The 56315-nt window shown below is 66.6% G+C and carries 53 protein-coding genes, 2 tRNA genes and 1 pseudogene (2 of these 56 only partly in view); 39 read left to right on the top strand and 17 right to left on the bottom strand.

Features of this window, described 5'->3' with window-relative positions; all coding sequences use genetic code 11:
- The 5 genes and pseudogenes from GWI72_RS19390 to GWI72_RS19370 form a co-directional block, all read left to right on the top strand.
- Positions 1 to 662, top strand: partial view of a helicase-related protein gene (locus GWI72_RS19390; protein ID WP_161709690.1) — the final stretch only. 2491 nt of this gene lie to the left of the window's left edge; 662 of the gene's 3153 nt are visible here — the last part of the coding sequence; its start codon lies beyond the left edge, outside the window; the stop codon is at positions 660 to 662.
- Positions 659 to 1054: pseudogene (locus tag GWI72_RS19385) on the top strand (RNA-binding S4 domain-containing protein); the annotation flags it as partial. The gene GWI72_RS19390 and the pseudogene GWI72_RS19385, both read left to right, overlap by 4 nt.
- 308 nt (positions 1055 to 1362) lie before the next feature.
- Entirely contained in the window at positions 1363 to 1701 is a 339-nt protein-coding gene (gene fdxA, locus GWI72_RS19380; protein ID WP_161677978.1) for a ferredoxin FdxA, read from the top strand.
- Between the two features lie 418 nt (positions 1702 to 2119).
- Positions 2120 to 2704, top strand: coding sequence for a CarD family transcriptional regulator (locus tag GWI72_RS19375; RefSeq protein ID WP_161677976.1), 585 nt, complete (start codon positions 2120 to 2122; stop codon positions 2702 to 2704).
- 282 nt (positions 2705 to 2986) lie between these two features.
- Positions 2987 to 3856, top strand: a complete 870-nt coding sequence (locus GWI72_RS19370) for an RNA polymerase factor sigma-32 (RefSeq protein WP_161677974.1) — start codon at positions 2987 to 2989, stop codon at positions 3854 to 3856.
- A 123-nt stretch (positions 3857 to 3979) separates the two neighbouring features.
- On the opposite strand, the gene GWI72_RS19365 is transcribed toward GWI72_RS19370, so the two are convergent.
- Together GWI72_RS19365 and GWI72_RS20040 are read right to left on the bottom strand one after the other, a co-directional pair.
- Positions 3980 to 5482 (bottom strand): M48 family metalloprotease, encoded by a 1503-nt coding sequence (locus GWI72_RS19365; RefSeq protein ID WP_390807038.1) that lies wholly within the window; start codon positions 5480 to 5482, stop codon positions 3980 to 3982.
- A 26-nt stretch (positions 5483 to 5508) separates the two neighbouring features.
- A complete protein-coding gene (locus GWI72_RS20040; RefSeq protein WP_209000188.1) occupies positions 5509 to 6759 on the bottom strand; it encodes a hypothetical protein in 1251 nt (416 codons plus the stop codon).
- Positions 6760 to 6778: 19 nt separating this feature from the next.
- Here GWI72_RS20040 and GWI72_RS19355 point away from each other — a divergent pair.
- A tRNA-Arg gene (locus GWI72_RS19355) sits at positions 6779 to 6855 on the top strand.
- Between the two features lie 87 nt (positions 6856 to 6942).
- Here GWI72_RS19355 and GWI72_RS19350 read toward each other — a convergent pair.
- Complete coding sequence (locus GWI72_RS19350) at positions 6943 to 7893, bottom strand: DUF4279 domain-containing protein (protein ID WP_161709688.1); 951 nt, start codon at positions 7891 to 7893, stop codon at positions 6943 to 6945.
- 255 nt (positions 7894 to 8148) lie between these two features.
- Between GWI72_RS19350 and GWI72_RS19345 the strand changes: the two genes are divergently transcribed.
- Positions 8149 to 8706, top strand: a complete 558-nt coding sequence (locus tag GWI72_RS19345; protein WP_161709687.1) for an RNA 2'-phosphotransferase — start codon at positions 8149 to 8151, stop codon at positions 8704 to 8706.
- Positions 8707 to 8776: 70 nt separating this feature from the next.
- On the opposite strand, the gene GWI72_RS19340 is transcribed toward GWI72_RS19345, so the two are convergent.
- Entirely contained in the window at positions 8777 to 9049 is a 273-nt protein-coding gene (locus tag GWI72_RS19340) for a hypothetical protein (RefSeq protein ID WP_161709686.1), read from the bottom strand.
- A gap of 568 nt (positions 9050 to 9617) precedes the next feature.
- Between GWI72_RS19340 and GWI72_RS19335 the strand changes: the two genes are divergently transcribed.
- A complete protein-coding gene (locus GWI72_RS19335) occupies positions 9618 to 11144 on the top strand; it encodes a DUF4214 domain-containing protein (protein ID WP_161709685.1) in 1527 nt (508 codons plus the stop codon).
- A 361-nt stretch (positions 11145 to 11505) separates the two neighbouring features.
- On the opposite strand, the gene GWI72_RS19330 is transcribed toward GWI72_RS19335, so the two are convergent.
- Complete coding sequence (locus GWI72_RS19330) at positions 11506 to 12525, bottom strand: Gfo/Idh/MocA family protein (protein WP_161709684.1); 1020 nt, start codon at positions 12523 to 12525, stop codon at positions 11506 to 11508.
- A 160-nt stretch (positions 12526 to 12685) separates the two neighbouring features.
- Positions 12686 to 13621: a polyphosphate kinase 2 gene (gene ppk2 / locus GWI72_RS19325; protein WP_161709683.1), complete on the bottom strand. Its 936-nt coding sequence runs from the start codon at positions 13619 to 13621 to the stop codon at positions 12686 to 12688.
- Positions 13622 to 13859: 238 nt separating this feature from the next.
- Between ppk2 and GWI72_RS19320 the strand changes: the two genes are divergently transcribed.
- From GWI72_RS19320 to GWI72_RS19275, 10 genes are all read left to right on the top strand, one after another.
- A complete protein-coding gene (locus GWI72_RS19320) occupies positions 13860 to 14456 on the top strand; it encodes a TetR/AcrR family transcriptional regulator (RefSeq protein WP_161677919.1) in 597 nt (198 codons plus the stop codon).
- Positions 14457 to 14479: 23 nt separating this feature from the next.
- Positions 14480 to 16087, top strand: coding sequence for a carboxyl transferase domain-containing protein (locus GWI72_RS19315; protein ID WP_161677918.1), 1608 nt, complete (start codon positions 14480 to 14482; stop codon positions 16085 to 16087).
- 4 nt (positions 16088 to 16091) lie between these two features.
- Positions 16092 to 16520, top strand: coding sequence for an ASCH domain-containing protein (locus GWI72_RS19310; protein ID WP_161677917.1), 429 nt, complete (start codon positions 16092 to 16094; stop codon positions 16518 to 16520).
- A complete protein-coding gene (locus GWI72_RS19305; protein WP_161709682.1) occupies positions 16520 to 18514 on the top strand; it encodes an acetyl/propionyl/methylcrotonyl-CoA carboxylase subunit alpha in 1995 nt (664 codons plus the stop codon). Before GWI72_RS19310 ends, GWI72_RS19305 begins: the two co-directional genes overlap by 1 nt.
- The gene (locus GWI72_RS19300) at positions 18504 to 20162 is read left to right on the top strand and encodes an acyl-CoA synthetase (RefSeq protein ID WP_161709681.1); all 1659 of its coding nucleotides are present in this window, start codon (positions 18504 to 18506) and stop codon (positions 20160 to 20162) included. The genes GWI72_RS19305 and GWI72_RS19300 overlap by 11 nt, the downstream gene beginning before the upstream one ends.
- The gene (locus tag GWI72_RS19295) at positions 20159 to 21016 is read left to right on the top strand and encodes a hydroxymethylglutaryl-CoA lyase (RefSeq protein WP_161709680.1); all 858 of its coding nucleotides are present in this window, start codon (positions 20159 to 20161) and stop codon (positions 21014 to 21016) included. Before GWI72_RS19300 ends, GWI72_RS19295 begins: the two co-directional genes overlap by 4 nt.
- A gap of 1 nt (position 21017) precedes the next feature.
- Positions 21018 to 21797, top strand: coding sequence for a crotonase/enoyl-CoA hydratase family protein (locus GWI72_RS19290; protein WP_161709679.1), 780 nt, complete (start codon positions 21018 to 21020; stop codon positions 21795 to 21797).
- Positions 21798 to 21938: 141 nt separating this feature from the next.
- Positions 21939 to 22014 (top strand) — tRNA-Thr (locus GWI72_RS19285).
- Positions 22015 to 22251: 237 nt separating this feature from the next.
- The gene (locus GWI72_RS19280; protein WP_161709678.1) at positions 22252 to 23040 is read left to right on the top strand and encodes a hypothetical protein; all 789 of its coding nucleotides are present in this window, start codon (positions 22252 to 22254) and stop codon (positions 23038 to 23040) included.
- A gap of 196 nt (positions 23041 to 23236) precedes the next feature.
- On the top strand, positions 23237 to 25012 hold the full coding sequence (locus GWI72_RS19275; protein ID WP_161709677.1) for an SLC13 family permease: 1776 nt from the start codon (positions 23237 to 23239) through the stop codon (positions 25010 to 25012).
- Positions 25013 to 25117: 105 nt separating this feature from the next.
- On the opposite strand, the gene GWI72_RS19270 is transcribed toward GWI72_RS19275, so the two are convergent.
- Complete coding sequence (locus GWI72_RS19270) at positions 25118 to 26902, bottom strand: heme biosynthesis protein HemY (protein WP_161709676.1); 1785 nt, start codon at positions 26900 to 26902, stop codon at positions 25118 to 25120.
- Positions 26903 to 26929: 27 nt separating this feature from the next.
- Complete coding sequence (locus GWI72_RS19265) at positions 26930 to 28207, bottom strand: COG4223 family protein (protein ID WP_161709675.1); 1278 nt, start codon at positions 28205 to 28207, stop codon at positions 26930 to 26932.
- Between GWI72_RS19265 and GWI72_RS19260 the strand changes: the two genes are divergently transcribed.
- The gene (locus tag GWI72_RS19260; protein WP_161709674.1) at positions 28206 to 28841 is read left to right on the top strand and encodes a hypothetical protein; all 636 of its coding nucleotides are present in this window, start codon (positions 28206 to 28208) and stop codon (positions 28839 to 28841) included. The genes GWI72_RS19265 and GWI72_RS19260 overlap by 2 nt on opposite strands.
- 92 nt (positions 28842 to 28933) lie before the next feature.
- Here the strand turns inward: GWI72_RS19260 and GWI72_RS19255 are convergent, their stop codons facing one another.
- Together GWI72_RS19255 and hemC are read right to left on the bottom strand one after the other, a co-directional pair.
- The gene (locus tag GWI72_RS19255; protein ID WP_161709673.1) at positions 28934 to 29632 is read right to left on the bottom strand and encodes a uroporphyrinogen-III synthase; all 699 of its coding nucleotides are present in this window, start codon (positions 29630 to 29632) and stop codon (positions 28934 to 28936) included.
- 12 nt (positions 29633 to 29644) lie between these two features.
- Entirely contained in the window at positions 29645 to 30568 is a 924-nt protein-coding gene (hemC, locus tag GWI72_RS19250; RefSeq protein ID WP_161677906.1) for a hydroxymethylbilane synthase, read from the bottom strand.
- Positions 30569 to 30786: 218 nt separating this feature from the next.
- On the opposite strand from hemC, the gene tsaD reads away from it, so the two are divergent.
- The 7 genes from tsaD (at position 30787) to GWI72_RS19215 (ending at position 36400) form a co-directional block, all read left to right on the top strand.
- On the top strand, positions 30787 to 31884 hold the full coding sequence (tsaD, locus tag GWI72_RS19245) for a tRNA (adenosine(37)-N6)-threonylcarbamoyltransferase complex transferase subunit TsaD (RefSeq protein ID WP_161709744.1): 1098 nt from the start codon (positions 30787 to 30789) through the stop codon (positions 31882 to 31884).
- 235 nt (positions 31885 to 32119) lie between these two features.
- Positions 32120 to 32569, top strand: a complete 450-nt coding sequence (locus tag GWI72_RS19240; protein WP_161677904.1) for an NUDIX hydrolase — start codon at positions 32120 to 32122, stop codon at positions 32567 to 32569.
- A gap of 2 nt (positions 32570 to 32571) precedes the next feature.
- The gene (locus tag GWI72_RS19235) at positions 32572 to 33579 is read left to right on the top strand and encodes an NAD(P)H-dependent glycerol-3-phosphate dehydrogenase (protein ID WP_179956252.1); all 1008 of its coding nucleotides are present in this window, start codon (positions 32572 to 32574) and stop codon (positions 33577 to 33579) included.
- Positions 33580 to 33635: 56 nt separating this feature from the next.
- The gene (locus tag GWI72_RS19230; RefSeq protein ID WP_161677903.1) at positions 33636 to 33926 is read left to right on the top strand and encodes a YciI-like protein; all 291 of its coding nucleotides are present in this window, start codon (positions 33636 to 33638) and stop codon (positions 33924 to 33926) included.
- A gap of 1 nt (position 33927) precedes the next feature.
- Complete coding sequence (locus tag GWI72_RS19225) at positions 33928 to 34353, top strand: EVE domain-containing protein (protein ID WP_161677902.1); 426 nt, start codon at positions 33928 to 33930, stop codon at positions 34351 to 34353.
- Positions 34354 to 34426: 73 nt separating this feature from the next.
- A complete protein-coding gene (locus tag GWI72_RS19220) occupies positions 34427 to 35107 on the top strand; it encodes a 50S ribosomal protein L11 methyltransferase (RefSeq protein ID WP_179959541.1) in 681 nt (226 codons plus the stop codon).
- Between the two features lie 120 nt (positions 35108 to 35227).
- A complete protein-coding gene (locus GWI72_RS19215; RefSeq protein WP_161677901.1) occupies positions 35228 to 36400 on the top strand; it encodes a M20 aminoacylase family protein in 1173 nt (390 codons plus the stop codon).
- A 231-nt stretch (positions 36401 to 36631) separates the two neighbouring features.
- Here GWI72_RS19215 and GWI72_RS19210 read toward each other — a convergent pair whose 3' ends face one another.
- Entirely contained in the window at positions 36632 to 37174 is a 543-nt protein-coding gene (locus GWI72_RS19210; protein ID WP_161709672.1) for a hypothetical protein, read from the bottom strand.
- Positions 37175 to 37390: 216 nt separating this feature from the next.
- Positions 37391 to 39607 (bottom strand): esterase-like activity of phytase family protein, encoded by a 2217-nt coding sequence (locus GWI72_RS19205; protein WP_161709671.1) that lies wholly within the window; start codon positions 39605 to 39607, stop codon positions 37391 to 37393.
- Between the two features lie 310 nt (positions 39608 to 39917).
- On the opposite strand from GWI72_RS19205, the gene GWI72_RS19200 reads away from it, so the two are divergent.
- From GWI72_RS19200 to vapC, 11 genes are all read left to right on the top strand, one after another.
- Positions 39918 to 41117, top strand: coding sequence for a multidrug effflux MFS transporter (locus tag GWI72_RS19200; protein WP_161709670.1), 1200 nt, complete (start codon positions 39918 to 39920; stop codon positions 41115 to 41117).
- A gap of 93 nt (positions 41118 to 41210) precedes the next feature.
- A complete protein-coding gene (locus GWI72_RS20360; RefSeq protein ID WP_280116608.1) occupies positions 41211 to 41336 on the top strand; it encodes a hypothetical protein in 126 nt (41 codons plus the stop codon).
- Between the two features lie 107 nt (positions 41337 to 41443).
- Positions 41444 to 42478 carry an aspartate-semialdehyde dehydrogenase gene (locus GWI72_RS19195; protein ID WP_161677898.1) on the top strand — a complete coding sequence of 345 codons (1035 nt, stop codon included), beginning with the start codon at positions 41444 to 41446 and terminating at the stop codon, positions 42476 to 42478.
- A 92-nt stretch (positions 42479 to 42570) separates the two neighbouring features.
- Positions 42571 to 43287, top strand: coding sequence for a TenA family protein (locus tag GWI72_RS19190; protein ID WP_161709669.1), 717 nt, complete (start codon positions 42571 to 42573; stop codon positions 43285 to 43287).
- A gap of 112 nt (positions 43288 to 43399) precedes the next feature.
- On the top strand, positions 43400 to 44293 hold the full coding sequence (locus GWI72_RS19185) for a DMT family transporter (protein WP_161709668.1): 894 nt from the start codon (positions 43400 to 43402) through the stop codon (positions 44291 to 44293).
- Between the two features lie 105 nt (positions 44294 to 44398).
- Entirely contained in the window at positions 44399 to 45169 is a 771-nt protein-coding gene (locus GWI72_RS19180) for a sulfite exporter TauE/SafE family protein (protein WP_161709667.1), read from the top strand.
- Between the two features lie 26 nt (positions 45170 to 45195).
- The gene (locus tag GWI72_RS19175; protein ID WP_161677894.1) at positions 45196 to 46149 is read left to right on the top strand and encodes a threonine/serine dehydratase; all 954 of its coding nucleotides are present in this window, start codon (positions 45196 to 45198) and stop codon (positions 46147 to 46149) included.
- 143 nt (positions 46150 to 46292) lie between these two features.
- Positions 46293 to 47405, top strand: coding sequence for a 3-isopropylmalate dehydrogenase (gene leuB / locus GWI72_RS19170; RefSeq protein ID WP_161677893.1), 1113 nt, complete (start codon positions 46293 to 46295; stop codon positions 47403 to 47405).
- A 113-nt stretch (positions 47406 to 47518) separates the two neighbouring features.
- Positions 47519 to 47935 (top strand): hypothetical protein, encoded by a 417-nt coding sequence (locus GWI72_RS19165; protein ID WP_161677892.1) that lies wholly within the window; start codon positions 47519 to 47521, stop codon positions 47933 to 47935.
- A gap of 77 nt (positions 47936 to 48012) precedes the next feature.
- Positions 48013 to 48267 carry a type II toxin-antitoxin system VapB family antitoxin gene (locus GWI72_RS19160; RefSeq protein ID WP_161677891.1) on the top strand — a complete coding sequence of 85 codons (255 nt, stop codon included), beginning with the start codon at positions 48013 to 48015 and terminating at the stop codon, positions 48265 to 48267.
- A complete protein-coding gene (gene vapC / locus GWI72_RS19155) occupies positions 48264 to 48656 on the top strand; it encodes a type II toxin-antitoxin system VapC family toxin (RefSeq protein WP_161677890.1) in 393 nt (130 codons plus the stop codon). Before GWI72_RS19160 ends, vapC begins: the two co-directional genes overlap by 4 nt.
- 159 nt (positions 48657 to 48815) lie before the next feature.
- On the opposite strand, the gene GWI72_RS19150 is transcribed toward vapC, so the two are convergent.
- Positions 48816 to 50840, bottom strand: a complete 2025-nt coding sequence (locus GWI72_RS19150) for a protein meaA (protein WP_161709666.1) — start codon at positions 50838 to 50840, stop codon at positions 48816 to 48818.
- A gap of 312 nt (positions 50841 to 51152) precedes the next feature.
- On the opposite strand from GWI72_RS19150, the gene ccrA reads away from it, so the two are divergent.
- Positions 51153 to 52448: a crotonyl-CoA carboxylase/reductase gene (ccrA, locus tag GWI72_RS19145; protein WP_161677888.1), complete on the top strand. Its 1296-nt coding sequence runs from the start codon at positions 51153 to 51155 to the stop codon at positions 52446 to 52448.
- Positions 52449 to 52628: 180 nt separating this feature from the next.
- Here the strand turns inward: ccrA and GWI72_RS20400 are convergent, their stop codons facing one another.
- Positions 52629 to 53432 (bottom strand): response regulator, encoded by an 804-nt coding sequence (locus GWI72_RS20400; protein ID WP_161677887.1) that lies wholly within the window; start codon positions 53430 to 53432, stop codon positions 52629 to 52631.
- 379 nt (positions 53433 to 53811) lie between these two features.
- Between GWI72_RS20400 and GWI72_RS19135 the strand changes: the two genes are divergently transcribed.
- A complete protein-coding gene (locus tag GWI72_RS19135) occupies positions 53812 to 54360 on the top strand; it encodes a CAP domain-containing protein (RefSeq protein ID WP_244314429.1) in 549 nt (182 codons plus the stop codon).
- 48 nt (positions 54361 to 54408) lie between these two features.
- Here GWI72_RS19135 and GWI72_RS19130 read toward each other — a convergent pair whose 3' ends face one another.
- The 3 genes from GWI72_RS19130 to GWI72_RS19120 form a co-directional block, all read right to left on the bottom strand.
- A complete protein-coding gene (locus GWI72_RS19130; protein ID WP_161709665.1) occupies positions 54409 to 55086 on the bottom strand; it encodes a carbonic anhydrase in 678 nt (225 codons plus the stop codon).
- A 232-nt stretch (positions 55087 to 55318) separates the two neighbouring features.
- Positions 55319 to 55630 (bottom strand): P-II family nitrogen regulator, encoded by a 312-nt coding sequence (locus GWI72_RS19125; RefSeq protein ID WP_161677885.1) that lies wholly within the window; start codon positions 55628 to 55630, stop codon positions 55319 to 55321.
- Between the two features lie 4 nt (positions 55631 to 55634).
- Positions 55635 to 56315, bottom strand: the 3' portion of a protein-coding gene (locus GWI72_RS19120) for a sodium-dependent bicarbonate transport family permease (protein ID WP_161709664.1). 309 nt of this gene lie beyond the right edge of the window; the window shows 681 of its 990 coding nt (coding positions 310-990); its start codon lies off the right edge, out of view — the gene reads right to left on this strand; it ends in the stop codon at positions 55635 to 55637.

Below are 56315 nucleotides of genomic sequence, written 5' to 3'. Positions count from 1 at the left end.
CCAAGCCTCCCGAAGCCGTGGCAGCGGCTGCACCGGTCGAGACGGAAGCCTCGGCCGAACAGACCGCCGAAGCTGCAGATGTCGCGGCTGAAATCCCGGCACCCGACGCGGTTTCCGAGGCTGCCCCGGCTGCCGAAGCCGCCCCGGCGGAACAGGCTGCCGCTGAAGCGAATGCCGAGGCTTCGGCCGACGCACCCGAGCTGGAAACCGTCACCATCGACATCTGGCGTCCGGGCCGCGGCGAACGCCGTGGCCGGCCCGAAGGCGAAGCCCGCCGTGGTGGCGATCGCAATCGCGGCCAGGGTCAAGGCCAGGGTGAGGGCCGTGGCCAGGGCCGTGGCGACCGCCGTCCGCATCAGGGCAAGCGCGAAGGTGGCCCGGAAGGCTCCCGTGAAGGCGGACGCGATGGCGCTCGCCCCGAAGGCCGCCGTGGCGATGGCAACCGTCCCGAGGGGGCTTCGCGCGGTGAAGACCGCCGGGGCGGCCCGCGCCGGGATGACCGCAAGGGTGGCAAGCCGCAGGGTCAGGGCGGCCGGGACCAGGGCAACCGGGATCAGGGCAACCGTGACCGCGCGCCGCGTGCCGACAAGCCGATCGATCCCAACTCGCCCTTCGCAGCGCTCATGGCGCTGAAGGCCAGCATGGAAAAAGGCAAGTCCTGAGCCAGACACCTCCGGCAGGCCCGCAGCCCTCACAGCGGATCGACAAGTGGCTCTGGTTCGCCAGGGTCACGAAGTCGCGCACGCTGGCGCAGAAGCTTGCGACCGGAGGCCACGTTCGCGTCAACCGGGACAAGATCGACAGCGCCAGCAAGGCGATCCGCATCGGCGACGTGCTGACGATTGCGCTGGAGCGGCGTGTCCTCGTGCTGGAGGTGCTGGGGCTGGGCAACCGGCGTGGCCCGGCACCGGAGGCACATCTGCTTTACCGCGACCTGTCCCCGCCCCCGCCTCCGCGCGAGAGCGGCGGAGCGCCAGCGCCGGTCGCGCACCGCGACCCTGGCGCCGGCAGGCCGACCAAGCGGGACAGGCGGCGCATGGAGGCCTTCACCGGCGGCTTTGCCGACATCCCGGTCCAGCGGGGTCCAGACGCGGCGCCCTGGCCTGATCCCGACGCGATGACGCGCGATACGGACGATCCGGAGTAAGTTCATCCCTTGAAGGGCCTGCAGACGGATCACCTTTTCTTTCCCGGCCGGCCCTGTCGCCTTAGTTTGCTTGCCAGGATAAGGCAAAAGAGGTACCCAAACGCCCCAGATCAGGCTTACCTTCCGAGGGACACCTGCAACGGGATGTCAGCCAGGACCAGGCCCTGCGACCGGACGGGCGCGGCGCGGGAGTGGCCGCCAGCAAGAGGATCGCGATGACCTACGTCGTCACAGACAACTGCATCAAGTGCAAGTACACCGACTGCGTCGAAGTCTGCCCGGTGGACTGCTTCTATGAAGGCGAGAACATGCTCGTCATCAATCCGGACGAGTGCATCGACTGCGGCGTCTGCGAGCCGGAATGCCCGGCCGAGGCCATCCTGCCGGACACCGAGCCGGGGCTGGAGAAGTGGATCGAGCTGAACGCCGAATACGCGGCAAAGTGGCCGAACATCACGGAAAAGAAGGATGCGCTTCCCGAGGCCGCGGACTTCGATGGCGTGAAGAACAAGCTCGAGCAGTATTTCTCGCCGAAGGGTCCGAACGGGGCCTGAGCCGGCCGCCGGCCGGCCCTGAACTGGCCCGACTTCCCTTGCGGAACCATGCAAAGCGCGCAGGCTCACCCGGGCCGGCGCGCTTTATGCTTTGGATTTCATGGTTTTTGTGTTAGCTTACTCAAGTTGTCGTCGCCGTCTTTGGTTCACCCCCTCCCACTGGAGGTTTTTTTATGGTCGCAGTCCTGCACCGGATTGTGTGTGAGGCTATGCCTCCCGCCACGATCTCCCAAGTGAATGGCGACACGCAAGGACACATGACCATCGGCGGCTAACCATCCATAGACGTCAAAACTGGTGCGGCGCTTGCCATGGCACCCGCGCGCCCGGTTTTCGTTTCAACACCAACACGCGTCGCCCCTGTGGCGGCGCGACACGGCCCCTTCGGGCCGGCAACTGCGCAGGAGTTACGAGGCGTATGGCAACCATGACAAAGAAGACCTCGCAGCGTCAGGGTTTCAAGACCGGTGAGCACATCGTGTATCCGGCCCATGGCGTCGGCCAGATCCTGGCCATCGAGGAACAGAGCGTCGCCGGCCACTCGCTGGAACTGCTGGTCATCAGCTTCGAGAAGGACAAGATGACCCTCCGCGTTCCGGTCGCCAAGATTGCGACCGTTGGCATGCGCAAGCTCGCCGACGCGCCGACCGTCAAGAAGGCACTTGAGACCGTTCGTGGCCGGCCGCGCGTCAAGCGCACCATGTGGAGCCGCCGTGCCCAGGAATACGAAGCCAAGATCAACTCCGGCGATCTGATCGCCATCTCCGAGGTGGTGCGTGACCTGTACCGCTCCGACACCCAGCCGGAACAGTCCTATTCCGAGCGCCAGCTGTATGAAGCCGCGCTGGACCGGATGTCCCGCGAGATCGCTGCCGTGAACAAGTGCTCGGAGACCGAGGCGATCAAGCAGATCGAGCAGAACCTGGCGAAGACCCCGTCCCGGGCCAAGGCCGGTGATGCGGTTGACGACGAGACCGACGGCGACCAGGAAGAAGCCGCCTGATCCGGCGCCCTGCGCCGACACGTCAAGGGCCCGGCGGTTCACTCCGCCGGGCCCTTTTCCTTTGCAGAGCCACCTTTCGCAAGGCTGCAGTCGCACCTGTGACCGCCGCACCGTCCGCGCGTCGCCGGACCGCAGCAGAAGCGGGCGCGGACCTGCGTCCAGCCGCCGCAGCCTCGAAGTCGACACTGTGGCGCTTTTGCGGCCAATTTCATCGCGCGCGATTGATCTGGCCGGACTGGCGCTGCGTAAAGGCTGCAGGAACAAGAAGGAGCGATGCAAACCATGTCCGCATCGACCAGTAACCGGCGGCAGATGGTCAAGGCCGCCATGTCTGCTCCCTACCTCACCCGCGAGGAGGAGCAGGAGCTTGCAATCCGCTGGCGCACGAATGGCGACCGCAAGGCGCTGGAACGCCTGTCCCTGTCGCACATGCGCCTCGTCATCGCCGTTGCCTCGCGCTTCCGCAACTTCGGCCTGCCGATGAGCGACATGATCCAGGAGGGCCACATTGGCCTGCTGGAAGCCGCCTCCCGGTTCGAGCCCGAACGCGAGGTGCGCTTCTCCACCTACGCGACCTGGTGGATCCGTGCCTCGATCCAGGACTTCATCCTGCGCAACTGGTCGATCGTGCGTGGCGGCACCTCGTCCACCCAGAAGGCGCTGTTCTTCAACCTGCGCCGGCTGCGCGCCAAACTGTCCGGTGAGCAGCAGGGCATCACCGAAAGCGAGCTGCACCGCAAGATCGCCGAGACGATCGGCGTGAAGACGGCGGACGTGGACATGATGGCCGCCCGCCTGTCCGGTCCGGACACCTCGCTCAACGCCCCGCTGACGGAGAGCGAGGGCTCGAGCGCCGAGCGCCAGGATTTCCTCGTCTCGGACGCGCCCCTGCCGGACGACATCGTCGTTGATGCCATCGACGGCGAGCGCCAGACCCGCTGGCTGTCCTCCGCCATGGCGGTGCTCACCGAGCGCGAACGCCGCGTGCTGCAGGAACGCCGCCTCAAGGACGACAGTGCCACACTGGAATCCATTGGTCAGACGATGGGCATTTCCAAGGAACGCGTTCGCCAGATCGAGAACCGGGCGCTGGAAAAGCTGCGCGACGCGCTGCTCAAGATCCACCCCGACCGCCTCGCCTTTCTGCGATGACGGACCTGCGCTGAAGCGCAGCGGCAGCGGCTCTGGACCGAGAGGCACCGGGACGACAGCCCCAGGCGGCCCGACGCGCGGGTCCGCGCCGGTGCCGGTCCTGGTCCTCTTGTCGTCCCCCGGTCAGTCGACCACGAGCTTCACCGATGTCCCGGGCGGAATGACCTCGTCGGGCGTGAACCCGTTCAGCACCGAGAAGAACTCGAGGCGGCGTGACGCCTCGATGCCGCTCATGCCAAGCGCCAGCGTGCGCGGCGTGTCACCGGGCTGGGTCTTGACCACCTTGATCCGCAGCGACTGCAGCCGCGCCCGTTCGGTCGGTGTGAGCTGGCGGAAACTGCGGACCGTCTCGTCGTAATCGCGGTTGAACGCCGCGTTGGGGTCGCGGCTGGCGAAGATGAAACGATAGCCGTTGCGACCGATGCGAACCACGGCGATCCGGAACGACCAGCCCTGCGTGATGGCGGACCCGACCACACCGGGGAGGCCGTTGATCGTGGTTTCCTGCACGCTTTCCGGCAGCAGGCCATTGATCCAGCCGGCCGTCATGTACTGACGCAGATTGTCATAGCCGGTCAGATCGGCACCGTCGAAGCGCATGGCGGTGCCGGCACCATTGCTGGCGAGCACGGCCTCGGGCGAGTTTTCGAGCACGTAGCCGGCCGGCACCGAAAAGCCGATGCCGAGCGCCTTGTGCAGGAAATCGCGGCCGCGGACGAAGCCTTCGAGCGGATCGTCACCGAACAGCATGCCGTCGATGCTGGCGAGATAGGCTGTCCGGTCCCGCTCGCCGATGCCCGGGGCCCCGACCTGACGGGCGGCCTGCACTGCAAGGGTCACGCGCTCCGGCGTCGTCGGATGGGAGGACAGGAAGTCCGGTGCGCTGCTGCCGTCCTTGCGGGCATTCTGCAGCGCTGCAAACTGCGACATCGAGGAGAGGAACCGCGCGGCAGCGAAGGGATCGAAGCCGGCGCCCGCCAGGGTCTTCACCCCGACCACGTCGGCCTGAAGCTCCTGCACCTGCGAGAACCGGGCAAAGGAGAGCTGCGACGACAGCACGGCCTCGCGCACCCGCTCCGGATCGCGCACCACGTTGGAGACGACGCGGTTGGCGAGCTCGGTGGCTTCCGCCTTCTGCTGCCGCTCGATGGCATGGTTGGCCGTGACATGGGCCATCTCATGCGCCAGCACGGCAGCAACCTCGGACGTGTCGTTGGCCAGCGCCAGGAGCCCGCGGGTGACATAAAGGTAGCCGCCGGGCAGCGCAAAGGCGTTCACGGCCGGCGAATTGAGGATGGTGATGCGATAGCTCTGGCTCGGATCGTCCGAAGCGGCAACGAGGCGACCGACAACCGAAGCGATGGCGCGCTCGGCACCGGCATCTTCGTAGACGCCGCCGTAGGTGGCGACGACCCGGGGGTGTTCACGCTCGCCGATGTCGGCCGCGAGACCCGGACGCAGCGTGCCCGGTGTCACCACGCCAACCGTGGCCGACTTGCCGCCGAGCATCTGGCATCCAGACAGCACGACGAGCCCGGCCGCTAGCAGAAGGCCGCGCGTCAGCTGGCGCAGGACAGGGCGGGTCCTGCGCTTGGGTTCGTCCGGGGCAATCGTCTCAACGGGCAACTTAACTCACCGCCTGTCGCTGCACTTCACTCGGCCCGTTCGATCTGGGCCACATCCGTTACCTCGATATGGGGCCCGTCGCGCGTCTGGACAACGCCCCGCACCCGCACAACAGCACCTGTCAGCCGCGCCGGGTCGAGACCCGCCGCGACCAGTTGGCCCTCGAGGCTGCTGCTGAATGTAACGGTAAAGTCCGAGGCCCAGGAACGTCCAAAGTTCAAATACCGGGTCTGGCGGGATTTTCCAAGCGATTCAATGCGTCCTTCGACAAGGGCAAAGCGTCCGGCGCGGGCGAGCACGCGTTCGGGCTGACCGGCCCGCTGACGCAGGGATGCCGCAGGATTTTCCGGCAAACCCGTGGCGGACCCGGCCGCACGCCAGAGGCCCACCGCACTGCCGCGGGCCGTCGCCTCGGCGGCACCGAAGGCGGCCAGGCAGCCAACGGCCCGCGCCTCCGGGGTCCAGGCGGCGAGCCCTTGTGCCAGCAGCTGGTCCTGCAGCCGCTGCGGCGGCAAACCGGCATCCGGAGGCAGGAAGGCGACCGCCGGCAGGCGGCTCCAGCGGTCCTCCGGCCCCGTCGGCAGCACGTGCAGAGGCTGGCCGATCAGCCAGGCCCTGCCCGCCTCCGTCATCTCCACCCCGACGAGGCAGATCATGCGACCGTCATCGACCTGCAGGGTTCCATCGCGCGCGACGGTGTGAACCTGCAGGAGCCGGGTGTCCGCCGGCTGGGCGGGGCAGCGCGCCGCCTCCGGACCTGCAGCCTCGGGCCGCGGTCCGGCCGGCTGATCCCCTGACGGGTCCGGCACCGGGTCGGAGATCCGGTCGGATTCCGAGCCGGCTGCCAATCCGGATGCCAAACCGGATGCCGAACCGGATGCCGGGCCGGCGGCCGATCCGGTTCCGGGACCCGATGCAGGAGCGGGGAGCTGGCCCCCGGCCAGCACAACAGCCGCGGCCGCAGCCCGGGAGGAGGCAAGGCCCGGCGCGACGGCACCGCCCAGCACAAGCACCGGCATCAGGCAGATGGCGCAAGCCCGCCGGACAGGCCTGTTGCCCGGCACGGACGAAGGCCAGACCGCGGGCTCGGTTCCGCAAACGGACCGGTAAACGGCCACGACCCCCTGAGCGGATGCGCAGCGGGAGCCGGCCTGTCGGACCCGGCCGGACCTGCCGCGCGGGCGAGGTCCGGCGCCGTGCTGATCCACATCCAATCCCCAGCCCTCCCGCGCTCCTGCCATTTCACCCGCAAACTCTCGCCCTTCCGCCAGAAACATGCTACAGGCGATTTCGGTTGGTCCCGTAGCTCAGCAGGATAGAGCATCAGATTCCTAATCTGAGGGTCGCGCGTTCGAATCGCGCCGGGATCACCATTTTCCTGGTTCATGACGGTTATGCTGAGCGGCGGTCGAGCATCCGGACAGTCTTCAGTCCGAATCGTCAAATGGTCCTGACGCTCTTCAATCGTCATCAAGGCCATAGGAGGAAAACGAGAAAAAGCAATCCAGAGCAAGATCAGCCAGCCGGCTGATCTGGTCCCGCTCAAGGATTGGTCCGCCATATCCCGAAGCCGACCACCAGTAGCAGTTCAACTTAAAATTCTGCACGCCGTCATCTCGCAGAGCTTGGATCTTGCCCTGCCGGGGATGGATCTGGTCCAGCATCCAGTCCATGTGCAAGCGGAATTCTTTCGACAGGACAACCGGCTCGGAAGACAGGAACCAGGCGTTCAGCGGGTTCGTTCTCACCAATCCCAGACTGTTGGTTACGGTCCGGCCTTTTTGGCGAGTTGATGTCGGCACAGTGCCGAGAACCTCTGTCGCATACGAAGGATCGAATGCGCCCAGATAGATGCAGAGGTGCACATCCGCTCGCTCACACCGAGGATCATCAGTGCCGCGAGGTACAGGCGCGGGAGGCTGATATGGCCAGCAGCGAGCCGCAAGAGCTATCATCACGGGATCACGACCGGGCGCCGAGCAGATGATATCAAACTCCAGCCCAACACCAAGTTCCTTCAGTTTTGATATCTGTTGCGATGTCAGGTCAACATTGGCGCCGCCGTATGCCGACCAGATCCCGCATGTTATCGTCGTCGCCCGCGCACCGGCCTGCCTCAGTTGCCGCAACGCCCCTTGCACCGGGCAAAGCGCCTCTATCAGCCAGTCGATATGCTGCGCCATGTCTCTGCCGGAAACGGCCTCCTCGGATGACAGGAACCAGACATGCTGTCCTGCAGCCCTCTCGCCAGCGCCATCTGCTTGGAGATGCGAGTCGTGAGCGTCACCCGTTCGAGTGGGCCTAATCCCAAGGACCGTCGTTGCCTCTTCGAGGCTCACTGGTCCAAGATCGATCCGCAGCTCGGCCAGCACGCGATGAAATCCATTTTCGTCTTCTTCAATGGTGATCAAGGCGCCTCGCTCAGTCATCTTTCAGCATCGTTCTACCGAACTCAGGTTGCCCCCTTAGGGCAGCCCACCGATATGGTCGGCTCGTTCGCTGGGGCCGAAGGGCGGCTTTCGTACCGCCTGGCCATCGCGCCACGTCGATCTTCGGCAAATTTCATGATAGTTATACCCGCAATGGTGGAAAACCATCAGCGATGAACAGATGAATGCGCGCCGGAAATTCCCGTTCTGGCTCCCAAGCGAACGAAGACCGGACCAATGGCAAAGACATCCACCGAGCTCAGCAAGTTCCTGAGCTTTGTTTTGCGGCACAAGCCGGATGCCATTGGCCTGACGCTGGACGCGCAGGGCTGGGCGGACGTTGCCGATCTGATCGAACGAGCCAATGCGGCAGGCACACGGTTTGAACTTGCCGATCTTGAGGCCGTCGTCGAAACGAACGACAAGAAGCGCTTCACCCTTTCGGACGATGGCAAACGGATTCGGGCGGCTCAGGGGCATTCGGTCACAGTGGAGCTCGATCTTCCCCCACAGACGCCGCCAGACATCCTCTACCATGGCACGGCCGACCGTTTCCTGCCGTCGATCCTGTCGCAAGGGTTGACGCCACAGGGGCGGCATCAGGTGCATCTGTCACGTGACCGCGCGACCGCGCATGCGGTTGGACAGCGCCATGGCAAACCAGTCATCCTGAGTGTCGATGCGGCTGCAATGCAGTCTGCGGGCAACACCTTCCATGTTGCCGACAATGGCGTCTGGCTGACCGATCACGTTCCGCCAGCCTTCCTCACAATCGCCGACAACGGCACCGGCTGATATCGACGCACTCAACCGAATGCGGAAGATGGCGCCTGTGCGATGTCCGGACAGTGTCGCCAGACCGCTTTTAATGGCAGCCAAGGGTGCGAAGCCAGTCCGCGCCGGGCCGCTGCCGTTCTGCTTCCGCGTCAGGAGCAAGGTCCGACACCTCCGCAAGCGTCCCATCTTCGTCCAGCAGCCCGGCAATGCACACGTGATACGGCTCGTCCGGATCCGAATGATCAACACCGCCGCAAAGAAACTGCCAGTCCGTCCCGTCCCGCACCACGAGCAGCACTGCACGCTCACGCCGGAAGACATGACCGCAGCAGTAAACACCCAACCGGAGATCATCGAACATTGCATTTCCACTCGAAACTGATTGCACACTCAGATGATCAATGCGATCAACGCCTCAATATTTAGATGAAATTTGAAAAGTCATTTTTCATCTCTTCCGCATACACAGTCAAACGTCGAAAAATTTTTAAAAGGCGAAATATAACTCAATTAATTCAAAGTATTAGAAGTCAGACTTGAGTCCATGCAAGATATACATGAGTCGGAATTATGAACCCAGATCAGTCTGATGTATTTCATTGATCACCCCCTCTGAAGTCGGCCTTTTATTCGACCCCGAAGGACCATCCATATTCATATGAAAAAATCACGGGCTCCGGCTTGCACCTGATTTTTAGCGACTTGCACATATCAGCTCATGCGAGCATATGTCGTCCCGCGCAGGCACTCCCGAAGGCTGCCGTTGGGTGCATCCGGCAGGCTGACGACAATGGCTTCGGCTTCCGCCACCTTGCGTCACTGACTGGCGCGAGGCGTCAAAAGAACCACCCATTTATTGCCACTCCCCCCACCTTGCGAACACAGCGCCGCCATGAGATTCCTCATATGTGCCCTTGTGGAGAACACATATGACGAAATTCGTTACCGTCAGTCAGATTCCGACCAATCCTTACATCGCCGGCCTGCTGACCGAGCCGGAGAACCCCAATCCGGTGCGCTGGGACAACTCGCAGCCGCTCAAGATCTTTTTTGACAATTCGGGCGTCCGCGCGTGGTCTCAGGCCGAGATTCAGAGCAACATCGCCGGCTTCAACGAGTGGTCGCGCGTTGCCAACATCGATTTCGTCCTGACCAACAACAAGGCCGAAGCGCAGATCATCTCGATCTTGCGCACGACGATTGATGGCAAGGACAACCTGCTCGGCCAGACGACCGCCCCGTCGGGTGGCACCAATCCGATCACCATCGAATACTCCGTGCGCGGCCAGAACTTCGACAATCTGGCGCTCGGTGGCGACAGCTACCACACCGTCGTGCACGAGATCGGCCACACGCTTGGCCTGTATCATCCGCATGACGGCACCCTGTTCCCGGGCGTTCCGAACGGCGCGGACACCAACACCGGCACCAACGGCCAGAACCAGGTCATCTTCACCGTGATGTCCTACGTGTCCGGCTGGACCGGCGAACCGGTGACCAGTCCGACCTTCGGCACCGCGTCGTCGGCCATGGCCTTCGACATCGCCGCCGTGCAGCACCTTTACGGTGCCCGCGCCGCCGAAACCGGCAACAACACCTACCTGCTGCACACCGCCAACGCCACGGGCGTGAGCTGGCGCTCGATCTGGGACACCGGCGGTGTGGACACCATCTCGGCCAACGGCGCCACGGCCGACGCCACCATCGACCTGCGCGCCGCACCGCTCACCGGCGAGAACGCCGGCGGCTATGTGTCGTGGGTCAAGGGCGTCAAGGGCGGCTTCACCATCGCCAACGGCGTGACCGTCGAGAAGGCGATCGGCGGCGGCGGCAATGACCGTCTGGTCGGCAACGAGGCGCACAACGTCTTCCTCGGCAACGGCGGCAATGACTCGATCGACGGCCTGGGCGGGCTTGATGTCGCCCAGTTCCTGACCACCCGCGAAAACGTCCAGATCGAACGTGGCCCGGGCGCCATCGTCGTGAATGCGAACAATGCCGGCTTCGGCACGGACACGCTGACCAATGTCGAGCGCGTCCAGTTCACCAACGGAATCCTCGCCTTCGACACCGATGGCGGCACCGCCGGCCAGGTCTACCGGCTGTACCAGGCCGCTTTCGCGCGTACCCCGGACAAGCCCGGCCTGACGCACAACCTGAACCTGGTCGACAACGGTCTCGGCATCAAGACCATGTCCGCCGCGTTCATCGGCTCGGCCGAGTTCGTCAACCGCTACGGCCAGAACACCTCGGACACCACCTTCATCAACGCGCTGTATCAGAACGTGCTCGGCCGCGGTGCGGATTCGGCCGGTCTCGCCGGCTGGCAGCAGCGCCTGTCGGATGGCTCCTGGAACCGCGCCGACGTGCTGTTCGGCTTCTCCGAGAGCGGCGAGAACAAGGCCCTGGTCGCCAACGCGATCAAGGACGGCATCTGGCTCGATCTGGTCGCCTGATCGACGGATCTCTCCACGAAAACAAAACGGCCCGGGCGATCCGCCCGGGCCGTTTTGCCAGACTGCTGACAAACTTACTCGCAGTCATTCCGGCCCAGCTGAGCGTGAGCGAAGCGCCGAGCCGGGATCCAGATATCAGCCGCGCGAAGCGCGACACACATGCCGGTCGCAAGTCGTATCGAGTTGACTTAGTTTTGGGCTCGCGTGCGCTCGCACAGACATGCTGGATTCCGGATCTGCGGTTCGCTGAACGCTCACCTTGTCCGGAATGACGGCAAACTGACGAAACTCCGAGGTTTGTCAGCAGTCTGACAAAAAGGCCCGGGCGATCCGCCCGGGCCTTTTTTCGTCTGCTTCTCCTTCAGAGCGGCGACACGTTCGCCCAGCCGCCGTCGCGCTCGGAGCGGACCAGCGCATCGAGGATTTCCATGTTGCGCACAGCGTCCTCGGCGGCATAGGGCGCCGGCACCTCGCCCAGAACGGCGCGGCCAAAGGCGTCCGCCAGTTCGGCATACTGGTCCGAGGGCGCGATCTCGAGCACCTCGGCAGCCGCATCGCCCAGCTTCGCGCCGCTGTCGAGCTTGAGACTGACCCCCTCCCCCTGCGGTGCGTTGAAGGGAATGGTGATCTCGAGCCGGCGCCTTGTGCCCACCAGCTGCAGCCGCTGGAACGGCGCCAGCTGGGTGGCGACGGTGAACTCCAGCCGCCGGCCGTTGCCGAAGTCCATCAGGCCGCTCGACAGACGGTCGGTGCCGAAGGCCGGGTCGCGGTCGATCAGCGAGACCACCCGCAGCGGCTCGGCATCGAAGAAGAAGCGTCCGGCCACCATCGGGTAGCAGCCGATGTCCATCAGCGCGCCGCCGCCGATGTCGGCCCGGTTGCGGATGTTGCCCGGGTCATCGTTGAAATAGCTGAAGAACGCCTGCACGGCCTTCAGCTCCCCGAGTTCGCCGGAGCGCACGATCTCGCGGGCTTTCAGCCACTGCGGATGCCAGCGCACCATGAAGCCCTCGGCAACCAGCTTGTCCCTGGGCAGGTCAAGCAGCTGACGCGCCTCGGCCGCCGTCAGCGCGATCGGCTTTTCGCACAAGACATGCTTGCCGGCCTTCACGGCGGCAATCGTCATCGGCACATGCAGGTGGTTGGGCAAGGGATTGTAGATCGCGTCGATGGACGGATCGGCCAGCAACGCCTCGTAGCTGCCATGCGCCACCGGAATGCCCAGCGCGCGGGCAGCCGCATCGGCGCTCTCCTGGCTGCGCGAGGCAATCGCCGCGACTGTCCCGGTCTTCGAGCGCCGGATCCCCGGGATCACCTTTTCCCGCGCGATGCGGGCTGTCGACAGCACGCCCCAGCGAACAGGCTTCGCAGTTTCAGTCATGATGTACGCTCCTCAGAACCGGCAACAAGAGAACGGTGGCACGTGATCAGCCGGTGCGGCGATGGTGCGACCGTCAGGAAGGGAGCGCACATTGGCAGGCTTTTCCGCGCCGTTCCAGTCCCCCGTGAGGGACTGGAACGGCGCCACGTGGGCCCCGCGGTCAGTAGATCTTCGGCACGTAGAGTTCTTCCGGCAGCGTCATGCGCTCGTAGTCCGGGTTGAACACGCGATCCGGCAGCTTGATCGGGTCATGCGGAATTTCCTCATAGGGAACCTGCGACAGGAGGTGCGAGATGCAGTTGAGACGTGCCGCCTTCTTGTCGTTGCCCTCGACGATGAACCAGGGCGCTTCCGGGATGTTGGTGCGCGCGAAGGTCTCTTCCTTGGCCTTGGTGTAGGCTTCCCAGCGGATGCGCGACTGCAGGTCCATCGGCGACAGCTTCCACTGCTTCAGCGGATCATGGATGCGCATCAGGAAGCGCAGCTGCTGCTCCTGGTCGGTGATGGAGAACCAGTATTTCACCAGCTTGATGCCGGAGCGGGCCAGCATGCGCTCGAATTCGGGGACGTCGTTGAAGAATTCCTCGACCTGGTCCGGGTTGGCAAAACCCATGACCCGCTCGACGCCGGAGCGGTTGTACCAGGAGCGGTCGAACAGGACCATCTCGCCAGCCGCCGGCAAATGCGGCACATAGCGCTGGAAGTACCACTGGGTCTTCTCGCGCTCCGTGGGGGCCGGCAGCGCAACGACCCGCGCCGCGCGGGGATTGAGACGCTGGGTGATGCGCTTGATCACGCCGCCCTTGCCGGCGGCATCGCGGCCCTCGAACAGCACGACCAGCTTGTAGCCGGTGTGCTGGATCCAGTCCTGCATCTTCACCAGCTCGGCCTGCAGCCGCAGCAGCTCTTGGAAATAGACCTGACGTTCGACCGTCGACTTGTGCTTCATGTCGGAAATGAAGGCCAGTTCGCGCGCCAGCTCCGGCGACATCATCTGGTCGTCGATTTCCATCTCCAGCTCTTCATCGAGACTGTCGAGCCATTCGGCATCCACCCAGCTCAACTCGCGCGCGTTCTTCTGCTCGTTCCCGTCCATGATCCGGTCCTTGTCCTCGGGCGGCAACCTGCCGTCCGGAATTTGCCGCCGGCAAAATACACCGCGATTGCGACAGCTTGCCGAAGCCCTGGCAAGATGTGGCGATGCCGGATCCCCCGCTCAAGGCAGCCCTCGACCGCCGGCCCGGATCGCGGGCTGACCGGAACATGCCGGACAAGAAACGGCTTGAAAATGAATGATCGTTCATTTATTTTCCAATCCGGGAGGAAGAGCAACCATGGCGCGACCGAGCGGAGCGAAGGGCGAGGAGACGGCGGAGCGCGTGCGCGCAGCTGCGCTCAGCCTGTTTGCCCGTCAGGGCTACGCGGCCGTGTCCATGCGCCAGATCGCGGCAGAGGTCGGTGTCCAGCCCGGCGCGCTCTACAATCACTTCCCCACGAAGCAGGATCTCCTGAGGGACCTGATGTCCGGCCATATGGCCGCGCTGCTGGCCGCCTGGGAGCAGGAAGCGGCGACGGCCCCGGCGGACGAGGCCCCGAAGCCCGCGTTGGAGCGGTTCACCCGCTTTCACATCCGCTATCACCTGGCCCGCACCGACGCGGTGTTCATCTCCTACATGGAGCTGCGCAACCTGGAGCCGGAGAACTTTGCCGGTATCGAGGCGCAGCGTCGCGCCTATGAGGACGTGCTGACCCGCATCCTGGAACGCGGGGCGGCGGCGGGCGAGTTCAGGGTCAGCGAGCCGCGCGTCGTGACCCGGGCCCTCATTGCCATGCTGACGGGTCTGGGCACCTGGTACCGGCCCGGTGGCCGCCTCAGCGAAACCGACATCGAGACCATCTATCTCAACATGGTGACCGGCAGCGTCACCTGAGACCGCAAGGGAGCGAACCGCCCATGGGCATTCTGAAATCGAACGTCGCCACGCGCGGCGAGACCTTCGAGAAGAACCGCGCCGCCCATGAGGCCGCGCTGGCCGAGGTGCGCCGTGCGGCCGAGGCCGCCTTTGACGGGGGCGGGGCCGTTGCCCGCGAGCGCCACACCGCCCGCGGCAAGATTCTGCCGCGCGAGCGGGTGTCGCGCCTGCTTGATCCGGGTTCGCCGTTCCTGGAGATCGGCCTCTTTGCCGCGCACGAGATGTATGACAATGCCTCCCCGTCGGCCGGTGTCATCGCCGGCATCGGCCGGGTCGAGGGCCGCGAGGTGATGATCGTCGCCAATGACGCGACGGTGAAGGGCGGCACCTACTATCCGATGACGGTGAAGAAGCACCTGCGCGCGCAGGAGATCGCCGCCGAGAACAACCTGCCTTGCGTCTATCTCGTGGATTCCGGCGGCGCCAACCTGCCGAACCAGGACGAGGTGTTCCCCGACCGCGACCACTTCGGGCGCATCTTCTTCAACCAGGCCAACATGTCGGCGCGGGGCATTGCCCAGATCGCCGTGGTGATGGGCTCCTGCACCGCCGGTGGCGCCTATGTGCCGGCGATGAGCGACGAGACCATCATCGTCAAGAACCAGGGCACCATCTTCCTCGCCGGCCCGCCGCTGGTGAAGGCGGCGACGGGCGAGGAAGTGACCGCCGAGGATCTGGGCGGCGGCGACGTGCACACGCGCCTGTCCGGCGTGGCCGATCACCTGGCCCGTGACGACGCCCACGCGCTGGCGCTGGCGCGCCGCGCGGTCGCCAATCTCAACCGGCTGAAGCCGGCGCAGCTCGATCTGGTGAGCCCGGAAGATCCGCTCTACGACCCGGAGGAAATCCTCGGCGTGGTGCCGGCGGACCTGAAGACGCCCTATGACATCCGCGAGGTCATCGCCCGCGTGGTCGACGGCTCGCGCTTCGACGAGTTCAAGGCGCGCTACGGCACGACGCTGGTCTGCGGCTTTGCCCATATCTACGGCATGCCGGTCGGCATCATTGCCAACAACGGCGTGCTGTTCTCCGAGAGCGCGGTCAAGGGCGCGCATTTCGTGGAGCTGTGCTCGCAGCGCAAGATCCCGCTGGTGTTCCTGCAGAACATCACCGGCTTCATGGTCGGGCGCAAATACGAGAGCGGCGGCATCGCCAAGGACGGCGCCAAGCTGGTGACGGCGGTCGCCACCACCTCCGTTCCGAAGATCACCATGCTGGTCGGCGGATCGTTCGGGGCGGGCAATTACGGCATGTGCGGCCGCGCCTATTCCCCGCGCTTCCTGTGGACCTGGCCGAACTCCCGCATTTCGGTGATGGGCGGCGAACAGGCCGCCGGCGTGCTGGCCACCGTCCGGCGCGAGGGCATCGAGCGCAAGGGCGGCAGCTGGTCGGCGGAGGAAGAGAAGGCCTTCAAGCAACCGGTCATCGACCAGTTCGAGGCGCAGGGCCATCCGCTCTATGCCTCGGCACGGCTGTGGGACGACGGCATCATCGACCCGCGCAAGACGCGCGACTGCCTCGCCCTGTCCCTGTCGGCCGCGCTCAACGCCCCGATCGACGACACCCGCTTCGGCCTGTTCCGGATGTGATGCCATGACCAAGACACTGGATGATCTGAAAGCCAAGTATCCCGGCGCCGTCACCTTCAAGTTCGGCGACAGCGAGCGCTTGTCGGCGGAGCTGATTGCCCTGGTACGCAGTGGCCGCAAGACCGGCACCTGCGGAGCGCTGCGCGATTTCACCGAGGGGGAAGAGGCGCTGCCGGTGGCCGGACGCCGGGACATCGTTCTCAACTGGGACGACACGCCTGCCCTCGTCATCGAGACCACGTCCGTGGCGATCCGCCGTTTCTGCGATGTCGATGCCGAGTTTGCCCTGAGCGAGGGGGAGAACGAAGATCTCGCCGGCTGGCAGCGGGACCACGGGGCCTATTTTGATCGCAACGGCGGCTTTTCGCCGGACATGGAACTGGTCTGCGAGCGGTTCCGCGTCGTGGAAGATCTGGCCGGGGAGGCACAGTGATGTTCAAGAAAATCCTCATCGCCAACCGGGGCGAGATTGCGTGCCGGGTCATCGAAACCGCGCGGCGGCTGGGCATCCGGACGGTTGCGGTCTATTCCGACGCCGATGCCAACTCCAAGCATGTGGCGCTGGCCGACGAGGCCTGGCGGCTGGGACCGGCGCCCGTGGCCGAGAGCTATCTGAAGGTCGAGCGGATCATCGAGATCTGCCGTCTCAGCAAGGCGGAAGCGGTGCATCCGGGCTACGGGTTCCTGTCCGAGAACCCGGGCTTCGTCGATGCGCTGACGGCTGCCGGCATCACCTTCATCGGCCCCAGCGCCGACGCGATCCGCGCCATGGGCCTGAAGGACGCGGCCAAGGCGCTGATGCAGAAGGCCGGCGTGCCGGTGGTGCCGGGCTATCACGGCGACAACCAGGACCCCGCCTTCCTGAAGGCCCGTGCCGACGAGATCGGCTATCCGGTGCTGATCAAGGCCCGGGCCGGCGGCGGCGGCAAGGGCATGCGGCGGGTGGATGATCCGATCGACTTCCTCGCTGCGCTGGAAGGCGCGCAGCGCGAGGGGCAGGCGAGCTTCGGCGACCCTTGCGTCCTGATCGAGAAGTACCTGACCAAGCCGCGCCATATCGAGATCCAGGTCTTCGGCGACAACCACGGCAATGCCGTGCATCTGTTCGAGCGCGACTGCTCGCTGCAGCGCCGCCACCAGAAGGTGATCGAGGAGGCCCCGGCGCCCGGCATGCCGGAGGCAATGCGCGCCGCGATGGGCGCTGCCGCCGTGCGGGCGGCCAAGGCGATCAACTATTCCGGTGCCGGCACCATCGAGTTCATTGCCGACGTGTCGGACGGGCTGTCGGAAGACCGCTTCTACTTCATGGAGATGAACACCCGCCTGCAGGTGGAGCATCCGGTGACCGAAGCGATCACCGGGCAGGATCTCGTCGAATGGCAGCTGAAGGTGGCGAGCGGCGAGAAGCTGCCGCTGACCCAGGACCAGCTGTCGATCAACGGCTGGGCCTTCGAGGCGCGGCTCTATGCCGAGGACGCCGCCAAGGGCTTCCTGCCGGCGACGGGCACGCTCGACCATCTGCGTCTGCCTGCGCACATCGCCCGGGTGGATTCCGGCGTGCGCCAGGGCGACACCATCACCCCCTACTATGACCCAATGATCGCCAAGATCATCGTGCATGGCCCGGACCGCAAGACCGCGCTCGCCCGCCTGCTGGCCGCGCTGGAGGCAACGGAAGTGGCCGGCTCCGTCACCAACGCCACTTTCCTGGCGGCGCTGTGCCGGCACGAGGGCTTTGCCGCAGGCGACGTGGACACAGGCCTGATCGGCCGCGACCAGGACGCGCTCATCGCCCAGGGCGAGACGCCGCCGACCGTGATGGCACTGGCGGCGCTGGCGAGCCTCGGGCTGCTGCGTCCGGCGGAAGGGACGGATCCCTGGGACCGTCTCATCGGCTGGCGTGGCTGGAGCGCCTCGCGCCAGTTCGCCGTGCTGGACCACAAGGGCGCGCGGCACGAGATCGAGGCGCGCAGCCTCGGCCGCAGCCGCTTTGCCGTGCATCTTGCCGGCAACGTGCTGGAACTGGAGCTGACCCATGTGGGCGATGGCGAGATCCGCTTCGACACGGGCGGCCACCGCGACAAGGCACGGCTGGCCGAGACGGGCCAGGGCCTATCCGTGTTCTATGCCGGTGAGGCCTTCGAGTTTGTCCGGGCGGATGTCCTGTCCGGAGACGACGAGGGCGATGCGGCCGGCGACAAGCTGGTTGCGCCGATGCCGGGTCTGGTCAAGGTACTGACGGCGCAGAAGGGCATGGCTGTGACCAGGGGCCAGCCGCTCGTCATCCTCGAGGCGATGAAGATGGAACACACGCTGACCGCCCCGCGCGATGGCGTGATTGCCGATGTCTTCGTTGCCGCCGGCGAGCAGGTGACCGACGGCACGCTGCTGCTGGCCCTTGCCGAGGAGACGGCCGATGCAGCCTGACCCGGCGCTGGCTTCCGCCGACAGTTACGAGGCGCTGCGGGACGGGTTCCGCTGGCGCGTGCCCGAGCGCTTCAACATCGGCGTCGCCATCTGCGACCGCTGGGCCGATGTGGAGCCGGAGCGTGAGGCGATCACCTATGTGGCCGAGGATGGCGTGGCGACGCGCGTCAGCTTCGGCGAGCTGAAGGCGCTGTCGAACCGCCTCGCCAACCTGTTCCGGGCGCGTGGTCTGGAGCGGGGCGACCGGGTCGGCGTGTTGCTGCCGCAAAGCATCGAGACGGCCGCCGCGCATATCGCCGCGCTGAAATGCGGGGCGATCACGATCCCGCTGTTCACGCTGTTCGGCGAGGAAGCGCTGGAGTACCGGCTCGGCAATGCCGGGGCGAAGATCGTTGTCACGGATGCCTCCGGGGCGGCCAAGCTCTCCCGCCTGCGCGAGGCCCTGCCGGCGCTCACCACCGTGCTCTGCATCGATGGGGCCATGGACGGCGCCGAGGATCTGGCACGGGCCCTGACCGGCCACGAGACGCAGTTCACGCCCGTCGACACGGGCGCCGACGATCCGGCGATCATCATCTACACCTCGGGCACGACAGGTCAGCCGAAGGGGGCCTTGCACGGTCACCGGGTGCTGATCGGCCATCTGCCCGGTGTGGAGATGAGCCATGATTTCCTGCCGTGCCCGGGCGACCGCTTCTGGACCCCGGCCGACTGGGCCTGGATCGGCGGCCTGCTCGACGTGCTGATGCCGGCGCTGTATCACGGCATTCCGGTCGTGGCCTGCCGCTTCCGCAAGTTCACCGGCGAGGCGGCCTTCGAGCTTATGCAGGCCCAGGGCATCCGCAATGCCTTCTTGCCGCCCACCGCGCTGAAGATGATGCGCCAGGTGGAGAGCCCCGAGAGCCGCTACAGCCTGTCGCTGCGCTCCGTCGCCTCGGGCGGCGAAACGCTGGGCGCCGAGCTGATCGCCTGGGGCCGCAAGGTGTTTGGCCTCACCATCAACGAGTTCTACGGCCAGACCGAATGCAACATGATCGTCTCCAGCTGCGCCGCCGTGATGGACGCAAGGCCCGGGATCATGGGCCGCGCGGTGCCCGGCCATGATGTGAACGTGGTGACGGAGGCAGGCGAGATTGCCGCGGACGGCGAGCAGGGGCTCATTGCCGTGCGGCGGCCCGATCCGGTGATGTTCCTCGGCTACTGGAACAACGAGGCGGCAACCAGGACCAAGTTCCTCGGCGACTGGCTGCTGACCGGCGACACCGGCGTGCGCGACGCCGACGGCTGGCTGCGCTTTGTCGGCCGCGACGATGACGTCATCACCTCGTCGGGCTACCGCATCGGTCCGGGCGAGATCGAGGACTGCCTGTTGCGCCATCCTTCCGTCGCCATGGCGGGCGTGGTCGGCAAGCCGGACCCGCAGCGCACGGAGATCGTGAAGGCCTATGTGGTGCTGAAGGCCGGGGTCGAGCCCAGCGACGCGCTGGCCGATGACATCGCCCTGTTCGTCAAGACCCGCCTCGCGGCGCATGAATATCCGCGCGAGGTCGATTTCGTCGATGCCCTGCCGATGACGACCACCGGCAAGGTCATCCGCCGCGAGCTGCGCCAGCGCGCCAGCGAGGAAAGCAAGGAACTGCGCCCATGACCGGCTTCGTCACCCTGTTCGAGATGGGCCCGCGCGACGGGCTGCAGAACGAGAAGCGCATGATCGCGACCGGGGACAAGATCCGCCTGGTCGACATGCTCACCGACTGCGGCTTCGTCAAGATCGAGGTGACCAGCTTCGTCAGCCCGCAGTGGGTGCCGCAGATGGCCGATGCGGCGGAGGTGCTGGCCGGCATCCGCCGCAAGCCGTCAGTACATTACACGGCGCTGACGCCGAACGTGAAGGGCTACACCGCCGCGCGCAACGCCCACGCCGACGAGGTGGCGGTATTCGGCTCGGCCTCCGAGGGCTTCTCGAAGAAGAACATCAATTGCTCCATCGCCGAGAGCCTGGAGCGTTTCCGCCCGCTGCTGGACAAGGCACTGGACGACGGCATTCCGGTGCGCGGCTATGTCTCCTGCGTCACCGATTGCCCCTATGACGGGCCGACGCCACCCGAAAGCGTCGCCCATGTGGCGGCCGAGCTGATTGCCATGGGCTGCTACGAGGTCTCGCTCGGCGACACGATCGGCGCCGGCACGCCGGAAAGCATCGGCCGGATGCTGGACGCGGTGCTCGCAAAGGTGCCAGCCCATCGCCTCGCTGGCCACTATCACGACACGCGCGGCAACGCGCTCGCCAACATCGAGGTGAGCCTCGAGAAGGGGCTGCGGACCTTCGATGCTGCCGTGGGCGGCCTCGGCGGCTGCCCCTATGCCCCCGGCGCGAAGGGCAATGTGGCGACCGAGGCCGTGGCAAGACTGCTGGCCGAACGGGGCTACGAGACCGGACTGGACCTCGAAAAACTGGCAGAGGCGGCGGCCTTTGCCCGGTCCCTGCGTGAGGAGGCGTGAGATGTTTGAGACCATTCGCATCGACACCGACCCGCGCGGGGTCGCCACGCTGACGCTGGCCCGGGCCGAGAAGCACAATTCCCTGTCCGCGACCATGATCGCCGAGCTGACAGCGGCGGCGGAGCAACTTGGTGCTGATCCAGCCGTGCGCGTGGTCATCCTGACCGGCGAGGGGGCAAGCTTCTGTGCCGGCGGGGACCTTGACTGGATGCGGGCGCAGTTCACCGCCGACCGGGCGACGCGCATCGCAGAGGCGCGCAAGCTGGCCGTGATGCTGCAGGCGCTGAACGAGCTGCCGAAGCCGCTGATTGGCCGGGTGCAGGGCCAGGCCTTCGGCGGCGGCATCGGCATGATGAGCGTCTGCGACGTCTGCATTGCCGTGGACGGCGCGAAATTCGGCCTGACCGAGACGCGCCTTGGTCTGATCCCGGCGACCATCAGCCCCTATGTCGTCGCCCGCATGGGCGAGGGCAAGGCACGGCGGGTGTTCATGTCGGCGCGCCTGTTCGATGCGGCGGAAGCCCGCGACCTCGATCTCGTCGCCCGGGTGGTGGCGGCCGAAGAGCTGGGTGTGGCGGTCGAGCGCGAGGTGAAGCCCTATCTGGCGGCGGCCCCCGGCGCGGTCGCCCGCGCCAAGGCGCTCGCCCGCTCGCTCGGCACGCCGATCACCGAGGCGGTGATTGCCGCCACCATCGAGCGGCTGGCCGATTGCTGGGAAGACCCGGAAGCGCATGAGGGCATTTCCGCCTTCTTCGACAAGCGCAAGCCGGCCTGGAGCTGACCGGGCGGGACAAATGCAGCAAGGGGGCTTGCATCCCCGGCTGCTCTCCGCTATCACCCGCACCAGCCGCGCGACGCGCCCCGCGCCTTGCCGGTTTTGCCTGTCATCGACAGGTTCCGTTCCGGACACCGGAACCGGATTGCCGCTGTAGCTCAGTTGGTAGAGCACGTCATTCGTAATGATGGGGTCGGGGGTTCGAGTCCCTTCAGCGGCACCAGCTTCCTCAAGTCAGCTGGCCTTGTTCAGTCATCGGGCCTTCCTCAGTCACCGGTTTGTGGATGCGAGCGCACGTCAGGCGCCTTCTGCCGCTTGACCGCTGCCTTCCCGCCAACGCAATCATCGGCAGGTGGATGTGCGCGGTGATTCGCGGCCGCAGCTGCGCGTTTGTGCGGCTGGCAAAGCGGCGAGCTCAGGCGTACGGGGCGGAACAGATGGGCGGGCAAGCGGGCTTGGGATGAGCGAGACAGGACTGATCGAGCTTATGCGCCGCATCGGGGCGCTCGGTCTGGCCGTGCTCGGTCTGGCGGGCGGGCTTACCGTGTTCTCGCCTCTGACCGGTCTTGTCTGCCTTGCGGCCGCCGTCGGCCTCTATGTTGGCCTGCCCTCGCAGAAGCCGCCGGCCGGTGCGGTCCAGCCGGAGTGGCAGCCCACGATCCTGATGTCCGACTGCATCGGCTTTCTCGTCGGCGTGCCCTTCTTTGCCCTGCCGCTGGTCGCCGCCGCCTATGTTCCCTCCGCCGTGGCGGGCTGGACGATGCTGCTGTTCCTGCCGGCCGCCTTCTGCTTCCCGATCTTCTATGTCTCGGCACGGCAGGCAACCTCCTGGGCCCGGTTCTTCGGCAACGGCTTTGAAGTGACCGACTTCGGACTGACCATGCGGCTGCGCTACACCGAGCTTGCCCGGGCCGAGATCCGGATCTGGCAACTGCCGCGCGGCCTCTCCCTGTTCGCGCCCTTTCTCGACCGGCGCCACGGCGTGACGCTGGTGGCCGGCTCCGCCCCCTCCAAGGCGCTGCGGCTGACCTCGAAGACCGGCGCCGTCTTCGTCATTGCAACCGAAGCCATCCCGGATCTGGAGCGGATCTTCGTCGACATGGACCGGGCCGGCATCGAGCTGCCGAAGGGGCTGTCGGACCTTGGCCGCCGCCGCATCCGCCGCGTGCGCGAAAAGCGCTGGGGCAAGGTGGAACCCGAGCCGACACCGGCCCGGAAGGACCAGGGCCGCTTCGGCCGAACCCTTTGAGCTGGCAAGGGCAACGCCGGCAGCACGGCGGCGCTCCTGACCGATTGTTCCTGCAGACCGATGATCCGGAGCAACCGATTTCGCGATTGCGCCGTTTGGCGCTTGCCGATTGCTTCATCGTTGCCGTCGGGCAATGCTACTGTCCGAAACAAGGGTGACGCCGACGGGGCGCGCCGGGGGGAGCCACGCGCAGCACATGACCTTTGACCAGTTTCTCGTTTTCCTGCTGCTCGGCCTCGTCATTCTGGGATTCGTCAAGGAAATCTACCCGCCGGAGCTGACCGCCCTGGCGGCATCGGCGGTTCTGCTGGCTGTCGGCATCCTCGACACGCGCGAGTTCCTGGGGGTCTTTTCCAACAGTGCCCCGATCACCATCGCCATGATGTTCATCATCAGCGCCGCGCTGGAACGGACCGGGGTGCTGCAGATCCTTGGCGACGTGCTGCACCGGCATTCCCGCGGCTCCTACCTGCGCGCGGTGTTCATCATGATGCTGTTCGCCATCACCGCCTCAGCCTTCATGAACAACACGCCGGTGGTGGTCCTGCTGGCGCCCGTCATGATCGCCGTGGCCGCCAGCCTCGGCACGACGCCGTCCAAGTTCCTGATCCCCCTGTCCTATGCCGCCATCTTCGGCGGAACGATCACCCTGATCGGCACCTCCACCAACATCCTGATGAGCGGCATCGCGACCAAGGCCGGGCTGGAACCGATCGGCATGTTCGAGATGAGTGGTCCCGGGTTGATCTTTGCCGTCGCGGGCCTTGTCTACATGCTTTTTGCCGTGCGCTACCTGCTGCCGGAACGCCAGTCGATGGCCGGTCTGCTGAGCCAGGGCGGCTCCCGCCGCTTCATGGCCCGCCTGCTGATCCCGAGCGGCTCGCGCTATGTCGGCAAGACGCTGGCCGACCTGCCCTTCACCGGCGCAGGCACGCGGATCCTCGACGTGCTGCGCGGCGAACTTTCCCTGCGCCATCGGCTGGACGATCTGACCCTGATGGGGGGTGACCGCATCGTGGTGAAGACGGGAACCGGCGAGATCCTTGCCCTCAAGGAAAATGGCCAGATCGAATTCCGTGACGTCGCCGACCAGGGCTTCGAGCCGGTGGCAGCCGACCAGACCCTGATGCTCGAGGCCAGCGTCGGGCCCAATTCGCATCTGATCGGCCGCTCGCTCAGCGCCCTCAACCTGCGCCGCACCTATGGCGTCTATGTCATGGCCGTGCACCGGCAGGACCGCAACATCTCCGACGAGATCGACCATCTCCGGCTGCAGTTTGCCGACACGCTGCTGCTGGAGGGCCCGGCAGAAGGGCTGCAGCGTCTGGCAGAGGACGAGGGACTGATCAACCTCTCGGCACCGCAGGAACGCGCGATCCGCCGCCACAAGGCCCCGATCGCCATCGCCACCATTGCCGGCGTCATGCTGCTGGCCGCCTTCGGCGTGATGCCGATTGAAGGACTGGCCGTGATCGGCGCCGTCATCGTCATGATGACGCGCTGCATCGATCCGGTGGACGCGTTCGAGTCCGTCGACTGGCGCATCCTGTTCCTGATCTACGGCATGCTGGGCTTCGGCATCGGCCTCGAGAAGACCGGCTCGGTCCAGCTGATCGTCGACAGCGTCATGACCCTGATTGGCCATGCGCCGCCCATCGTCATCCTGGCCGTGGTCTACTGCCTCACCTCGGCCTTGACGGAAGTGGTCAGCAACAACGCCGTCGCGGTGCTGGTGGGGCCGATCGCCATTGCGCTCGCGCAGCAGCTGGGCCTTGATCCCCGGCCCTTCATCATGGCCGTGATGTTTGCCGCCAGCGCCAGTTTCGCGACGCCCATCGGCTACCAGACCAACACCTTCGTTTACAGCGCCGGTGGCTACCGGTTCCGCGATTTCCTCGTGGTCGGCGTGCCGCTCAACGTCCTGTTCGCGATCATCTCGGTGCTGGTGATCCCGATCTTCTTCCCGTTCTGAGCCGGCAGGGGCCGGCGCCCATCGCGGGCGCAAGCCGGCCATCCGCAGCTCTGGCCTCGCCGGGGCCGGGCGAGGCCGTCTGTCGCCGCAGCTTTGGCAGCGGGATCAGCCGAAGAAGGCCGGCCCGGGTTCCCGCGCCTTGGTCGGCCCCTCGTCCGGGTCGGCATCCGGCCCGGGATCATCCGGCATCCGCCCGGGCGCGAGGCCGGCGGGGGCGGTGAAGGGAAGGTTGGCACCGATGCGCGGTGGCTTGTAGGCAGGACCGGTGCTCTCCTTGCCGGTGACACTTGCGGTCTCGGCTGACCCGGCTCTTGCGGCAGATGCCGGTGTCGCCCCTTCAACCGCCGGGGACGGCCGGGCGGCCTCGGCCGCCTTCGGTCTTGCCACCACCTCGGCCTCGATGATCTCGGCCGCAGGGGCAGGCCCGGACGCCATGTCGGATGCGGGAGCGGACGACGGCGTGGTCGCCTGGGAGGCAGCGCGGTCGGGAGCCTGCCCCATCGCCGGTGCGCCGGCAGCCGCCGCCAGCACGCTGACGCCCGCCTCGCCGGCGCTCGCCAGAAGCGGTGCGTCGAACAGGGCGTCCTCGACCAGCGGCGCGTCCGGCGTCGGACCAACGGGCCGCGACCAGACGAAGGCATCGAGCCGGCCTGTCACCGGCGAGACCGGCCGCCAGTCCGGAGACACGACGCCGTCTGCCATCCAGACCATGTCGGCCGGGGCCTGCACGGCCCGGGCCAGCCACTCGCGCATGCGGCCCCGGTCGCCATGCTCGGCCTCTTCCAGTTCCGCCATCAGCACGAAGGCGCCGCGGCTCGGCTCGGTGGTGAGGGCAAATTTCAGCTGCTCGCGTGCCTCGTCGAACTTGCGCGCCTCCAGCGCCGCGCGCGCCACGGCCAGCGCACCGGTGGCAGTATGGGCGCGCATCTGGGCCAGGGTCTTGACCCGCTTCAGCCGGTCGAGGGCGGAATCGCCGATCCGGGCATGGGCATAGGCATCAGCCAGATCCGGGTGCGGCGCAAGTTTCCAGGCGGCCTCGAGGGTCTTGGTCGCCTTGCGGATGTCGCCCTTGCGGGTGGCGAGCCGGGCAAGCACAACGGCCGCCGGCACGAGATCGGTCGCCAGCCCGTGCGCCTCCTTGGCCAGCGCCATGGCCTGGTCCGGATCCCGATCCTCCATCTCCAGCGCCCGGGCCGTCAGCAGCACGGCGCGGTGGCGGCGATAGGTCGGCTTGTCGATCAGCTTGGCGGTATAGTTGCGCTCCAGGGTCGCAACCGCTGCCTCGAAGTCATTGGCGACCGCCTGATAGCCCAGAACCGCGCGTCCGGCCCAGTCGAGACCGGGCTGGCTCTTCAAGGCCTCCTCGGCATAGTGACGGGCGGCAACCGGTTCGCCCTGCCGCTCGGCCTCGATGAAGAGGCCATGCAGGCCGAGAGCGCGGGTTTCGGGGCTGTCGAGCATGGCCTCAAAGCGCTGCCGCGCCTCCGCATGCTGACCGGACAACTGGGCAGCCTGGGCCAGCAGCAGCTTGGCCGCCGGTTCCCGGCCGAGGAGCTTGTCTGCCTCGAGGCCCAGCTTGCGGGCGAGGCGGGCATTGCCGCTGCCCAGGGCAATGAGGCCAGAGGACAGGGCCTGATACCCGCGGTCCCGGCGCCGCCGGCGGAAGAACCGGCTGGCGATCTTCGGCGACCGCAGGATCGTCAGCACCAGCCATACGGCCCCGAGAAACAGACCGAGGAGCACGCAGAGCAGGAGCAGCGCGACGAGCGGCGGCTGTTCCCAGACATAGCCTTCCCATCCGATGGAAATCACACCGGGCAGATCGGCCATCCACGCAAGGCCAAGAGCGACAGCGAACAGCAGGGCGAAAAAGACGAAGGCACGGATCATGCCGGTTGCTCCTGGTTCAGGGTCACCTCAGTTGCCCTTGCGGGCGATGGCGGACAGCACGGCACTGGCCGTGTCGCTGGTCAGCCGGTCGACCGCGACCCGGGCGCGCGCCGCTTCGGCCCAGCTTGCAGCCGGCGCCTGCGCGGTTGCCGGCAGCCGGCCGTAGGCCTCCAGGGCAGCTGGCAGGTCGCCCGCCTTGACGGCAATCTCCATCCGGCGGAGCTGGGCTTCCGGCCCCTCGCCGCTGGCGTCGCCCGGCCCGCGCACGGCAACCAGCGAGGCCGCGCTGGTCAGCAGATTGTCGAGCACGCTGGCATTGGGATCGGTCTGGGCAAAGGTCGCATGAATGGCCCGCGCGAGCGGGGGAAACTGCGCCATCAACTGGGCCGTCGGCGCGATGCCCCGGGCCGCATTGGCCTCAAGCGCGGCCATGTCGGCGGCGGAGGCCTCGCCCAGCGCAGCCTTGACGGCGGCCAGCTCGGTGACGAAGGGCCGACCGGCGTCGACCGCCGCGCGCAGGGCCGAAACCGACAGCGCCCGCGCCGCCATCTCGCGCGCCGACGCATCCCCCATGGTCTCCTCGACCGCAGCCAGACGTTGACCCAGGGCCTCGGTGGCCTGACGCAGGTCGGCCAGCGCGGTTTCGCTGCGCCCCGTCAGGGCGGCGAGCTCGTCGGCAAGCCGCGACATCGCCTCGGCATCGCGCACCTGCCCGTCGGAAAGGCTCTTCAGCGCTGCATCGGAGGCCGAGACAGCAGCCTGCACGCTTGCCAGCGCCGAGTTGACCGCCTGCAGGCCCTGCTGCAACGTCGCCACCTGGGCCACGGCCTCGCCGCCTGGAGCTGCATCTGTGGCTGCGGGCTGCGCCGTCGACGGCGCGGCCGCAGGTGCCGCGCCCACGGTTTCCAGACGGGCCGTCAACTCCGTCAGCCGGGACTGGTTGTCGCTGCGCACGGAATCGACCATGGCCGTCAGCCGCGCCTCAAGATCGCGCAGCGCCCCGTCGCCCCCGCTTGCGGGCGCCGTTGCCGCGCTGGCCTGCTGGGCAGCCACCTCGGCAAGCTGGCGCTCCAGCGTGTCGAGCCGCACCCGGTCGGCCAGGGCATCATCCGAGACGGCCGGAGCCGCCGCCTTCAGCGGCAGCAGGCCGGTCTGGTTGAGGGTGTAGAAGGTTCCGATCAGCGCCACGCCGACCAGCAGGGCCGCCGCCATCGCGCCGGCAAAGCTGACGCCCGTGGCCGGCATCCGGTCGGCAGAGGCTGCAGGCGGGGTCTGGCCGGTCGCCGGTTTCTCGGGCGCAGCCATGGACGCCGCAGGCTTGCCGCCCTGTGACGCGGAGGAAGAAGAAGAGGACGAGGAGGTGGAGGAGGACGACGATGACGCGGACGGGGGCGCCGGCGGCACGGCCGGAGCCGACCCCGTTCCAGCCGCGGCAGCCGATGATCCGGCCGAAGCGGCAGCGGACGATGCGGCCGGAGCCGATGCCGGAGAGGACGCAGACGATGGATTACCCGAAGGACCGGACGGCTGGGCCGTGGGACTGGATTGGGACGTGGGCCCGGCAGCGGCAGCAGCGCTGCCCGGCATCGGGGAAGAGGCAGCGGCGGCACCCGAGGCGGCAGCAGCCGAAGCGCTGCCCGCACCCGAACCCGCCCGCGCGGCTGTCTCCGGCCTGGTCGCAGACGCGGCACCCGCTCTGTCGGTGGCAGGCTTGTCGGCGCCCGGCTTGTCTGACGAGGTCTTGTCGGCGGCACGGGCGTCGGCCTTTGCCTCGACCTTGGCCTCGACCTTTTCAGGCACCACGTCGATGGTGACGGGCCGGCGGTTGCCTGGCTTGCCCGTTTCACCTGCTTTCGGAGACGAGGCGCCTGCCCCGGCACCCGGTCCGGTTCCCGGCGTGTCCTTATCGGAGACCATCGCGTTCCCTCCTCTCCCCTGACGGCGTTCTGCCACCGTCAACTATACACACGGAACCTTGCCGGGGCACCGCGACCAATGGTCGAGCCCGCACCAAGGACTCGCCCGCCGCAGTTAACAGCAGGTGAAGGCCCGGGCGAAGAGTGCCGGCTCGTCCGGCGTCGCGGCCCATTCCACCGGCCCGAGGGCCGACAGCGGTGCGCCCGCCTTCGCCGACAGGGCGATGATGCGCGGCAGCACCCGTGGCGCGGTCCGTTGCAGCAAGGTGGCGCAGACCTCGGCCGTCCGCGCGGAATAGACCAGGATCGCGTCGATCTCCTGCGCCTTCAGCATCGCATCCACGCCCTCCGGCCAGTCGGAAACGGGATCCGTGCGGTAAAGTTCCACCACCTGGCAGAAGATCCCGGACCGGCGCAGGTGGCCTTCCAGATCGCCTGCCCGGTCCCGCCCGGCGCCATAGAGGACAACGCCATTGCCATGGCTGATGCGGATCAGCGCCGCCAGATCGCTGGAATCGCCATCGGCCGAGAGCACCTGCCGGAAACCGGCCTGCCGCGCGGCAGCCGCCGTGCGTGCGCCGACGGCGTAGAACGGCAGACCGGCGAGCTGGCGCAGCTGCGGATGCCGGGCGAGCACCTCGACAGCCTGGCCGCTGGTCACCGCGACAGCGGTGACGACGTCCAGTTCCATCTGCTCCGGCGGGGTCTGCACCACCGTCAGCAAGGGGGCCTCCAGCGCCACATGCCCCATCATCCGCAGCCGCCGTGCGGTCGCGGCACAGAAGGGCTCCGGCCGGGTCACGAGAACGCGCATGCCTCCTCCCGGTCAGACGGCAAAGAAGCCGGGTCCGCCCAGCGCCTTCAGATGGCGCCCGGCCTCGCGGCCGATCGCCTCGGCTGCCTCGACGGGCCCCTCGCGCGTCAGCTCATGCAGCTCGCTGCCATCCGGCTTGAGGATCAGCCCGCGGAACGACAGGCGCCCGCCCTCAACCGTGGCCAGCCCGCCGATCGGCGTGCGGCAGGATCCGTCCAGTTCGGCCAGGAACGCGCGTTCGCACGTGAGGCGCAGCTCGGTCTCGTGGTGGTGGATGGGCGCCAGCATGGCCAGGACAGGCGCGTCACCCGCCCGGCTCTCGATGCAGATCGCCCCCTGCCCCACCGCCGGCAGGAAGGTGTCGGTGTCGAGCAGGCTGGTGACGACATCCGCAAGGCCAAGACGGCGCAGCCCGGCATAGGCCAGAAGGGTCGCATCGACCTGCCCCTCCTCGAGCTTCTTCAGCCGGGTCTGCACGTTGCCACGGTACATCACCACCTCGATGTCAGGCCGCAGGCGCTTGATCATGGCCTGACGGCGCAGCGACGACGACCCCACGACGGCGCCCTGCGGCAGATCCTCAAGCCGCTTGGCCCTGGGCGAGATGAAGGCGTCGCGCACATCCTCGCGCGGCAGGAACGCGGTCAGCGCCAGTCCGTCGGGCAGATGGGTGGGCATGTCCTTGGAAGAATGGACGGCGATGTCGATGCGACCGTCAAGCAGCGCTTCCTCGATCTCCTTCGTGAACAGGCCCTTCCCGCCCGCTTCCGACAACGGCCGGTCGAGGATCTGGTCGCCGGACGTCTTGATGACCACGATCTCGAAATCCGCTTCGGCGAGACCATGGGCGGCCATCAGCCGGCTGCGGGTTTCGTGGGCCTGGGCCAGCGCCAGCGCGCTGCCCCGGGTACCGATACGCAAAGGTTTTGATTGCAAGACGAAGGATCCGGGTGTTAGGGGCACTCTCAAGGGTTTGAAGCACAATAGGCGGTCAAGCGCCACTGGCCAATGCAGCTCTGCGCCCGATCTTGATCGGGACGCGACCTGCAAGGCGCCGGATGCCGGACCCGACCCGACAGGACCGGCCGCCCCGGAGGCCGGGACAACCGCCGCACCGGAAGCCCCGGATGCCCATGCCGACGGATACCCGCATGCTGACCGTTCTTGGCATCGAAACCAGTTGCGACGAGACCGCCGCCGCAGTCGTGCGCGGCGCGGATGGGCAGGGCACGCCGCCCGTCATCCTCTCCAACGTTATCCGCTCGCAGATCGACGAACACACCGAGTTTGGCGGCGTGGTGCCGGAGATTGCCGCCCGCGCCCATATCGCCGTGCTCGACCGCATCGTCGCCGAGGCCATGGCCGAGGCCGGCGTCGGCTTTGACGAGATCGACGCCGTCGCAGCCACCGCCGGTCCCGGACTGATCGGCGGCGTCATTGTCGGCCTGATGACCGCCAAGGCCATCGCCATGGCCGCCGGCAAGCCGCTGCTGGCGATCAACCATCTCGAAGGGCACGCCCTGACCGCGCGCCTGACGGATGACCTGGCGTTTCCCTATCTGCTGCTGCTCGTTTCCGGCGGCCACACCCAGTTCCTGCTGGTGAAGGGTGTCGGCGACTACGAGCGCCTCGGCTCCACCATCGACGACGCCATTGGCGAGGCCTTCGACAAGACGGCAAAGCTCCTCGGCCTGCCCTATCCCGGCGGCCCCGCCGTCGAACGCATGGCCCGCGAGGGCAATCCGAAGCGCTTCGCCCTGCCGCGCCCGCTGCTCGACCGGCCTGGCCTCGACATGTCCTTCGCCGGCCTCAAGACGGCCCTGCGCAATGCCGCCGAAAAGGCCCAGCCGGTTGACGAACAGACCGCGCGGGACCTCTGCGCCGGCTTCCAGCGAGCCGTCTCCGATGTGCTCGCCCATCGCACCCGCACTGCCCTCAGCCTCTTCGCCGAGCGCTTTCCCGACGCCGAAAAGGTCATCGTTGTCGCTGGCGGCGTCGCGGCCAATTCCGAAATCCGCGCCGCGCTGGATGACGCCTGCCGCACTGCCGGCGCCCGCTTCGTCGCCCCGCCGCACCGCCTGTGCACCGACAATGCCGCGATGATCGCCTGGGCCGGCATCGAGCGCCTCGAGATCGCCGCCCGTGCGGGAGAGATCCTGGACGACCAGTCCGTCGCCCCCCGCCCCCGCTGGCCCCTCGACGAAACCTCCGCCAGCCTCCTCGGCGCCGGCAAGAAAGGCGCGAAGGTGTGAGAAGCACAGTCTCCCGTGCAATCGGGCGCCATTCGCCGCACGCTCGGGGCTGAAACAAGCTGCAGACAGGCTCGACCGCTCCTTCGTCATCCCGGCCGACCAACGCGAGAGCCGGGATGACATCGACCGATGCAGGCCGGAACGCCTTCCGATAACCGCCAGACGCCACAAGCCCGGTTCACAGCCTGCCGCGAACTTGCTAGGCAGGGGGCCGTTTCGGTCCGGATGTCTCTTCATGCGCGTGCTTCACAAGGCCTATGTCTACCTGACCTCGGGGCGCCGGCTGTTGGTGTTCCGCCAGCCGGACCAGCCGGAGATCGGGCTTCAGGTTCCCGGCGGCACGCTGGACCCCGGCGAAAGCCATCTCATCGGCGCCCGGCGCGAGTTCCACGAGGAAACCGGCCTGGTGCTGGACGGCGCGCTTGATCATCTCGCTGACCAGGACCACCTCTTCGACAACACGCGCGGCCGCGACCTGCACCGCAGGCGGCATTTTCACGCCCGCGTGCCACGAATCGAACGGGACGAGTGGGACCATTTCGAGATGACGCCGAACGACGGCGGTGCGCCGATCCGCTTCCGCCTGTTCTGGCTGGATCTCGATGCGCCCGTCGACCCGGCGGCATTCTATGAGGGCTTCGGCGCGCAGCTGCCGCTGTTGCGCCAGCGCGTGAGCGGGGGCTGACCATGGCAGACTACGACAGCATCGGCGTGATCGGCGGCGGCGCCTGGGGAACGGCGCTGGCCCTGTCGGCCGCCCGCGCCGGCCGCCGCGTCACCCTCTGGGCCCGCGACACCGCGCTTGTCGCGGAGCTGCGCACCCGGCAAAGCAACAGCGCCTACCTGCCAGGCATCACCTTCGATGAACGCCTCGAGGCAACGACAGATCTTGCGGCGGCGGCGGCCGCCAGTGCCCTGCTGCTGGTGACCCCGGCCCAGACCACCCGCAGCCTCGCCGCAAGCCTGCGACCGCATCTGCGGCCCGGCAGGCCGGTCGTCCTCTGCGCCAAGGGCATCGAGCGGGGCACGGGCCATCTCCTGTCCGAGATCCTCGCCGAAGAGGTTCCTGAGGCGCAGGCAGCGGTGCTCTCCGGCCCGAGCTTTGCCATGGACGTCGCGCGTGGGCTTCCCACGGCGGTGACCGTGGCCGCCCGCGACGGCGCCGTCGCCGACGGTCTCGCCCGGGCCCTCGCTTCCGCCAGTTTCCGCCCCTATGCCTCGACGGATCTCGTCGGCGTGCAGATTGGCGGGGCGCTGAAGAATGTCCTGGCGATTGCCTGCGGCGCGGTGGTCGGCCGCAAGCTCGGCGCCAGCGCCCAGGCAGCCCTGACGGCGCGCGGCTTTGCCGAGCTGACACGCCTTGGCACGGCGCTCGGCGCCCGGCCGGAAACGCTGACCGGGCTTTCGGGTCTGGGAGACCTCGTCCTCACCTGTTCCTCGGCGCAGTCGCGCAACTTCGCCTTCGGCCTGAAGCTCGGGGAAGGCCGTTCGCCGGGTGATCTGATCGCCAGCGGCGAGAAGCTGGCGGAAGGGGCCCACTCGGCCCGCATCGCCGTGGAGCTTGGACGCCGCCACAAGGTGATGCTCCCGCTCTGCGAGGCCGTTGCCGGCGTTCTCGACGGCCAGATGACCATCGACGAGGCCCTGACCGCGCTGATGAGCCGCCCGTTGCGGCGGGAGGCGAGCAGCGATTGAGTTCGCGGCCAAGGCCGCATAGGTTGCCTCGACCCGCCAACGCCGGAGACCCCCGCATGCTGTATGCCCTGATCTGCAAGGACAAGCCGAATTCCCTGCAACTCCGTCTCGACACCCGCCCCGCGCATGTGGACTTCCTGAAAGGTCTGGGCGACCGCCTGAAGGCCGCCGGCCCCTTCCTCGACGAGTCGGGTGCCATGACCGGCAGCCTCGTCATCATCGAGGCGGAGAGCCGTGACGCGGCTCTGGCCGTGTCGCAACAGGACCCCTATGCCCGTGCCGGCCTGTTCGAGAGCGTCGAGATCAAGGCCTGGAACTGGGTGATCAAGAACCCGGAGGCGAAGTAACGTGCGCTACTGGCTGATCAAGTCCGAGCCTGACGTCTGGTCCTGGGAGCAGCAGAAGGCCAAGGGAGCCGCCGGCGAGGAATGGACCGGCGTGCGCAACTATCTCGCCCGCAACAACATGCGGGCGATGCAGCTCGGCGACCGGGCCTTCTTCTACCACTCCAACATCGGCAAGGAGATCGTCGGCGTCGCCGAGGTCTGCAGCGGCATCGCGCCCGACAGCACCTCGGAGGACCCCCGCTGGGACTGCGTGCATTTCCGGGCCGTCTGCGACGTACCGCGGCCCGTCAGCCTGGCGGCCGTGAAGGCCGAGCCACGCCTTGCCCAGATGGCCCTGGTCACCTCCATGCGCCTGTCGGTGCAGCCGGTGACCGAGGAGGAATGGAAGGTCGTCTGCGAGATGGGCGGCCTCGACCCCAACGTCTGAGCGGACAAGCCCGTCGGCAGCCCCTGCAAGGCCGGGCCGATGGCGCTCCCTCTCGAACCCGAAAGGCCCTCTGGTGGCTGGCATAACCGATCCGAAGGACTTTATCCGCCGCAACACCGAGGTGCTGCCGGTTCCCCATGCGTCCGAGATCCGGTTGCATCTGGCGTCCGAGGCGATGGACCTCTGGCAGAAGACAGAGGACGAACTCGGCGAGATCGGCCTTCCGCCCCCGTTCTGGGCCTTTGCCTGGGCTGGCGGACAGGCGCTTGCCCGCTACATCCTCGACAATCCGGAGCTGGTCGCCGGCAAGCGCGTGCTGGACTTCGCCGCCGGCTCGGGTGTGGTTGCAATCGCGGCCCGCATGGCCGGCGCGCGCGAGGTGCTCGCCGTCGAGATCGACGCCTTCGCCATCGCCTCCATCGAGCTGAACGCCGCCCTGAACGGTGTCGAGGTCGCGACCCGCCTGGGTGACATCACCGGCGAGGCCCCGCCGGAGGTCGAGGTTCTGGTCTGCGGCGACGTCTTCTACGAGCTGCCGATGACGAAGCGGATCCTCGAGTGGCTTGGCCGGATGGATCCGGACCGAAGCACCATCCTCGTTGGCGATCCCGGCCGCTCCTACCTGCCGAAGGACCGGCTGGACCATCTGGCCACCTACACCGTGCCGGTGATCCGCAGCCTGGAGGATTCGGAAGTGAAAAGGACCAGCGTCTATCGCTACCGCGCCCCTGTGGAGCAACGGCCGCCAGCCTGACGCCTCCGACAACCAGCTCAAGCACCAATCCGGCTTGCACTTTGCGGGCCAAACCCGTCCAATGAAACCCTGTTCCGCCGGCGCCGCCTCAAGGCCCGGCCAACCGTCCGGGAGTTGTGAATGCCGATCGTCAACCGCCTTGCCGATCTCGCCGATGAAATCGCCGCCTGGCGCCGCGATTTCCATGAGAACCCGGAGGTGCTCTACGAAACCGTTCGCACGGGCGCCCGCGTGGCCGAGCTGCTGACGAGCTTCGGCGTCGACGAGGTGACCACAGGCATCGGCAGGACGGGTGTCGTCGGCGTCATCAAGGGCCGGAACGGCGGTGCCGGCAAGGTCATCGGCCTGCGCGCCGACATGGACGCCTTGCCGATCGAGGAAGCAACCGACCTGCCCTATGCCTCGAAGATCCCCGGCAAGATGCACGCCTGCGGCCACGACGGCCACACCTCGATGCTGCTGGGCGCGGCCAGGTACCTCGCCGAGACGCGCAACTTCGACGGCACCGTGATCGTCATCTTCCAGCCCGCCGAGGAAGGCGGGGCCGGAGCGCGGGCAATGATCGAAGACGGCCTGATGACCCGCTGGGCCATCGACGAAGTCTATGGCATGCACAACATGCCCGGCCTGCCGGTCGGCGAGTTCGCCATCCGCACCGGCCCGATCATGGCCGCGACCGACGAGTTCCGCATCGACATCTCCGGCCGCGGCGGCCATGCCGCCAAGCCGCAGGAGACCATCGACCCGATCATCATCGGCAGCCAGATCGTCAGCGCCCTGCAGACGATCGCCAGCCGCACGGTCAACCCGCTGGATTCGGTCGTCGTCTCGGTCACCGTCTTCGAGGCCGGCACCGCCTTCAATGTCATTCCGGAAACCGCAACCCTGCGCGGCACCATCCGCAGCCTGACGCCGGAAACCCGGGCGCTCGCCGAAGAGCGCCTGCGCCTGATCACCGGCTCCGTCTGCGCTGCCTTTGGCGCAACGGCGGAGATCCATTTCCGCCGCGGCTATCCGGTGACGTCCAACCACGAGGCGGAAACGGAGTTTGCCGCCAGCGTGGCCGAGGAGATCGCCGGCCCGGGACGCGTCAACCGCAAGGTCGAGCCGATGATGGGCGGCGAGGACTTTGCCTTCATGCTGCTGGAACGTCCGGGCGCCTACATCTTCGCCGGCAATGGCGACAGCGCCGGCCTGCACCACCCGCGCTACGACTTCAACGACGACCTCATCCCCGTCGGCAGCTCCTTCTGGGTCCGCCTCGCCGAACGCGCGTTGGAAAAGGCAGGCTGACACGCCGGGGTGAAGGCGTGTCGCGAGGTTGGCGTCCCTGTCCGTGTAGTTCCGACCAACAACGCTCGCCTTGAAAAAACCGGTCACAAATACTATGATCCTAGTAGCAACAGACAACGAGGCTTCCGAAAGGTCGCTGTTGCATGTGCACCTCTAGAGGTCGGTACACCACGGTAAGGCACACTCGTTCGGCGCAAACGCCATGAAAAAGGCTCCAATACGGAGCCTTTTTCATGTCTTCGGGATCTTTATCCCCTTGAAGTATGCCGTCTTTATCAACTGGTGCACTTTGAAGCGGCGCCTGATCCGGTCGAAGTCGATGTCTTTCCTGTATGCAGTTTTCACAACCAGTTCGACATCGTGGTGAGCGGAGCGACTTGGGAACAGATAGTAGATGATAAGGTCGTTGGGCCCGGATACGAGGTGCGGGCCCACAACCGCGAGGTTGGCAGCCTGATTTCTGTCCCTCATTTCCCATGTCGGGTGATTGTCCAGCACCATAGCGCTGCAAACTTCGGGCAGTCGAAGGGAAAAGGCGTAACGCGTCGCGCAAAACCTCCGTCGCAATCCTGCTTCATCGGTGAACGTCACGGGCTCGGGATTGCCTTCATGGCGACGGGAAAACACGTGCGACTGGTACGATATGCGAACGCGAACGTCCGCGCCGTTCTTGCCCTGCCCGCTCAGACAGACGGAGAGGGGCGCGAGATGCCCGAATGAGAATGTGTTCCCGTCAAACGTGAGGGTTGGAAAAGTGCCCCGAATAGCTGCCATCTGGTGTCGCAAGCAAACGGACGGACAAGTTTGCCCTGTTGGGTTCCGCCGATGCCCTTCCCCGGCGGCCCGCTGAGTTTACACGATTTTCGTGCAAACCCGTCAACCACAACCAGTAAACGGCTGATCGGCAGTCTGTTCCCGCGCGCATCCAGCTTGGGAAAAAAGCCCGGGCGCTCACGCACCCGGGCTCTTTTCATGTCAGGAGCAGGCTGATCAGTTCAGCTTGGCGGCATCGCCAAGGTTGATGATCTTGGTCTCGCCCGGGGCGTCGTCGACGCCGTCGTTGTCAGTGACGAGGATCATCTTGCCATCGGCGGTCACGGTGAAGCCTTCCGGCTTGTCGAGCAGCCAGCCATTGCCCTCGGCCAGCGCCGGCAGCAGGTCCAGCTTCACGGCCTTGGTCACCACCGGCAGCGTCTCGCCTGCCTTGGCCGGGGTCACGCCGGCCAGGTCGATGACGGTGATCTGCTTGAGCGCCGCCATCTCGCCGCCCTGGTTGTCACGCTCCAGCACGGCGAAGCGCTCGCCACCCAGATGCGTGATCTCCGACAGGCCGACCCAGCCACCGGCCGGGCTCTTGGCCTTGTCGAGCGGGTAGTGGACGAAGCCCCAGGACTTGTCCGCCGGGTTGTACAGCGCCAGCTTGACCATGCCCTTCGGGTCATCGCCCCACTCGCGCTGAACGGCGACGATCACCATCGTCTGGCCATCGCGTTCAAACTCGGCCACGCCCTCGAAGGCGAAGCGCTTGGACTGGGCGACGACCGCGTCCGGCAGGGCGATCTCCTCGAGCACCTTGCCGTTGGCATCCGTCTTCACCAGCAGATGCGGGATGCCTTCCTTTTCCGGGTTGCCCTCGCTGGCCAGCCAGAAGCCGCCATCCTTGGCAAGCGCAATGCCTTCCATATCGTACTTCTTGGGCGTGCCGCCGGTGATCGTCATGTGCGAAACGATCTCGACCGGCTGCCTGGACACATCGAGCGTGAAGATGCGGGCCTTGTCGTAGAAGCTGTCGGAGACCGCATAGACCTTGTTCGGGTCGGTCTTGTCGGCCACCAGTGCGGACAGGGCACCCCAGCCGATCGGGGCCTTGGTTTCCGGATCGGTCTTCGAGACGATGGTCGGATAGGCCGGCTTTGCGGCGCCGAACTCGTAGATGCCGATCTGGGCGCGCACCGGCGCTTCGGCGTCATCCACCTCGTTGGCCACGACGAACAGGTTGCGCGAGGGGATCACCAGCACGCCTTCCGGGCCGACGTGGGTCGGCAGCACCTGGACGAACTCCGGTGCAGCACCCGTGTCCTTGTAGACCGACACCATGTTGGCGCGTTCGGAATTGACGAAGAGATAGGCCTGACCGCCGAAGCTGCCGACCGTGACGCCTTCCGGCTCGGTGCCCTTGCGGGAGGCGCGCTTGGCCGGATAGTGGCCATGCGCCATGGCGATGTGCTCGAGCTGGTTGCCGCTGTCGAACAGGACCTCGCCCTTGGCGTTGAAGATGGTGAAGCCGCGCGAGCCACCGTCGTAGTCGCCTTCGTTGGCGGTGATGAAGCGGTTCGCGTCAAGCCAGGCAACCGCATCCGGCTCACGCAGCGCGTTTTCCAGGGTGCCGGAGGCCTCGGAGCTGACCGCCTTGGCAAGCGGAATGGCTTCGGCGCTGGCGGCACCGGCGGTGAAGTGGGTCGTCACCTTGCCCGCCGCGAGATCGATCAGGGCAATGTGGTTGTTTTCCTGCAGCGTCAGGGCCGCGACATTGGCGGCGTTGATCGAGACGAACTCCGGCTCCGGATCGTCGCCCGCAACGCTTGCCAGACCGGTCAGCGCGACGATGCGCGCGGCGTCGCAATTGGCCGGCTTGCCGTCTGCGTCCAGATCGAAGATGGCCAGATGCCCGGCCGGCATCTGCGGCAGCTTGCCGTCATTCAGCTCCTCGTCGCGCTCGTTCTCGACCGCAACGGCCAGGAACTTGCCGTCTGGCGAGATGGCGACGGAGTCCGGCTGACCCTTGACGTCACAGGTGGCGGCGATGGCACGGGAGGCCAGATCGACGACGGCGACATGACCCGACGGCTTCTGCTTGCTCTCGCTGGTGTTGACGCCAGCTAGGGCAAACTTGGGCGAGGTGGTGACGGACGTCGGCTCGCCGCCCATCTCCAGGCGACCAGCCGGCTTCGGCGCCGACGGGGTGGCGATGTCGACGAAACCGAGCGCCTTCGACGGGCTGTCGGTGAAGATCAGCGTCAGGCCGTCCTTGGTGGCGGTGATGATCTCGGCCGAGGTGTTCGTGGCCGGATCAACGCCCTCCGCCAGCGTCTTGTAGACCGGCAGGGTGGCGATGCGGTTGAAATAGGCGTCGGCGGCGTGCGACGTGCCGGCGGTCGCGGCGAGGATGCTGAGGCTTGCCAGAAGCTGGCTGCGCAGAGAACCCATGAATGCCTCCCAGAGCTAGGGCAGAACGAATGCGTGCGGACGCTAGTCGGGGGCTGTTGGCGACGGGATGACGGTTCGATGAAGTTTGGATGACAATAGGCCGCTGCGTCAGGTCCCCTTACCGGGTCCAGGCATCGCCGGAGCGACCGCAGGCCAGTTTCCATCACAAGCCGTCATCGGACTGCAACAGGTGCCGACCAAACTGGCGCAATCGCAGGAGTACGGGTCGACATCGGCCGGAAAACGGCGTTTCCTGCGGTTCACGCCTGCTGCGCGGTTCGCGCGCGCCCCTTCTCAACGGACATATCAGATGCAAATCGGCTTCGTTCGCTCGGCCGTCGTGCTTGGCCTTTTGGCCTGTGTCGGCCCCTTCGCGGTGGATCTTTACCTGCCGGCCCTGCCCCGGATCGCGGAAGACCTCGGCACCACGGTCGCCGCCGCCCAGTTCACCTTCACCGCCTACTTTCTCGCCTTCGGGGTCGCCCAGCTGGTCTATGGCCCGCTGGCGGACTGGGTCGGCCGCAAGCCGCCGATCTATGCCGGTCTTGTCATCTTCATCGCCGGATCGGTGGTCTGTGCCGTCGCGCCTGACATCATCTGGCTGACCGTGGGGCGGTTCGTGCAGGCGCTCGGTGCCGCGGCCGTGATGGTGATTCCGCGTGCGGTGGTGCGCGACCTGCACACGGGCGCCGACGCGACACGGCTGATGGCCTTGATCATGCTCGTCATCAGCATCTCGCCGATGCTCGCGCCCCTCACCGGCTCGGCCATCATCGCGGTGGGAAGCTGGCGGCTGATCTTCGTCGCGCTTGCGGTGGCCGCGCTCGTGGCGATGGCGCTGACCGCCCTGCAGCTGCCGGAGACCCTGACCCCGGACAAGCGTGTTCCAATGCGTGCCGGCGCGATGCTGCGCGGGTGCGGCGCATTGCTGCGCGACGGCCGTTTCCTCGGCCTGACCTTCATCGGTGGCTTCGGCATGGCGAGCTTCTTCGTGTTCATCGCCTCCGCTGCCTTCGTCTACACCGCCCATTATGGCCTGTCGCCCACGGGCTTCAGCCTCGCCTTCGCGCTCAACGCCATCGGTTTCTTTGCGACGTCGCAGCTTGCCGCGGGGATGGGCAAACGCTTCGGCATGGCCCGCGCGGCCTTCTTCGCTGTTCTTGGCTTTGCCGTCTCGGCCTGCCTGCTGGTGGTCCTGGTGGCGCTGGGGAACGACAGCCTCTGGCTGGTGATGGCGCTGCTCTTCCTTGCCAACGCCTTCATGGGTCTCGTCATTGCCCCGACCATGGTGATGGCGCTCGATGAGCATGGCGACAATGCCGGCCTCGCCTCGTCGCTGGGCGGCACGCTGCAGATGGTGGCAGGCGGCCTGATGATCGTCGTCAGCGGCCCGTTCTTTGATGGCACGGTGCTGCCGATGGTCGGGGCCATTGCCGTCTGCTCCCTGCTGTCTCTTCTCGCCGCCGCCCTGACGCTCGGTCCCGACCTGCGTCGGAGCGTCCCTGCCTGAGCGCCACCGCCTGCCGCACTGCGCAATGAAATGTTGACAAGACGGGTGTTCCCGGTCACAACCTTGCCCGGTCTCGGACTGGGAAGACGACTGATGGGCATCCGGCACACTGCCGACATGACGGGCATGATGACGATGGCAACCGCCGTCGCCGCCCGCGCTCGCACGCTCGTCACCGCCACCAAACTCACCAAGACGACCACCAAAACTACCCGTTGAAGGTGCCTCTCGTCCCGTGCTCCCCCGGGATGGCGGGGCGCCAGAGAGCCAGGCGGTCGTGATGTGTCACGGCGCCGGGTCTCGGGGAGACGGATGAGGAACTGATCATGGGTTACAAGGTTGCGATTGTCGGTGCCACGGGCAATGTGGGCCGCGAAATGCTGGACATCCTGGCCGAGCGCGGCTTCCCGGCAGATGAGGTCGTCGCCCTCGCCTCGCGCCGGTCGCAGGGGACGGAAGTCTCCTTCGGCGACCGCACGCTGAAGGTCCAGGCCCTCGAGAACTACGACTTCTCCGACACCGACATCTGCCTCATGTCCGCCGGTGGCAACGTTGCCAAGGAATGGGCGCCGAAGATCGGGGCGCAGGGCTGTGTCGTCATCGACAACTCCTCCGCCTGGCGCTACGACGCGGACGTGCCGCTGATCGTTCCGGAAGTCAACGCCGACGCCATAACCGGCTTCTCCCGCAAGAACATCATCGCCAATCCGAACTGCTCCACCGCCCAGCTCGTTGTCGCCCTGAAGCCGCTGCATGATGCAGCCGGCATCCGCCGCGTGGTCGTCTCCACCTACCAGTCCGTCTCCGGCGCCGGCAAGGAGGCGATGGAGGAGCTGTTCAACCAGACCCGCGCGATCTTCGTCAACGATCCGGTCGAGAACACCAAGTTCACCAAGCGCATCGCCTTCAACCTCATTCCCCACATCGACGTCTTCATGGAGGACGGCTACACCAAGGAAGAGTGGAAGGTGATGGCCGAAACCAAGAAGATCCTCGACCCGAAGATCAAGCTGACCTGCACCGCCGTCCGCGTGCCGGTGTTCATCAGCCACTCGGAGAGCGTCAACATCGAGTTCGAGCGTCCGATCACCGCCGACGAGGCCCGCGACATCCTGCGCGAGGCCCCGGGCTGCCTCGTGATCGACAAGCGCGAGGACGGCGGCTACATCACGCCTTACGAGACCGCCGGTGAAGACGCCACCTACATCTCCCGTATCCGCGAAGACGCGACCGTCGAGAACGGCCTCAACATCTGGGTGGTCGCCGACAACCTGCGCAAGGGTGCCGCCCTCAACGCGATCCAGATCGCCGAGGTGCTGGTCAACCGCCGCCTGCTGACCCCGAAGAAGCAGGCTGCCTGATCCCCCGCGATCTCAACACCAGACTGCCATCCCGGGGCCCAGCGCCCCGGGATTTTTCTTTCAGCCCGCCTTTCCTCACGCCAGGTCCTGCCATGACATCGCCCCGCACCTTTGCCGGCTTTGCAGCCGCTCATCCCGAAGCCCGCTTCTCCGACTGGCTGGTTGCGCAAGCGGGCGACCGATGGGACCGGGCCTGCGGCCATCCTTTCACTGTCGCGATCGGCGACGGCTCGATGCCGGAGGCGGCCTATGTCCGCTACCTCATCGAGGACTACACGTTCATCACCGATCTCGCCTCGGTGCTGGGCTATCTCGTGGCCAAGGCGCCGGACATGGCGGCAAAGCGGCGGCTTGCCGGTTTTCTGGCGCTGCTGACTTCCGAGGAAAATGACTATTTCCTGCGGTCCCTTGCAGCGCTCGGTGTGCCAGAGGCAGCCTATGCCACGGCCGCGCAGGGACCGGTCACCCGCGCCTTCGCCGCGCTTCTCCTCGACAGCGCCGGCAAGGGCACCTATGCCGAGGGCCTTGCCTGCCTGCTCTGCGCCGAATGGGTCTATCTCACCTGGGGCGAGCGCGAGGCGGCCCACCCGCGGCCCGATGCCTTCTGGCTGGCGGAATGGATCGACCTGCATGCCGGACCGGGCTTTTCAGGTTTCGTCGGCTGGCTGCGCGAGGAAATGGACCGGGTTGGTCCGGCCCTGTCCGAAGCTGAACAGGCCCGTGTTTCCGCCATTTTCTCTCGCATGTGCGAACTCGAATTCGCTTTCTTTGAAGCCGCCTGGACTGGTAAGCCTGTGGTTCCCGCCTGAATCCGGGTCCGGCGCAGCCGCGCCCGGGGCCGGCACCTTTCCAGCCCCTGCGGCGGCCAAGGCCGCCGGGCCGGCACGCCCCCCGAGGCCGGCTGCAGCCCGATGTGTGGTCATGTTCGTCTATGAGATTGCGGCTCTGGCCGCCGCCGCCCTGTGGGCCATCACCGGCCTTGTCGCCACGACCCCGTCCCAGCATCTGGGCGCCATCGCCTTCAACCGCTATCGCATGCTGATGGTCTTTGCGGTGCTGGCGATCTATGTCACCGCCGTGCCTGGCTGGGGGTCGATCGGCGGCGATCATCTCCTGCCGCTGATCCTGTCGGGCTTCATCGGCATCTTTCTCGGCGACACGGCCCTGTTCCTGGCGCTGAACCGGCTCGGCCCGCGCCGCACGGCCATGCTGTTCTCGCTCAATGCGCCCATTTCCGCGCTGCTCGGCTGGATCCTGCTGGGCGAGACCCTGTCCGGCCAGGCGCTGGCCGGGGTCCTGATCGCCTTTGCCGGCGTCATCCTGGCCATCGGCTTCGGCAAGCGCCGGTCGCAGCTGCACCAGTGGGAGGCGATCAAGGGACCGCTCTGGATTGGCCTCGTCCTGGGTCTGGCTGCTGCCCTGTCGCAGTCCGTCGGCTCGCTCATTGCCCGCCCCATCATGGAAGCGGGCGTGGACCCGGTCGCGGCCTCGGCCCTGCGCATCGGCGTGGCAGCCTTCGGCCTGACGCTGATCGCGGCCCTTCCGTCTCCGCTCGTCAAGGCGCAGAACCCGATGACGCCCGGCGTGGCGCTTGGCGTCGCCGTCACCGGCATCATGGGCATGGGCATCGGCATGACGCTCATCCTCTTCGCCCTGTCCGGCGGCGAGGTCGGCATCATTTCCACCCTGTCGGCAACCACACCCGCCATCCAGCTGCCGCTTCTGTGGGCCCGCACCCGGGAATGCCCGGCGCTCGGGGCATGGATCGGCGCGGCCCTGGTGGTCATCGGCTGCGCCCTGATCTTCGGCGTGTGACCCTGCCGCCGGGACGGCCAACGCCGGCCACACGGATTATTGCATACACTTGCATACAAAAGTGAGCCATGCGATAACAGGCCCTCCTGACAGGGAACCCCGCGCATGGACCTGCTTGCCCTTCTTCTGCCGGATCAGCTGCCGGTCTGGTCCTCGCTTGTGCTCATCCTCGCCAGCTTTTTCACCTCGGCCCTGACGGCTGCAGTGGGCCTTGGCGGCGGCGTGGCGCTGCTGGCGTTGATGGCAAACCTCATGCCGCTGGCCGCCCTCGTTCCTGTGCATGGGCTGGTGCAGCTCGGCTCCAATGCCGGCCGCGCCATCGTGCTCGTCCGGCACATCGCCTGGGACCTCATGGCCTGGTTTGCCACCGGCGCTGTTCTGGGCGCCCTGGTCGGCGGGCAGATCGCCATCACCCTGCCGGAAACCTGGCTCAATGTCGGGATCGGGCTGTTCCTGCTCTGGACGGTCTGGGGCCGTGCGCCGCGCTATCGCCGCACGCCGAAACCCGCGATCGCCATCGCCGGGTTCGTCTCGACGGTGCTCAGCATGTTCTTCGGTGCGGCCGGACCGATCGGCGGCGCGGTGCTGTCGGGTCTCGACATGTCCCGCCAGAGCTTCGTTGCCACACAGGCCGCGACCGCGCTGACCATGCATGTGCTGAAGATCCTGGTCTTCGGGCTCCTCGGCTTTGCCTTTGCGCCCTGGGCGGGCCTCATCGCGCTGATGATCATCAGCGGCCTTCTCGGCACACTCGCGGGAACCCGGGTGCTCGGCCGGATGCCGGAGGCACGATTTCGCATTGCATTCCGCTGGGTAATGACCCTTCTTGCCGCAAATCTCCTCTGGCGGCCCGTCGGCGAACTCCTTAATCTGTAAGGAAGTTTCTATGACTGGACAGGAATATGCCGATTACAGCCGCGGCCATCGAAACCGCCTATGACCGCATCACGCCGCACATTCGTGTCACGCCGCTCCTGCAGCTGCGCCGGGGCGACTTCGGTCTGCCGTTCGCCGCATCCCTGAAGCTGGAATCGCTGCAGCACAGCGGCTCGTTCAAGGCCCGCGGAGCCTTCAATGCGCTGCTCAGCCAGGAGGTGCCGCTGGTCGGGGTCACGGCGGCCTCGGGCGGCAACCACGGCGCTGCGGTCGCCTACGCAGCCCGGGCGCTCGGCATTCCCGCCCGCATCTTCGTGCCGGAGATCTCCACGCCGGCGAAGATCGCCCGCATCCGCGCCTACGGGGCGGATGTCTCGGTGGTCGGCAAGACCTACGCCGAGGCGCGCCGCGCCTGCGAGGCCTGGCGGGACGAGACGGGCGCCCTCGACATCCACGCCTATGACGCAGAGCCCACCATCGTCGGCCAGGGCACCCTCGCCCTCGAATGGGAGGGCCAGGCGCGCGGCCTCGACACGCTTTTCATCGCCGTTGGCGGCGGCGGGCTCATTTCCGGCATTGCCACGTGGTTCGCCGGCAAGACGCGGATCATCGGCGTCGAGCCGGTCAGCTGCCCGTCCCTGTCGGCAGCCCTCTCGGCCGGCGGCCCGATCGACGTGGAGGTCGGTGGCGTGGCAGCCGACAGCCTCGGCGCCCGCCGCTGCGGCGAACTGGTCTACGACATCTGCCGCATGGCAGTGGACGACGTGATCCTCGTCGAGGACGAGGAGATCCGTGATGCCCAGCGACGCCTCTGGCGCGAAGCCCAGATCGTGGCCGAGCCGGGCGGTGCCGCAGCCCTCGCCGCTCTCACCGGCGGTCGCTACACGCCGCAGCGGGGCGAAAGGGTCGGCATTCTCGTCTGCGGCGGCAACGCCGACCTGACGGCGCTGGTGCCGCCCCGGCTGGCGACGCTTGCCTGATCCCTGCCGCCCTCCGGCCAGCCTTCACTTGACGTTTCTGCGCAGCTTGCTTGAGCAAACGCCACGCGGCCCGGCTTGAAAAGACCGGCCCGAGCCGCTACCGCATGATCAGCATTCCACACAAGAGCGGGACGGGAACATCCATGGCCACCCACAAGCTGCTTCTCCTGCCGGGCGACGGCATCGGTCCGGAAATCATGACCGAGGTGAAGAAGATCATCGCCTGGTTCAACGCACGCGGCGGCGATACCTTCGAGACCGATCAGGGCCTCGTTGGCGGCTCGGCCTATGACGCCCATGGCAAGTCCATTTCCGAGGCCGACATGGCCAAGGCGATGGCCGCCGATGCGGTCATCTTCGGCGCCGTGGGCGGTCCGAAGTGGGACAAGGTGCCTTACGACGTGCGCCCGGAAGCCGGTCTCCTGCGCCTGCGCAAGGACATGCAGCTCTTCGCCAACCTGCGCCCGGCGATCTGCTATCCGGCGCTGGCCGATGCCTCGTCGCTGAAGCGCGAGATCATCGAAGGCCTCGACATCCTGATCGTGCGCGAGCTGACCGGCGGCGTCTATTTCGGTGAGCCGAAGGAGATCATCGATCTGCCGAACGGCCAGAAGCGCGGCATCGACACCCAGGTCTATGACACCTACGAGATCGAGCGCATCGCCGCCGTCGCCTTCGAGCTGGCCCGCACCCGCCGCAACGAAGTCTGCTCGATGGAAAAGCGCAACGTCATGAAGTCCGGCGTGCTCTGGAACGACGTTGTCACCGCCACCCACGCCGCCCGTTTCTCCGACGTCAAGCTCAGCCACATGCTGGCCGACGCCGGCGGCATGCAGCTGGTGCGCTGGCCGAAGCAGTTCGACGTCATCGTCACCGACAACCTGTTCGGCGACATGCTGTCGGACGTCGCCGCGATGCTGACCGGCTCGCTCGGCATGCTGCCCTCCGCCTCGCTCGGCGCGCCGGATGCAGCAACGGGCAAGCGCAAGGCGCTCTACGAGCCGGTGCATGGCTCGGCCCCGGACATCGCCGGCACGGGTGCCGCCAACCCGATCGCCATGATCGCCTCCTTCGCCATGTGCCTGCGCTATTCCTTCGAGAAGGTCGCCGAGGCTGACCTGCTCGACCGCGCCATCTCGGCGACGCTCGACAAGGGCCTGCGCACGAAGGACATCGCCTCGGAAGGCTCGACCGTCATCGGCACCAGCCAGATGGGCGACGCCATCGTGGCCGAACTGAACGCCCTGAGCGCCTGACCCGGGACATTGCCGACGATCTCGAAGGCCGCAGCTTGCATCCCGCAGGCTGCGGCCTTATCCGTTCCGGCGAGAACAGGCCGCCAAGGCTGACGATGGCACAGGAGCCTCCCATGACCGATCCGCTCAAGCGCTTTTTCGGCACCTGGATCTTCGACCGGGACGAAAGCGAATTCGACCAGGGCGAGCTGCCGCAGAGCGCCACCCTGACCATCGAGGATGCCTTCGGCACCCTCAAGTTCACCATGACCAGCGTTGCCGCCGATGGCAGCAGCCAGACCGACAGTTTCGTCGCCCTGCCGAACGGAGGCGAGACCAGGCTTGGCAAGAGCGGGCTGGCCGACGCCATGCGGCACGGGCTGCGCGGTGACAACAACCTCGTCAGCGAGGCCCTGCGCGGGGGCGTGCCGATCATGGTCGCCGACCGCGAGCTGTCGCCCGACGGCCGCACCCTCACCGTCACCCAGACGGTCCATGTCACGGAGACCGAGAGCTTCGTCAACACGGCCATCTACCACAAGGCGCAATAGGCAGCCGTACCTCACCTTGCGGAAGCGACACGATGTGTATAGATTTGGATGATCATACACATCGCGGGGAGCGCGCCATGCGCACCAACATCGACATCGACGACGACCTCATGACCAAGGCGATGGCTGCGACCGGCCTGACCACGAAGAAGGCCGTCGTCGAGGAAGCCCTGCGCCGCCTCGTCAAGGACGAGGAGCTTCGGGCCGTGATCCGCAATTCCGCGGGCATCGGCTGGGAAGGCGATCTCGACGAGATGCGCGATGGCTGGGGACCACCAGAAGATTTGCCTGAGCTTCTGGACAATGACCGTCTGAAGCCCGACGCAGCATGATCGTGGTCGACAGTTCGGTCTGGATCGATCATTTCGCTGGCAGATCACAGGAACCTGCTGTCCAGATCCTTCGCACGATCCGTGCACCGCGTCAGATTTTGGTGGGTGACATCATCCTGCTCGAGGTGTTGCGAGGCGCAAGAGACGAACGCCATGCGACGGCCTTGGCGAGCGTCCTCGAAAGTTTCTCCGTAACGTCCATGCTCACGCCGAACCTGGCCTATCTTGCGGCGCGATACTATCGGGACTTGCGTGCCAAGGGCCTCACGATCCGGAAATTCCCGGACCTCGTGATTGCAGCGTTCTGTCTTGCAAATGACCATCGGCTGCTGACGCGCGACCGCGACTTTCAGCCCTTCGCCACCCATTTCGGCCTGCGCTTGATGTAGCCTTGCCCCGACCGGCCCCGCCCAGTCCCGGCACAAGGCCGGGACGGCACGACAAGATTGCAGACCGGGAACAGGCCCGAAAGCCCGCCCGCTCCGGCACAACGCAGCGCGGAGGCCTTGCCCGCGTGCCTCCGGTGACAGCCGGCCAGGTCAGCCCCCTCACGCCGCTTCCGCGCCGCGTTCGCCGACGATCCGCACCACATCGGCCATGATGTCGGTCAGCTGGAAGTCCTTCGGCGTGTAGACGGCGGCCACGCCCATCGCCTTCAGCGCGCGGGCGTCCTCGTCCGGAATGATGCCGCCGACCACCACCGGCACATCGCCGATGCCGGCCGCGCGCAGGCGCTCCATCACATCGCGGACCAGCGCCAGATGCGACCCGGAGAGGATCGAAAGGCCGATGACATGCACGCCCTCCTCGAGCGCCGCATTGACGATCTGCGCCGGGGTCAGCCGGATGCCTTCGTAGACCACCTCCATGCCGCAGTCGCGCGCCCGCACGGCGATCTGTTCCGCGCCGTTGGAGTGGCCATCCAGACCGGGCTTGCCGACGAGGAACTTGAGCCGCCGGCCCAGGGTGCGCGAGACGGCCTCGACGCTCGCCCGGACCGCGTCCAGATCGCCCGCATCGTCCCGGGCAGCCCGGCCGACGCCTGTCGGCGCCCGGTATTCGCCGAAGACCTCGCGCAGCGCCGCCCCCCATTCGCCGGTGGTCACCCCGGCCTTGGCTGCGGCAATCGATGGCTCCATGATGTTGCGACCTTCGCGGGCGGCCGCCTTGAGGGCCGCGATCGCGGCCTCCACGGCCACCCCGTCGCGCGCGGCGCGCCAGGCTTTGATCCGCTCGATCGCCTCGTCTTCCACATGCTCCGGCACGGTGAGGATGCCGCCATCCTCACCGGTGGCGAGCGGCGAGGGCTCGCTTTCGGTCCAGCGGTTGACGCCGACGACGATCTGCTCGCCGCTTTCGATGGCCGCGAGGCGGCGGGTGTTCGATTCCACCAGCTTCTGCTTCATGTAGGAGGACTCGACGGCCGCCACCGCGCCGCCCATGGCGTCGATCCGGGCAAGCTCGGCGCGCGCCTCCGCCTTCAGCTCCTCCACCTTGGCGGTGATCACCGAGGATCCGTCGAAGATGTCGTCGAACTCGAGCAGGTCCGTCTCGTAGGCCAGGATCTGCTGCATGCGCAGCGACCATTGCTGGTCGAACGGCCGCGGCAGGCCGAGCGCCTCGTTCCAGGCCGGCAGCTGCACGGCGCGCGCGCGGGCGTTCTTGGACAGGACCACGGCCAGCATCTCGATCAGGATGCGGTAGACGTTGTTCTCCGGCTGCGGTTCCGTCAGGCCAAGGGAGTTGACCTGCACGCCGTAGCGGAAGCGGCGATAGCGCTCGTCGGTGATGCCGTAGCGGTCCCGGCAGATCTCGTCCCACAGCTCGGTGAAGGCGCGCATCTTGCAAAGCTCGGTGATGAAGCGCATGCCCGCATTGACGAAGAACGAGATGCGCCCCACCGCCTGCGGAAACTCCGCTTCGGGGATCGCCCCGCTGGCCTTCATGCCGTCGAGGATCGCCACCGCCGTCGCCAGTGCGAAGGACAGCTCCTGCACCGGCGTCGCCCCGGCCTCCTGCAGGTGGTAGGAACACACGTTCATCGGGTTCCACTTCGGCATTTCGCCGTAGGTCCAGGCGATCACGTCGCCGGTCAGCCGCAGCGACGGCGCGGGCGGGAACACATAGGTTCCGCGCGACAGGTATTCCTTGATGATGTCGTTCTGCGTCGTGCCGGCCAGAAGCTTGCGGTCCGCGCCCTGCTCGTCGGCCGCCGCGACATACAGCGCCAGCAGCCAGGGCGCGGTGGCGTTGATGGTCATCGACGTGTTCATCTTCTCGAGCGGGATCTCGTTGAACAGCGTCCGCATGTCGCCGAGATGCGAGACCGGCACGCCGACCTTGCCCACCTCGCCCCGTGCCAGCATGTGGTCCGGGTCATATCCCGTCTGGGTCGGCAGGTCGAAGGCGATCGACAGGCCCGTCTGCCCCTTGGCGAGATTGGTGCGGTACAGCTTGTTCGACTCGGCCGCCGTGGAATGTCCCGCATAGGTGCGGAAGATCCACGGCTGGTCGCGCCGGCGCGGGGCCTCGGACGATCCGGCACTGGCACCCTTGTTCGCGCTGTCTGTCATGTCTCACTCCTCCTCGCCTGCGCATGCGTGAGCGGCCCGCGCAGGGCTCCCGTATGTGCGATGCAAAATCGACCTGCGACCCAAATTCAAGTTACGCAATAGTCGTATAGATCGGAAGCGTTTCCGGATTGATAGTTGCGCAAAAGGGGTATTCTGGCCAGACTGGGCTGCTGCGTCGCAACAGGCACAGCCCTCACCGGGGCCGGAACCGGCAGTACAGGAACGGTGCCCGCGTCAATGGCGGGCGAATTGTTCAACCTGGTCAGACGGATGGGTCCTGCGGACCCGGCACAGGGAGGGGAAGGAACACAGATGAGCGCGGCACTTCGGGCGAATGACAACCGGCAGACGGGAGATGCTCCGTTGAAGGACCTTTACGAGATTGGTGAAATCCCGCCTCTCGGCCACGTGCCGAAGAACATGTATGCCTGGACCATCCGCAAGGAACGCCATGGCGCGCCCGAGGATGCGATGAAGGTGGAGGTCGTGCCCACCTGGGAACTCGACAGCCACGAGGTGCTCGTGCTCGTCATGGCCGCCGGCGTCAACTACAACGGCGTCTGGGCCGCGCTCGGCGAACCGATCTCGGTCTTCAACAACCACTCCTGCCCCTATCACGTCGTTGGCTCCGATGCGGCCGGCATCGTCTGGGCCGTCGGGTCCAAGGTGAAGCGCTGGAAGGTCGGTGACGAGGTCGTCGTCCATTGCAACCAGGACGATGGCGACGACGAGGAATGCAATGGCGGCGATCCGATGTTCTCGCCGACCCAGCGGATCTGGGGCTTCGAGACCCCCGATGGCTCCTTCTCGCAATTCTGCCGCGTGCAGTCGCAGCAGCTGATGCCGCGTCCCCGGCACCTGACGTGGGAGGAGTCGGCCTGCTACACGCTGACGCTGGCGACCGCCTACCGCATGCTGTTCGGTCATGCGCCGCATCAGCTGCGTCCGGGCCAGAACGTGCTGGTCTGGGGCGCCTCGGGCGGACTCGGCGTGTTCGGCATCCAGCTGGCGGCCGCCGCCGGCGCCAATGCCATTGGCGTCATCTCCGACGAGGACAAGCGTGACTATGTCATGTCCCTCGGCGCCAAGGGCGTCATCAACCGCAAGCATTTCAACTGCTGGGGCCAGCTGCCCAAGGTCAACTCGCCCGAGTTCACCACGTGGACCCAGGAAGCCCGCAAGTTCGGCAAGGCAATCTGGGACATCACCGGCAAGGGCCATGACGTCGACATGGTGTTCGAGCACCCGGGCGAGCAGACCTTCCCGGTCTCCTGTCTGGTGGTGAAACGCGGCGGCATGGTCGTGTTCTGCGCCGGCACCACCGGCTTCAACCTGACCTTCGACGCCCGCTACGTCTGGCAGCGGCAGAAGCGCATCCAGGGCTCGCACTTCGCCCACCTCAAGCAGGCGTCCGAGGCGAACAAGTTCGTCATCGACCGTCGCATCGACCCCTGCATGTCGGAGGTCTTCCCCTGGGACCAGATCCCGAAGGCGCATACCAAGATGTGGAAGAACCAGCACGCCCCCGGCAACATGGCCGTTCTGGTCAGCTCGCCGGTGCCGGGACTGCGCACCTATGAGGATGCGGTGGAGGCCGGTCGCCGCTGAGATCGCCGCCGGCCGCTTGCCAGAGCGGCCCCGGTTTCCCCTGCCGGTCGCCTGCCAGAGCGGCCCCGGTGTCCTCTTGCCGGCCGCTTGCCAGAGCGGCCCCTGTCTTCTCTTGCCGGCCGCTTGCCAGAGCGGCCCCTGTCTTCTCTTGCCGGCCGCTCGCCAGAGCGGCTGGCCGGTTCAGGTCATTGCGAACATGCGCACCTGTTTCGAGAAATGCGAGTGCCGTAGGCCGAACAGGTGATGCAGGATGCTGTCCACATCCTCCGGGTAGAACGGCTTGCGCAGGAAGGCCTTGGCCTTCACCCGTTCGGCCGCCTGGTCGAGCGTGGTGTTGTACTCGGTCGACATCAGGATCACGTCGGAGGCGCGGGTCATGCCCGCAAGCCGCTCGGCCAGCTCCAGACCGGTCATGTTCGGCATGTTGAAGTCGGTGAAGATCACCCGGTAAGCCTTCTCGCTGACGCGCTTGATGGCTGCGTCGCCATCCTCCGCCTCCACGATGTTCAGCTTGAAGATCGAGCGTTCCAGAACCTTCTTGACGATGCGCCGGACCGTGGCGGAATCATCCACCACCAGCACGTCGAAGGGAATGTTGATCGTCTCGAAGACCTCAACCACATGGCGCACCTGGCTGGCGCTGAAAGGTTTGGTCAGGAAGTCGTAGGCGCCGAAGGACTTGAGCTTCTTCTCCGCATCCTCGGCAAGTCCATCCGACATGGAGACTGCGAAAGTCTTCGAGCCCATGACGTGAATGGCAGCCATCACCTCGACGCCGTTCAGTTGCGGCATGTTGATGTCGAGAAAGGCGATATCGAATGACTGTCGACTGAGATTTTCGACGGCATCCTTGCCATTCTCGGCCATGGTAATATTGAAGTTGCGGCCCGTTGCGAGAAGGGCCTTTTCGATGAACTTCCGGACAGTTCCAGAGTCATCGGCAATGATCACCTTGATAGGCTTTTCGGCCGACTCGTCGGACACGCTGGTCTGTTCCCCTGGTTTTTGCTGTTGTGATGAACGCTATACGAAACATCGGTAAAGAATTGCTCAATCTCGCGTAATTTTACTGATATCAGCTGTCAAGACTCGCAATCGATTTCAGTACCCCTGCGTCACAATTTGCAACCAGGGCTGCTCAAGGTCCACCTTTCACACCCGCAACCGGCCTTGCCGACATCTGCGTCATGCAAGGCAGACCAGCGCGACCGAGGTGCAGACGAGGCCCCGAAACGCCCGCGCAAGGGGGGACGCATGTGCCTGATGCCGCACCGCACTGCCTCGGACCAAGACAACGGACGGCGAAACGGGTCTAATGGCCGCCTGATTCGGCAGGCTGGGGCACAGCAGGAAAGTTCCATACATGATGAAGACCTTCACCCGACATCTCGCGCGGCCGGGCCGCCTGCTCGCAGGCGCCATGCTGGGCGTTGCGCTGGCCACCGTGGCAGGCTGCCAGAGCGACAAGCCCGTCGAGCTGCCGCCCTTCTACCGGGATCTGGCCCGGGTGAATGCCACCGTCGATGCGCAGTCGGCCCTGCAGATGATCAACCAGTACCGCCAGAACAACGGTCTTCGGCCGCTGACGCTGGACCCGACGCTGATGTCGATCGCCCAGTCGCAGGCCCGCACCATTGCCTCGGCTGACAACATCCGCGCCTCGCTGGAGCCGCAGAACCAGCTCAAGACCCGGCTGGACGCCATCGGCGAGACCAAGACCTACGCGGTCGAGAATGTCAGCGCCGGCTATCGGACGCTCGCCGAAGCCTTCTCCGGCTGGCGCGAATCGCAGAGCCACAACCGCGTGATGCTCGACGCCCAGTCGACGCGCATGGGCATTGCCACCCACTACGCGCCCAACTCGAAGTACAAGGTGTTCTGGAGCCTCGTGCTGGCCTCTCAGCCCCAGTAAGACAGGCCCGACACTGCATCGGCGCGGGGCCTCCGGCGCCGCGGTTGCCTATTCGGCAGCAGCCACCGGCAGGATCTGTGCGTCGGTGGCACAGGGCTCGAACTTGCCGCTGACACGGTCCATGATCCTGAGCTCACCGGACCCGATGTCGAACCAGGCACCATGCAGCGCCAGTTCGCCGCTGCGCAGCAGCGTGTCGACGAACGGGAATGTGGCGAGATTCTTGAGTGACTGGCGCACGCCGGCATATTCCATCGCCAGCTGCGGATCGTCGAGCCTGTCGATCGGCATGCAGGCCATGGCGATGGCCGCCGGTTCCAGGAGCTTGATCCAGCGGCCGATGAAGGCCCCGGTCGCCAGCGGCGCGTTGGCGTTCTCGCGGAAGGCATGGACGCCGCCGCACTTGGCGTGTCCCATCACCACGATGTGCTTCACCTTGAGCACCCGCACGGCATATTCAAGCGCCGCGCTGGTGCCATGCTGGCCGTCGGTCTCCTCGTAGGGGGGAACCAGGTTGGCCACGTTGCGCACGACGAAGAGTTCTCCCGGCCCTGCATGGAACACGCCTTCGGGGGTCACACGGCTGTCGCAGCAGGAAATGACCATCACATCCGGCCGCTGGCCATAGATCGCCAGCTGTTCCTGCGCCTCGCGATGCCGGATGGACCCCTTGGTGAGATAGCGGCCATAGCCGGCCACGAGATGCTTGGGGAAGTCGTTTGCCACGATCTGCCGCTCCTGTGCTGCGAGGACCGCTGACCATGGAAAGTCCGGAGGGTCGCGAGCCGGGTTGCGGACAGGGACAGGCTGGGGAGGCGGCCGGTCCCGGAGTACCGGGCCAAGTATAGGCCAGCCCCGGCGACGGCAACAGTCCGGCCGCAGGGGCTAGGGGTTTTCCCTTATGCGGCCGCATCGCAGGCCGCGGTCATTCCGCATCGCAGGCCGGAGGTCGCGCGGCTCAGAAGCGCTCCGCACGCATCACGTCGCAATCGGTCACGCTGACCACGCCGATGTGATGCGCCACCAGCGGCATCGCCCGCTTCAGCAGGGTGTCCAGCCGCTCTTCCTTGAGGATGCAGATGAAGGCGACCATCCCGCCGGCACGCGACACCTGGCCCTCGCGGCTCCAGACGCCGGACCGGCCGCTGCCGCCCAGCACGGGCAGGATGGTGAAGCCGGTGACGCCGGCTGCCACGAGCGCTTCCGTCAGGCGACGTTCCATCGGGGCCTCGATGATGATCTCGACCCGCTTGGCCTTGTGCATCTCCATGTCGTTATCCTCCCACCGCCGCTGCTGCGAGCGCCATATAGACCGGGATACCCAAAGTCAGGTTGAAGGGGAAGGTGATCCCCAGCGAGGCTGACAGATAGACCGAGGGGTTCGCCTCGGGCAGCGCGACACGCATGGCGGCCGGAACGGCGATGTAGGAGGCGGAGGCGCAGAGCGTCATCATCAGCACCGTTCCGCCCTCCGACAGGCCCAGCGCGAGCGCGGCCCCGAGACCGGAGACGGCCCCGATCAGCGGCATCAGGATGCCGAAGGCGACGAGCCCCGTGCTGAGCACGCCCCGGGCGGCGCGCAGGCCGCGACCGGCAACGAGGCCCATGTCGAGCAGGAACAGGCACAGCACGCCCTTGAAGGGCGCCACGATGAAGCTCTCGATCTCGCTCAGGCCCTTCTGCCCGGTGATCATGCCGATGAAGAACGAGCCCACCAGCAGCACGATCGAGCCGTTGAGGAGGATTTCCCGCATCAGGCCACCGTCGTGGCGGGCCTCGTCGGTGCTGCCGGGTTTGGCGCGGGCCGCAAGCCACAACGCCGACAGGATGGCCGGAGCTTCCATCGCCGCCGCCACGGCCACCATGTAGCCTTCCGCCGGAATGCCGCTGCCCTGCAGCACCGAACTGGCCGCCACGAAGGTGACGATCGAGATCGAGCCGTAATGCCCGGCGAC

Source organism: Pannonibacter sp. XCT-53 (genome assembly GCF_009915765.1).
Lineage (GTDB): Bacteria > Pseudomonadota > Alphaproteobacteria > Rhizobiales > Stappiaceae > Pannonibacter > Pannonibacter tanglangensis.
The sequence above is the reverse complement of the archived record's forward strand: the minus strand, read 5'-3'. Positions and strand labels throughout refer to the sequence as shown.

Coding starts and splice junctions, on each gene's coding strand:
- fdxA (WP_161677978.1), top strand. CDS start 1,363: ATGACCTACGTCGTCACAGACAACTGCATCAAGTGCAAGTACACCGAC.
- GWI72_RS19375 (WP_161677976.1), top strand. CDS start 2,120: ATGGCAACCATGACAAAGAAGACCTCGCAGCGTCAGGGTTTCAAGACC.
- GWI72_RS19370 (WP_161677974.1), top strand. CDS start 2,987: ATGTCCGCATCGACCAGTAACCGGCGGCAGATGGTCAAGGCCGCCATG.
- GWI72_RS20040 (WP_209000188.1), bottom strand. CDS start 6,759: ATGTTTCTGGCGGAAGGGCGAGAGTTTGCGGGTGAAATGGCAGGAGCG.
- GWI72_RS19345 (WP_161709687.1), top strand. CDS start 8,149: ATGGCAAAGACATCCACCGAGCTCAGCAAGTTCCTGAGCTTTGTTTTG.
- GWI72_RS19340 (WP_161709686.1), bottom strand. CDS start 9,049: ATGTTCGATGATCTCCGGTTGGGTGTTTACTGCTGCGGTCATGTCTTC.
- GWI72_RS19335 (WP_161709685.1), top strand. CDS start 9,618: ATGACGAAATTCGTTACCGTCAGTCAGATTCCGACCAATCCTTACATC.
- GWI72_RS19330 (WP_161709684.1), bottom strand. CDS start 12,525: ATGACTGAAACTGCGAAGCCTGTTCGCTGGGGCGTGCTGTCGACAGCC.
- ppk2 (WP_161709683.1), bottom strand. CDS start 13,621: ATGGACGGGAACGAGCAGAAGAACGCGCGCGAGTTGAGCTGGGTGGAT.
- GWI72_RS19320 (WP_161677919.1), top strand. CDS start 13,860: ATGGCGCGACCGAGCGGAGCGAAGGGCGAGGAGACGGCGGAGCGCGTG.
- GWI72_RS19315 (WP_161677918.1), top strand. CDS start 14,480: ATGGGCATTCTGAAATCGAACGTCGCCACGCGCGGCGAGACCTTCGAG.
- GWI72_RS19310 (WP_161677917.1), top strand. CDS start 16,092: ATGACCAAGACACTGGATGATCTGAAAGCCAAGTATCCCGGCGCCGTC.
- GWI72_RS19305 (WP_161709682.1), top strand. CDS start 16,520: ATGTTCAAGAAAATCCTCATCGCCAACCGGGGCGAGATTGCGTGCCGG.
- GWI72_RS19300 (WP_161709681.1), top strand. CDS start 18,504: ATGCAGCCTGACCCGGCGCTGGCTTCCGCCGACAGTTACGAGGCGCTG.
- GWI72_RS19295 (WP_161709680.1), top strand. CDS start 20,159: ATGACCGGCTTCGTCACCCTGTTCGAGATGGGCCCGCGCGACGGGCTG.
- GWI72_RS19290 (WP_161709679.1), top strand. CDS start 21,018: ATGTTTGAGACCATTCGCATCGACACCGACCCGCGCGGGGTCGCCACG.
- GWI72_RS19280 (WP_161709678.1), top strand. CDS start 22,252: ATGAGCGAGACAGGACTGATCGAGCTTATGCGCCGCATCGGGGCGCTC.
- GWI72_RS19275 (WP_161709677.1), top strand. CDS start 23,237: ATGACCTTTGACCAGTTTCTCGTTTTCCTGCTGCTCGGCCTCGTCATT.
- GWI72_RS19270 (WP_161709676.1), bottom strand. CDS start 26,902: ATGATCCGTGCCTTCGTCTTTTTCGCCCTGCTGTTCGCTGTCGCTCTT.
- GWI72_RS19260 (WP_161709674.1), top strand. CDS start 28,206: ATGGACGCCGCAGGCTTGCCGCCCTGTGACGCGGAGGAAGAAGAAGAG.
- GWI72_RS19265 (WP_161709675.1), bottom strand. CDS start 28,207: ATGGCTGCGCCCGAGAAACCGGCGACCGGCCAGACCCCGCCTGCAGCC.
- GWI72_RS19255 (WP_161709673.1), bottom strand. CDS start 29,632: ATGCGCGTTCTCGTGACCCGGCCGGAGCCCTTCTGTGCCGCGACCGCA.
- GWI72_RS19240 (WP_161677904.1), top strand. CDS start 32,120: ATGCGCGTGCTTCACAAGGCCTATGTCTACCTGACCTCGGGGCGCCGG.
- GWI72_RS19235 (WP_179956252.1), top strand. CDS start 32,572: ATGGCAGACTACGACAGCATCGGCGTGATCGGCGGCGGCGCCTGGGGA.
- GWI72_RS19230 (WP_161677903.1), top strand. CDS start 33,636: ATGCTGTATGCCCTGATCTGCAAGGACAAGCCGAATTCCCTGCAACTC.
- GWI72_RS19215 (WP_161677901.1), top strand. CDS start 35,228: ATGCCGATCGTCAACCGCCTTGCCGATCTCGCCGATGAAATCGCCGCC.
- GWI72_RS19210 (WP_161709672.1), bottom strand. CDS start 37,174: ATGGCAGCTATTCGGGGCACTTTTCCAACCCTCACGTTTGACGGGAAC.
- GWI72_RS19205 (WP_161709671.1), bottom strand. CDS start 39,607: ATGGGTTCTCTGCGCAGCCAGCTTCTGGCAAGCCTCAGCATCCTCGCC.
- GWI72_RS19200 (WP_161709670.1), top strand. CDS start 39,918: ATGCAAATCGGCTTCGTTCGCTCGGCCGTCGTGCTTGGCCTTTTGGCC.
- GWI72_RS20360 (WP_280116608.1), top strand. CDS start 41,211: ATGGGCATCCGGCACACTGCCGACATGACGGGCATGATGACGATGGCA.
- GWI72_RS19195 (WP_161677898.1), top strand. CDS start 41,444: ATGGGTTACAAGGTTGCGATTGTCGGTGCCACGGGCAATGTGGGCCGC.
- GWI72_RS19190 (WP_161709669.1), top strand. CDS start 42,571: ATGACATCGCCCCGCACCTTTGCCGGCTTTGCAGCCGCTCATCCCGAA.
- GWI72_RS19185 (WP_161709668.1), top strand. CDS start 43,400: ATGTTCGTCTATGAGATTGCGGCTCTGGCCGCCGCCGCCCTGTGGGCC.
- GWI72_RS19180 (WP_161709667.1), top strand. CDS start 44,399: ATGGACCTGCTTGCCCTTCTTCTGCCGGATCAGCTGCCGGTCTGGTCC.
- GWI72_RS19175 (WP_161677894.1), top strand. CDS start 45,196: ATGCCGATTACAGCCGCGGCCATCGAAACCGCCTATGACCGCATCACG.
- leuB (WP_161677893.1), top strand. CDS start 46,293: ATGGCCACCCACAAGCTGCTTCTCCTGCCGGGCGACGGCATCGGTCCG.
- GWI72_RS19165 (WP_161677892.1), top strand. CDS start 47,519: ATGACCGATCCGCTCAAGCGCTTTTTCGGCACCTGGATCTTCGACCGG.
- GWI72_RS19160 (WP_161677891.1), top strand. CDS start 48,013: ATGCGCACCAACATCGACATCGACGACGACCTCATGACCAAGGCGATG.
- vapC (WP_161677890.1), top strand. CDS start 48,264: ATGATCGTGGTCGACAGTTCGGTCTGGATCGATCATTTCGCTGGCAGA.
- GWI72_RS19150 (WP_161709666.1), bottom strand. CDS start 50,840: ATGACAGACAGCGCGAACAAGGGTGCCAGTGCCGGATCGTCCGAGGCC.
- ccrA (WP_161677888.1), top strand. CDS start 51,153: ATGAGCGCGGCACTTCGGGCGAATGACAACCGGCAGACGGGAGATGCT.
- GWI72_RS19135 (WP_244314429.1), top strand. CDS start 53,812: ATGATGAAGACCTTCACCCGACATCTCGCGCGGCCGGGCCGCCTGCTC.
- GWI72_RS19125 (WP_161677885.1), bottom strand. CDS start 55,630: ATGGAGATGCACAAGGCCAAGCGGGTCGAGATCATCATCGAGGCCCCG.